Annotated in this window: 46 protein-coding genes, 1 tRNA gene and 1 pseudogene (1 of these 48 running past the window's edge); 30 read left to right on the top strand and 18 right to left on the bottom strand. The window is 71.7% G+C overall.

Features of this window, described 5'->3' with window-relative positions; translation table 11 throughout:
• From IEZ17_RS09510 to IEZ17_RS09470, 9 genes are all read left to right on the top strand, one after another.
• Positions 1-1,346, top strand: partial view of a type IV secretory system conjugative DNA transfer family protein gene (locus tag IEZ17_RS09510; protein ID WP_189298493.1) — the 3' portion only. It extends 451 nt beyond the left edge of the window; the window shows 1,346 of its 1,797 coding nt (coding positions 452-1,797); the start codon falls outside the window, past its left edge; it ends in the stop codon at positions 1,344-1,346.
• 80 nt (positions 1,347-1,426) lie between these two features.
• A complete protein-coding gene (locus tag IEZ17_RS09505; RefSeq protein ID WP_189298490.1) occupies positions 1,427-1,702 on the top strand; it encodes a hypothetical protein in 276 nt (91 codons plus the stop codon).
• Complete coding sequence (locus tag IEZ17_RS09500; RefSeq protein WP_189298488.1) at positions 1,699-2,451, top strand: hypothetical protein; 753 nt, start codon at positions 1,699-1,701, stop codon at positions 2,449-2,451. Before IEZ17_RS09505 ends, IEZ17_RS09500 begins: the two co-directional genes overlap by 4 nt.
• Positions 2,452-2,469: 18 nt before the next feature.
• A complete protein-coding gene (locus IEZ17_RS09495; protein WP_229852104.1) occupies positions 2,470-3,318 on the top strand; it encodes a hypothetical protein in 849 nt (282 codons plus the stop codon).
• A 104-nt stretch (positions 3,319-3,422) separates the two neighbouring features.
• Entirely contained in the window at positions 3,423-4,238 is an 816-nt protein-coding gene (locus IEZ17_RS42180; RefSeq protein WP_229852103.1) for a hypothetical protein, read from the top strand.
• Positions 4,239-4,326: 88 nt separating this feature from the next.
• A complete protein-coding gene (locus IEZ17_RS09485) occupies positions 4,327-5,277 on the top strand; it encodes a hypothetical protein (protein ID WP_189298486.1) in 951 nt (316 codons plus the stop codon).
• A gap of 109 nt (positions 5,278-5,386) precedes the next feature.
• Positions 5,387-6,259 carry an adenine nucleotide alpha hydrolase family protein gene (locus IEZ17_RS09480; RefSeq protein ID WP_189298484.1) on the top strand — a complete coding sequence of 291 codons (873 nt, stop codon included), beginning with the start codon at positions 5,387-5,389 and terminating at the stop codon, positions 6,257-6,259.
• A complete protein-coding gene (locus IEZ17_RS09475) occupies positions 6,256-7,494 on the top strand; it encodes a DNA cytosine methyltransferase (RefSeq protein WP_189298482.1) in 1,239 nt (412 codons plus the stop codon). The genes IEZ17_RS09480 and IEZ17_RS09475 overlap by 4 nt, the downstream gene beginning before the upstream one ends.
• The gene (locus IEZ17_RS09470; RefSeq protein ID WP_189298480.1) at positions 7,494-8,612 is read left to right on the top strand and encodes a DnaB-like helicase N-terminal domain-containing protein; all 1,119 of its coding nucleotides are present in this window, start codon (positions 7,494-7,496) and stop codon (positions 8,610-8,612) included. Before IEZ17_RS09475 ends, IEZ17_RS09470 begins: the two co-directional genes overlap by 1 nt.
• A gap of 307 nt (positions 8,613-8,919) precedes the next feature.
• On the opposite strand, the gene IEZ17_RS09465 is transcribed toward IEZ17_RS09470, so the two are convergent.
• Positions 8,920-10,002: an IS110 family RNA-guided transposase gene (locus tag IEZ17_RS09465; protein ID WP_189298478.1), complete on the bottom strand. Its 1,083-nt coding sequence runs from the start codon at positions 10,000-10,002 to the stop codon at positions 8,920-8,922.
• A 158-nt stretch (positions 10,003-10,160) separates the two neighbouring features.
• Between IEZ17_RS09465 and IEZ17_RS09460 the strand changes: the two genes are divergently transcribed.
• The gene (locus IEZ17_RS09460) at positions 10,161-11,549 is read left to right on the top strand and encodes an SPDY domain-containing protein (RefSeq protein WP_189298476.1); all 1,389 of its coding nucleotides are present in this window, start codon (positions 10,161-10,163) and stop codon (positions 11,547-11,549) included.
• Complete coding sequence (locus IEZ17_RS09455) at positions 11,546-11,983, top strand: DUF3592 domain-containing protein (protein ID WP_189298474.1); 438 nt, start codon at positions 11,546-11,548, stop codon at positions 11,981-11,983. Before IEZ17_RS09460 ends, IEZ17_RS09455 begins: the two co-directional genes overlap by 4 nt.
• 270 nt (positions 11,984-12,253) lie before the next feature.
• On the opposite strand, the gene IEZ17_RS09450 is transcribed toward IEZ17_RS09455, so the two are convergent.
• Positions 12,254-13,144, bottom strand: a complete 891-nt coding sequence (locus tag IEZ17_RS09450) for a DUF5655 domain-containing protein (RefSeq protein ID WP_189298472.1) — start codon at positions 13,142-13,144, stop codon at positions 12,254-12,256.
• A 210-nt stretch (positions 13,145-13,354) separates the two neighbouring features.
• Here IEZ17_RS09450 and IEZ17_RS09445 point away from each other — a divergent pair.
• The 5 genes and pseudogenes from IEZ17_RS09445 to IEZ17_RS09425 all read left to right on the top strand — a co-directional run bounded on the left by IEZ17_RS09445 (position 13,355) and on the right by IEZ17_RS09425 (position 18,558).
• Positions 13,355-13,427 (top strand) — tRNA-Arg (locus IEZ17_RS09445).
• A 615-nt stretch (positions 13,428-14,042) separates the two neighbouring features.
• Positions 14,043-15,692: pseudogene (locus IEZ17_RS09440) on the top strand (TOTE conflict system archaeo-eukaryotic primase domain-containing protein); the annotation flags it as partial.
• A 549-nt stretch (positions 15,693-16,241) separates the two neighbouring features.
• A complete protein-coding gene (locus IEZ17_RS09435; RefSeq protein WP_189298468.1) occupies positions 16,242-16,748 on the top strand; it encodes an Lsr2 family DNA-binding protein in 507 nt (168 codons plus the stop codon).
• A gap of 287 nt (positions 16,749-17,035) precedes the next feature.
• Positions 17,036-18,250 carry a hypothetical protein gene (locus IEZ17_RS09430; RefSeq protein ID WP_189298466.1) on the top strand — a complete coding sequence of 405 codons (1,215 nt, stop codon included), beginning with the start codon at positions 17,036-17,038 and terminating at the stop codon, positions 18,248-18,250.
• Positions 18,247-18,558 (top strand): hypothetical protein, encoded by a 312-nt coding sequence (locus IEZ17_RS09425; RefSeq protein WP_189298464.1) that lies wholly within the window; start codon positions 18,247-18,249, stop codon positions 18,556-18,558. Before IEZ17_RS09430 ends, IEZ17_RS09425 begins: the two co-directional genes overlap by 4 nt.
• Before the next feature lie 167 nt (positions 18,559-18,725).
• Here the strand turns inward: IEZ17_RS09425 and IEZ17_RS09420 are convergent, their stop codons facing one another.
• Positions 18,726-19,376 (bottom strand): serine/threonine-protein kinase, encoded by a 651-nt coding sequence (locus IEZ17_RS09420; protein WP_189298462.1) that lies wholly within the window; start codon positions 19,374-19,376, stop codon positions 18,726-18,728.
• Position 19,377: 1 nt separating this feature from the next.
• Here IEZ17_RS09420 and IEZ17_RS42175 point away from each other — a divergent pair, with 1 nt between their 5' ends.
• A complete protein-coding gene (locus IEZ17_RS42175; protein ID WP_229852102.1) occupies positions 19,378-19,932 on the top strand; it encodes a sensor histidine kinase in 555 nt (184 codons plus the stop codon).
• On the top strand, positions 19,929-20,201 hold the full coding sequence (locus tag IEZ17_RS42170; protein ID WP_229852129.1) for a sensor histidine kinase: 273 nt from the start codon (positions 19,929-19,931) through the stop codon (positions 20,199-20,201). The genes IEZ17_RS42175 and IEZ17_RS42170 overlap by 4 nt, the downstream gene beginning before the upstream one ends.
• A gap of 244 nt (positions 20,202-20,445) precedes the next feature.
• Here IEZ17_RS42170 and IEZ17_RS09410 read toward each other — a convergent pair whose 3' ends face one another.
• Positions 20,446-21,162, bottom strand: a complete 717-nt coding sequence (locus tag IEZ17_RS09410; RefSeq protein ID WP_189298460.1) for a hypothetical protein — start codon at positions 21,160-21,162, stop codon at positions 20,446-20,448.
• Between the two features lie 747 nt (positions 21,163-21,909).
• Between IEZ17_RS09410 and IEZ17_RS09405 the strand changes: the two genes are divergently transcribed.
• The 4 genes from IEZ17_RS09405 (at position 21,910) to IEZ17_RS09390 (ending at position 26,527) form a co-directional block, all read left to right on the top strand.
• A complete protein-coding gene (locus IEZ17_RS09405) occupies positions 21,910-22,749 on the top strand; it encodes a class I SAM-dependent methyltransferase (RefSeq protein WP_189298458.1) in 840 nt (279 codons plus the stop codon).
• 37 nt (positions 22,750-22,786) lie between these two features.
• Positions 22,787-24,475, top strand: a complete 1,689-nt coding sequence (locus IEZ17_RS09400) for a carbamoyltransferase C-terminal domain-containing protein (RefSeq protein WP_189298456.1) — start codon at positions 22,787-22,789, stop codon at positions 24,473-24,475.
• A gap of 136 nt (positions 24,476-24,611) precedes the next feature.
• Positions 24,612-25,610 carry a phosphotransferase gene (locus tag IEZ17_RS09395; RefSeq protein WP_189298455.1) on the top strand — a complete coding sequence of 333 codons (999 nt, stop codon included), beginning with the start codon at positions 24,612-24,614 and terminating at the stop codon, positions 25,608-25,610.
• Positions 25,598-26,527: a glycosyltransferase family 2 protein gene (locus IEZ17_RS09390; RefSeq protein ID WP_229852101.1), complete on the top strand. Its 930-nt coding sequence runs from the start codon at positions 25,598-25,600 to the stop codon at positions 26,525-26,527. Before IEZ17_RS09395 ends, IEZ17_RS09390 begins: the two co-directional genes overlap by 13 nt.
• On the opposite strand, the gene IEZ17_RS09385 is transcribed toward IEZ17_RS09390, so the two are convergent.
• A complete protein-coding gene (locus IEZ17_RS09385; RefSeq protein WP_189298452.1) occupies positions 26,506-27,639 on the bottom strand; it encodes a hypothetical protein in 1,134 nt (377 codons plus the stop codon). The two genes, IEZ17_RS09390 and IEZ17_RS09385, sit on opposite strands and share 22 nt — an antisense overlap.
• A 484-nt stretch (positions 27,640-28,123) precedes the next feature.
• Positions 28,124-29,446, bottom strand: a complete 1,323-nt coding sequence (locus tag IEZ17_RS09380; RefSeq protein ID WP_229852128.1) for a Rossmann-fold NAD(P)-binding domain-containing protein — start codon at positions 29,444-29,446, stop codon at positions 28,124-28,126.
• Between the two features lie 211 nt (positions 29,447-29,657).
• Here IEZ17_RS09380 and IEZ17_RS09375 point away from each other — a divergent pair, with 211 nt between their 5' ends.
• Positions 29,658-30,428 carry a TetR/AcrR family transcriptional regulator gene (locus IEZ17_RS09375; RefSeq protein ID WP_189298448.1) on the top strand — a complete coding sequence of 257 codons (771 nt, stop codon included), beginning with the start codon at positions 29,658-29,660 and terminating at the stop codon, positions 30,426-30,428.
• A 213-nt stretch (positions 30,429-30,641) separates the two neighbouring features.
• Here the strand turns inward: IEZ17_RS09375 and IEZ17_RS09370 are convergent, their stop codons facing one another.
• Both IEZ17_RS09370 and IEZ17_RS09365 read right to left on the bottom strand, forming a co-directional pair.
• Positions 30,642-31,781 carry a rod shape-determining protein gene (locus tag IEZ17_RS09370; RefSeq protein WP_189298446.1) on the bottom strand — a complete coding sequence of 380 codons (1,140 nt, stop codon included), beginning with the start codon at positions 31,779-31,781 and terminating at the stop codon, positions 30,642-30,644.
• 164 nt (positions 31,782-31,945) lie between these two features.
• Entirely contained in the window at positions 31,946-34,060 is a 2,115-nt protein-coding gene (locus IEZ17_RS09365) for an FUSC family protein (protein WP_189298444.1), read from the bottom strand.
• 355 nt (positions 34,061-34,415) lie between these two features.
• Here IEZ17_RS09365 and IEZ17_RS09360 point away from each other — a divergent pair, with 355 nt between their 5' ends.
• Positions 34,416-35,435: an alpha/beta hydrolase gene (locus IEZ17_RS09360; protein WP_189298442.1), complete on the top strand. Its 1,020-nt coding sequence runs from the start codon at positions 34,416-34,418 to the stop codon at positions 35,433-35,435.
• 392 nt (positions 35,436-35,827) lie between these two features.
• On the opposite strand, the gene IEZ17_RS09355 is transcribed toward IEZ17_RS09360, so the two are convergent.
• The 8 genes from IEZ17_RS09355 to iolC all read right to left on the bottom strand — a co-directional run bounded on the left by IEZ17_RS09355 (position 35,828) and on the right by iolC (position 47,758).
• The gene (locus IEZ17_RS09355; protein WP_189298439.1) at positions 35,828-36,688 is read right to left on the bottom strand and encodes an ABC transporter permease; all 861 of its coding nucleotides are present in this window, start codon (positions 36,686-36,688) and stop codon (positions 35,828-35,830) included.
• Entirely contained in the window at positions 36,685-39,405 is a 2,721-nt protein-coding gene (locus tag IEZ17_RS09350) for an alpha/beta fold hydrolase (protein ID WP_189298437.1), read from the bottom strand. Before IEZ17_RS09350 ends, IEZ17_RS09355 begins: the two co-directional genes overlap by 4 nt.
• A gap of 162 nt (positions 39,406-39,567) precedes the next feature.
• Positions 39,568-40,686 (bottom strand): hypothetical protein, encoded by a 1,119-nt coding sequence (locus IEZ17_RS09345; protein WP_189298435.1) that lies wholly within the window; start codon positions 40,684-40,686, stop codon positions 39,568-39,570.
• 243 nt (positions 40,687-40,929) lie between these two features.
• Positions 40,930-42,423 (bottom strand): CoA-acylating methylmalonate-semialdehyde dehydrogenase, encoded by a 1,494-nt coding sequence (locus tag IEZ17_RS09340; protein WP_189298433.1) that lies wholly within the window; start codon positions 42,421-42,423, stop codon positions 40,930-40,932.
• Between the two features lie 38 nt (positions 42,424-42,461).
• Positions 42,462-44,432 (bottom strand): 3D-(3,5/4)-trihydroxycyclohexane-1,2-dione acylhydrolase (decyclizing), encoded by a 1,971-nt coding sequence (gene iolD / locus IEZ17_RS09335; RefSeq protein WP_229852100.1) that lies wholly within the window; start codon positions 44,430-44,432, stop codon positions 42,462-42,464.
• Positions 44,429-45,427 (bottom strand): 5-deoxy-glucuronate isomerase, encoded by a 999-nt coding sequence (iolB, locus tag IEZ17_RS09330; protein WP_229852099.1) that lies wholly within the window; start codon positions 45,425-45,427, stop codon positions 44,429-44,431. The genes iolD and iolB overlap by 4 nt, the downstream gene beginning before the upstream one ends.
• A 207-nt stretch (positions 45,428-45,634) precedes the next feature.
• Positions 45,635-46,522 carry a Cgl0159 family (beta/alpha)8-fold protein gene (locus IEZ17_RS09325; RefSeq protein WP_189298431.1) on the bottom strand — a complete coding sequence of 296 codons (888 nt, stop codon included), beginning with the start codon at positions 46,520-46,522 and terminating at the stop codon, positions 45,635-45,637.
• Positions 46,523-46,765: 243 nt separating this feature from the next.
• Positions 46,766-47,758, bottom strand: a complete 993-nt coding sequence (iolC, locus tag IEZ17_RS09320) for a 5-dehydro-2-deoxygluconokinase (protein ID WP_189298429.1) — start codon at positions 47,756-47,758, stop codon at positions 46,766-46,768.
• A gap of 594 nt (positions 47,759-48,352) precedes the next feature.
• On the opposite strand from iolC, the gene IEZ17_RS09315 reads away from it, so the two are divergent.
• From IEZ17_RS09315 to IEZ17_RS09300, 4 genes are all read left to right on the top strand, one after another.
• The gene (locus tag IEZ17_RS09315) at positions 48,353-49,273 is read left to right on the top strand and encodes a sugar phosphate isomerase/epimerase family protein (RefSeq protein ID WP_189298428.1); all 921 of its coding nucleotides are present in this window, start codon (positions 48,353-48,355) and stop codon (positions 49,271-49,273) included.
• A gap of 661 nt (positions 49,274-49,934) precedes the next feature.
• Positions 49,935-50,954 (top strand): Gfo/Idh/MocA family protein, encoded by a 1,020-nt coding sequence (locus tag IEZ17_RS09310; protein WP_189298426.1) that lies wholly within the window; start codon positions 49,935-49,937, stop codon positions 50,952-50,954.
• A gap of 187 nt (positions 50,955-51,141) precedes the next feature.
• Positions 51,142-52,614 (top strand): sugar porter family MFS transporter, encoded by a 1,473-nt coding sequence (locus IEZ17_RS09305; RefSeq protein ID WP_189298423.1) that lies wholly within the window; start codon positions 51,142-51,144, stop codon positions 52,612-52,614.
• A 442-nt stretch (positions 52,615-53,056) separates the two neighbouring features.
• Entirely contained in the window at positions 53,057-53,251 is a 195-nt protein-coding gene (locus tag IEZ17_RS09300) for a MerR family transcriptional regulator (RefSeq protein ID WP_189298421.1), read from the top strand.
• A gap of 146 nt (positions 53,252-53,397) precedes the next feature.
• Here the strand turns inward: IEZ17_RS09300 and IEZ17_RS09295 are convergent, their stop codons facing one another.
• Positions 53,398-54,573 (bottom strand): LacI family DNA-binding transcriptional regulator, encoded by a 1,176-nt coding sequence (locus IEZ17_RS09295; protein WP_229852098.1) that lies wholly within the window; start codon positions 54,571-54,573, stop codon positions 53,398-53,400.
• Positions 54,574-55,029: 456 nt separating this feature from the next.
• On the opposite strand from IEZ17_RS09295, the gene IEZ17_RS09290 reads away from it, so the two are divergent.
• Together IEZ17_RS09290 and IEZ17_RS09285 are read left to right on the top strand one after the other, a co-directional pair.
• Positions 55,030-56,067, top strand: a complete 1,038-nt coding sequence (locus IEZ17_RS09290; RefSeq protein WP_189298419.1) for a Gfo/Idh/MocA family protein — start codon at positions 55,030-55,032, stop codon at positions 56,065-56,067.
• 14 nt (positions 56,068-56,081) lie between these two features.
• Positions 56,082-56,984 carry a sulfite exporter TauE/SafE family protein gene (locus tag IEZ17_RS09285; RefSeq protein WP_189298821.1) on the top strand — a complete coding sequence of 301 codons (903 nt, stop codon included), beginning with the start codon at positions 56,082-56,084 and terminating at the stop codon, positions 56,982-56,984.
• Here IEZ17_RS09285 and IEZ17_RS09280 read toward each other — a convergent pair.
• Positions 56,950-57,519, bottom strand: coding sequence for a GNAT family N-acetyltransferase (locus IEZ17_RS09280; protein ID WP_189298417.1), 570 nt, complete (start codon positions 57,517-57,519; stop codon positions 56,950-56,952). The genes IEZ17_RS09285 and IEZ17_RS09280 overlap by 35 nt on opposite strands.
• Positions 57,520-57,671: the final 152 nt, after the last annotated feature.

Here is a 57,671-nt window from a genome sequence, read left to right as displayed (position 1 = left end):
GCGTCCTCCTCGGCAATCTCCAGGGCACCAAGTACGAGGTGCGCATGGGGTACGAGGACGTCGCCGTGGCGATCATGGCGCCACGCTCCGGCAAGACCACCTCCCTGGCGATCCCCTCCATCCTCAACGCGCCCGGCCCGGTCCTGCTCACCTCCAACAAAGCGGCCGGCGATGCCTATACCGCCACGATCGACGCGCGTGCAGCGGTCGGCCAGACCTGGTCGATGGACCCCCAGCAGATCGCCCACGCCCAGCGCGAGATGTGGTGGAACCCCCTCGCGACCGCCACGACCCTCGACGGGGCCGGCAGGCTGGCCGGCCACTTCCTCGCCGCGAGCGTGGACGCCTCCCAGCAGGGCGACTTCTGGTCCAAGGCCGGATCCAACATCCTCTCCCAGCTGTTCCTGGCCGCCGCCCTGGACGAGCGGCCGATCACTGACGTGATGCAGTGGCTGGCCTTCCCCGCCGACCGCACCCCGCTCGACATCCTGCGCGACCACCAGTTCACCGCAGTCGCCTCCCAGCTCAAGGGCACCGTGGAGGGTCCGCCCGAAACGAGGGACGGCATCTACGAGACCGCGAGGCAGTACGCCGCCGCGCTGCTGAACTCGGAGATCGCGGCGTGGGTGACGCCGCAGAAGGACGTCGAGGAGTTCCGGCCGGAGTCGTTCGTCACCTCGACCGACACCTTGTACCTGCTCTCCAAGGACGGCGGCGGCGGAGCCAGCGCCCTGATCGCCGCGTGCGCGGACTCCGTCATGCGGGCCGCGACCGCCCAGGCCGAACGCGCCGGCGGGCGCCTGGACCCGCCCATGCTCGCGATCCTGGATGAGGCCGCCAACGTGTGCAAGATCAGTGACCTTCCGGACCTGTACTCCCACCTCGGCAGCCGCGGGATCATCCCGATCACGATCCTGCAGTCCTACCGGCAGGGCCAGAAAGTGTGGTCGGACGCGGGCATGGACGCTATGTGGTCCGCCTCCACGATCAAGGTGATCGGGTCCGGGATCGATGACCCGGATTTCGCCGACAAGCTCTCCCGGCTGATCGGCGACCACGACGTCGAGACCACCTCCACCTCGCACTCAGAGTCCGGCAAGAGCACCTCGGTGTCGATGCGGCAGGAGCGGATCCTGGCCGCCGACGCCATCCGGGCCCTGCCCAAGGGCACCGCGCTCGCGTTCGCCACCGGCATGCGCGCCGCGATGCTCGACCTGCGCCCCTGGTATCTCGAGCCCGGAGCCGACGAGCTGTCCGCCGCCTCCGCCCGCGCCTCGGCGGGCATCACCGAGCGCGCTATCGCCAAGGCCGCCCCCAGGAAGTCCGACTTCGGCACCGCCGCATAGAACTCCCCCTTCGCCCTCGTTCCGCCCGGCTTCCCGCACCTGCTTCTGCGCGCCGAGCACCCGCACACCTGGAACCGCCTATGCCACAGATCCACGACGTCCCCGACGACTGGAACCCCCGCCACCGCTGCTGCCTGGAATGCGGCAACAGCGACCCCGACGTCACGCTGCGGGCCCTCACCCACCCCGCAACCAACCAGCAGGCACTCGCCTGTACCCGCCACATCGCGGACGTTGCCGCCGTCCTCGACTCCTTCGCCCCCACGCCGCAGCCTGCGGCCGAGCAGGCGCCGAAGCTCGCCACCGCGCCAGCACCGTCTTCCGCACCCGGCCCTCGGCACCGCTCCCGGGCATGACCCAACCGCCCGCCGACGCGCTGCTGTTCGAGGTACCCCCACCGCCGACACCCGTCGAGCGTCTGCTCGCCCTCGCCGACCACTACACCCAGCACAACGACCGGCTCGACCTCCTGCTCGCCGACAGCACCAAGCCCGATCCAGCAGCCCACGCCGGTGCCGCGCAGAACCTGACCACCGAGACGCTCGCCGCCATCAAGGCCATTCACGACGAACGGCTCTACGAGAGCGCGGAGTTGTCCGACGCTGTGGTCCGGCTCAAGCAGCTCGTCTACCTGAGCACCGCCTCTGCGGGCCATGGTCCTCGGCTGGCGCGCGAGCTGACCGCTCTGGCCCCCGAGGCCGTCCTGGACAGTGCGACGCGCGTTGCCGGGGAGATACGGCGAAGGCGCTGGAGCAGCACCGCACGGTCCGATGCGTCGTTCTCCGCCGCGCAGCAGACGGCGCTGCACGAGATCGCCCGTGGCCATGTCGTGGTCACCGGCACCGCCGACCGCAGTTACGTCCACCACCGCACGGCACGCGTGCTCGTCGGCACGCTGCGGTCCCTGGAGTCGAAGGACCTCATCGCGCGTACGGCGAAGTCCGCAGCCCCCGCATTCATCGGCGGCCCGCCGCAGGACCGCGTCCACCTCACCCCGGCCGGTGTCACGGTCCTCGCCGCACACCTCACCTTCCCCCCAGCCACCCCAGCGGGCCCCGCATCGCGCCCCGCAACCCCCACGCAGACGGCCGCCCGAGGCCGCTGACCCCCTTCCCGGAGCCCCATGTCCCCGCTCGACCTGAACGAACAAGCCCAGCAACTCCGCTCCCTGGCCCGGGGGTTCGAGGAGCTGCACGACCGCGTGCGCGACCTCTCCTACTCTCCCGGCACGGACGCGCTGCACCAGATCACTCCGCTCCTGCTCAAGGCCCAGGAGCTGACCGCGACCGCGCTCGGGCACCTGGCGGCGCTGGCCAACAGCACGTACACGGGCGTCACCGGCAGCCGCGCCGGGCTGGAGTCCCTGTCCGCCACCGTCGCCGGCGCTTCCCTGGCCTGCACCGACCTCGCCGGGGCCATCTACGCCAACCCGTACGAGGGGACACCCTTCGACGGGTTTCCGGCCGGCGACGCCCAGTCCCGCGCCGCTGACCATGCCGAGGCGATCCCTCGCATGAACAGCCACCTCAAGGACGCCGCCCTCCAGCTCGACGTCGGGGCGACCGCCTGCCACTACCTCGCCACCAGCATCAGCCGCAGCCTCCGGGCCACCGCACCCCCGGCCGTGTCCACCCAGCACCAGGCCGCACCCCGGCTGAACGACACCCAGTGCAAGGCGCTGAAGTCACTGGCCCAGGGAGAGGGGCGCCTCTACGAGCGGGCGCTCCACCGGGGGGTGAGCGTGACCCGGGTCGCGGCCAAGGACGGCACCCGTATCTCCATCGCCACCTTCCGGGCCCTCGCCAAGCGTGGTCTCGTCACCACCGACACGAGCACGCCCTTGCTCATCGGACAGGACATCGCGGTCACCGAGCAGGGGCAGCGCTCGCTGGCCGAGCACCGCCCGGCTCTCTCCACCACCGCGGCGGTGCCGGCGCCCAGGACTCCCGCGGCGCAGGCACCCCGCCGATGACGGACGCCGTGTCCGGCGAGGAGCACTCCGCCCGGCTCCCGTCCACCTGCGGCGAGCACCGCCGCTGATCACACCTCGCACCGATTGGAGCTCTGCGTCTCCCGATGACCGTCCCACTCTCCCCGCCCGAAGCGCTGCTGGCCCTCGGCGCTGACTACAACCGTCACAACGACGCCCTCAACTCCCTGGCCATCATGGAGATCAACCGCCCCAACCCCGCGACCGCGGTAAGCCAACTGATCCCCCGAACCCGGCACCTGACCCACTCCGCGCTCCACATCGTCGACGCGCTGAACCACCAGCGGATGTACCACAGCCCCGGCATCCGCTCGGCCTACGCCCGCATCCGCCAGCTCGCCCACCTCGCCCTGGACGCCGCCGATCACCTCCTGGACGCCGAGGACATCCTCGACGACGCCCGCGTGGGCGCCCCCAGCGAGGACGGCCCGCCCCTCACCCTCCAAGAAGCCCGATCCGAGGTGCGAGACCGGCTCGTCCTCGTACGGGACCTGACCGCCCTCGGCGCCGACGACACTCTGGCCACGGCGGAACTCCTGGCCACCGAGATGCGGCGCCAGCGCCTCCTGCCCGCCGGCCAGCTGCTCGACCTCTCGCCCGCGCAGCACACCGCGCTGCGGGCCGTCGCCCAGGGCCACGTGACGATCGACCGCCACAACGACAAGCCCCGGGTCAGCCGCGACGATCTCCGGATCAGCATCAGCACCATCCGCTCCCTGGAAACACGCGGGCTCGTCGGCCGCGAGGAGACCCCACGGGTCCTGCACGACGAACGCATCCACCTCACCTCCGACGGCTGCCGCACCCTGGCGGCCGGCTTCGGCCAGGTGCGGCCCCCCGCACTGACGACCGCCCGCCCGGTACAGGTCAAGGCCGCCTCCGCGCCCGCGCGCTCCCGCTGAACGCGGCCCCGTCTCCTCGCTCCGTCTGGAGATCCATACGCTCCCCGCTCACCCGACCCCCTACCAACTGGCCCGCGCCCTGGCCGACATGATCACGCCCGACATCGCGGTCCGTGACGTCCTCATCGGCTACCGGACCCGCCCGCGGGTCGCCTCCCGCTTCGGCCACCGCAGTAGCGGCGGGTGGATCCACCACTACCTCGCAACCCTGCACCCCCGGCTCTACAGCCCACCCGCGGATCACGGTCCGCTGCCGACCGACCTGGACGAGCTGCGGCTGTGGGCCCTCGCCTACGCCGGTGAACACCAGCAGGAGGCCGTCCTCGACACCCTCTCCGCCCAGTTGCCGCATACGGTCCAGCTCCTGAAGCACCCGCTGCACGCGCCCTCGTTGCCGGCGCCCTCCCGCGCCTGGCTGCACGAGGCTGAGCGATCGATACGCCAACTCTCCGACCAGATCCACCGCGTGAGCCCCGCCTTCGCCCTTCCCCACGCCCCGCCGGAGCAGACGTCCCCGACCACGGCGGTGCCCGGCTCCGATCCTGCTCCGCAGGACATCACCCGGGCCCTGGCCGACTTCATCTCACCGGACATCGCGCCGGACGACGTCCTGCTCAGCTTTCGCCCGCACCCGCGCACCGGCGGGCGCTTCACCGCGCGAGACGCCCCCGCCACGGTCTTCGGCCCGCTCCTGCACGCCCGGCTCCACGGCCTGGAAGCCGCAGCCACTGCGCGACCAGAGCCGTGGGAGGAGCCGAACCGGTCCGCGCGTGCCACGGCCGGCCAGCAGGCAGCAGCCCTCGCCTGGCTCTCCGGCCAACTGCACAGCGCGGGCGACATCCTCACCTGGGCCCGGCACGAGTCCCACTGGCGTCGCCTGCCCCGCGACATTCACGCCCAACTGGGCAGCACCGCCACCACGGTGCGCGAACTCGCCAACGGCATCAGCACGATCCCCGCACCTCCCGGGACCGCCCTTACGGCAACACCCGTACTCGCGCCGCCCACCGTGCCGTCCCCGGCACCCCCACGGCGCTGACCCTTCCACCCTCTTTCTCTGCCTCATTCCTCAAGGACGCACCATTTCCGACTCCGAATCCCCCGTCTTCAAGTGCATTTCTCTAGGTGCTGGAGTTCAATCCAGTGTCATGCTCGCCCTGTCCGCCAAGGGCGTCCTCCCCAGGGTTGATTACGCGATATTCGCTGATACCGGCTGGGAGCCGCAGGCCGTTTACCGGCATCTCGACCGGCTGGAGCGGTACATAGCCGAACCGGCTGGAATCCCCATCCTGCGCGTCTCCTCCGGGAACATTCGAAAAGACGCGCTCGACCCGCATCACCGATTTGCCTCAATGCCTTTGTACATCCTGAACCAGGACGGCAAGCCCGGGATGACCAGGCGCCAATGTACTGGTGAGTACAAAATTAAGCCACTGAAGAAGCAGGTACGTGAACTCCTCGGATACCCCTATCCGGCACGCATCCCGAGAGACGTCTATGTGGAGCAGTGGGTCGGCATTTCGACCGACGAATTCCACCGAGCCAAGGACTCGGACGTCAAATACATGCGCAACCGCCACCCGCTCATTGATATTGGCTGGTCAAGAGCTGACTGCGTGAAATATTTGACGTCGCTCGGGCTGGCAGACACGCCCAAATCGAGCTGCCTCGGGTGTCCTTTTCATGGAAATGCGCAGTGGAGATCCATCCGGGATTCATCGCCGCAGGAGTGGGCGGACGTGGTGGCCTTCGATGCGGCGATCCGGAAGGGAAATGCGCGCGCCAACGCCACCGGCAACCGGCTGCTGGGCGAGGCATTCCTCCACCGCTCGCGCGTTCCGCTCGACCAGGCGCCGATCGACCATGTCACCGCCGCCGAATGGGCCGCCCTGCAGCAGGAACTCGGCGACAGCGCAGCAGACGCCCAGGAGCTGGAAGATGGTGTTATCGACAGCTGCTCCCCGTGGGCCTGCCGCGGTGAAGTCGAGCCGGTCCAGGACGACTTCGGACTGGCCTCTTGATACTCGATCTGTTCGCTGGAAGCGGGGGTTGGAGCCAGGCCCTGACTGAGCTCGGCGTCCGGGATGTGGGTCTGGAATGGGACGAGTGGGCGTGCAAAACCCGGGCCGCGGCGGGGCAGTTGACGATCCGCACCGATGTAGCCGCCTATCCCCTGTGGCCGTTCCTCGGCAAGACCACCGGGCTTCTGGCCAGCCCCCCGTGCCAGGCGTGGTCGATGGCGGGCAAGCGGCTGGGCCTGCTCGACCAGCCGCTGGTCCACCAGGCCGTCGCCGACCTCGCTCAGGGGCTGGACACCCGCGAGAAGCTCCTGGCCGCCTGCCGTGACGAACGCTCCCTGCTTGCCGCCGAACCCATGCGCTACCTGCACGCCCTGAACCAGCACGGCCAGCCGGAGTGGGTCGCGATGGAAGAGGTCCCCGACGTCCTGCCGCTGTGGCGCCAGTACGCCGCGATCCTGCGGACCTGGGGGTACTCGGTCTGGACCGGGGTGCTGAACGCGGCCGACTACGGGGTGCCGCAGACGAGGAGGCGGGCGATCCTGCTCGCTTCGCGCACGCGGACCGCCGAACCGCCGCCGCCCACCCACGCCAAACTCGCCGAGCCGGACTCGCTGTTCGGTCCGGGCCGCGCCCGCTGGATGTCCATGGCCGAGGCCCTGGGCTGGGGCGCCACCGACCGCCCCGTGCCCACCGTGTGCGCCGGGGGCGGACCCGGCGGCGGGCCCGAACCGTTCCCCTCCGGCGCCCGCAAGACTCTCAGCGACGCCCGCGAGCGCGGCACCTGGACGCCGCACCCGCCCATCAACCCGGCCGTCACCGTGGCGGATGGCCGGGCGGAGAAGGCCGTCCACACGGAGCACCCCACCGCCCAGGCGATACCTACGGCGTGGCGCTGGACCCTGCGCAACAACAACCAGGCCAACGCCACCGTCCGCACCATCGACGAGCCGGCCGGGACCCTGTTCTTCGGCCACCGGGCCAACGAGTGCGTGTGGCAGGCCGAACCGGTCAACCCCACACCACCAGGCACAGGCTCAGCCCCGGATCCGATCCGGATCACCGCCGCCGAGGCCGGCATCCTGCAGACCTTCCCCGCCGACTACCCCTGGCAGGGCAACAAGGGCCAGATCTTCAGCCAGGTCGGCAACGCGGTCCCGCCCCGGCTCGCAGCCCACCTGCTCGCCCCGCACCTCGGCGTCTCCCTCAGCCCCGACGACTTCACCCTGGCCGCCTAATGCCCCATCCCTCCGCCTCCGACGAGAACGACGAACTGGACGGCCTTCCGCCGCCCCCGCCCGTGCACTACGCCGAACAGTCCCTGCTCGGCGCCCTCCTGCTGGAGCCCCACCGCCTCGACGAGATCGGCCCGCTGGATCCGGACCACTTCTCCAACCACGCGCACGGCGAACTGTTCCGCGCCATGCGCACGGTGCCGGCCCCCGATGCCGAGCAGCACCGCACGAGTCCGGCCTGGCTGAACACGGTCCTGGACGCGGCCCGCCCCCACGCCCCCGGGCTGACCGCCTCCTACTTGCACACCCTCGTCCAGGTCTGCCCCTGGCCCCAGCACGCGGCCACGTACGCGCGGATGATCCGCGCCGACCACGCCCGTCGCAGCCTGCGCGTTCACGCCGAGCGCCTGGCCCAGACCGCAGTGGACACCACCCTGCCCCACCGCGCGAAGGCCACCGTCCAGCAGGCCGACACGCTCGCCCGGTTCCTGGACGACCTCTCCGGCCGCTTCGCCTCGCACCCCGGCTCCCTGCCCCGCACCGCGCTGCCGCCGGCACCCGCCCGGGACACGAGCGAGGAAGCCCTCGACGAGGAACGCCTCCTGATCGCCACCGCGACCGCGTACCCCGCCGAGACCCGTCAGATGCGCTGGCTCGTTCCCGAGGACTTCGCGTTCCCCCTGCATGCGGCGCTGTGGCAGTGCCTCACCGCGCTCACCCATCGCGGCGAGCCGGTCGACCCCATCACCGTGCTCTGGGAAGCCCAGCACCGCGGCCTCCTCGCACGCGACATCACCCCCACCGACCTGCTGACCCTGCTCTCCACTCCGGTCGGATCCCCCGAGCACTGGGGCGAGAAGGTCCTTGAGCGTGCCCTGCTCACCCGCGCGCAGACCGTCGCGATCAGCATCGCCTCCTTCACCGACGATCCGGCCAACAGCCCCCACCAGCTGATCACCGGCAGTCGAAGGGCCCTGGCCGACCTCACCGCCCTGCGCGCCCGCTGGCACCACGCCACCAGCCCGGCGCCGCGCACCGCCCGCCCGACCCGCACTCCGACTGCCCCGCGGGCCGGGCCGCCACCGCGGACCGCCCCCACCCCCGTCCGAGCCACCCGCTGATATGGAGGGCATCCGTGTCAAGTGGGCGTCCACGTACGGGCTCGATGCGGGGCATCGGGTCCGGGCGGGATGGTATGGGCCGGTGGGAGAAGGCGCCGGGAGGCATGTCGGTTCGACGCGCGGTCAAGCTGATATGCGCGGGTTGGCTACCGCAGGACTGGTTGTGCGTCGGGAGGGTTCCGCGAGTCTAGAAACGAGCATGGCCGCGCCGGTCACCGACGGGGCTGCTCAAGCGGGTATCGCGGGTCCTCCTCGCGTCGCCTGTCCAATGCCGGTCTCCCACCGGCGGTTTGTGGGGCGGACGGCGTCAGAGGTTCTCGTCCATGGTCGCGAGGCTCCAGCACCATCCGGCCAGTTCGCGGGCGACGGCCACCGCGGCGACGGTGGCCCGCTTGTTGCGGGCGTCGAATCGCTTCCACCGCTGGTACAGCCGTCGGTTGCCACGTGTGGCCCGGTCCCGCACAGCCGGCGGCTGTCCGTCCTGGCGTCGGGCCAGCCCGCGGCTGGGCCGATAGGGCTTGCGGTGGTGCCAGGACGCCTCGACCAGCAGACGGCGGGCGTGGCTGTTGCCCGTCTTGGTGATCGGACCCTGCACGCGGCGGTTGCCGCTGGAGTTCTCGGACGGCACCAGGCCGAGGTAGGAGCCGATGGTGTTGCCAGTGAACCGGTGCCAGTCACCGACCTCGACGGCCAGCCCCACGGCGGTCAGCGTGCTCACTCCACGCAGGCACGCCAGGCGCCCGACCACCGGAGCAAAGGGCGGGGTAGCGGCCATCGCCTCGATGGCCTTGTCGAGCCGTTCCCGACGGGCGTGCGTACTGAGCACCGCATCGAAAGCCTCGTCGAAGGCCAGTTGCACACCGAGACCGTCGAAGGAGAGCGAACGCAGCCAGCTCTCGTGCTCACCCGTCCACGCCCTCTTCTCCCACACCAGGCCCTGTCGCAGCAGGAGCTTGGAGAGCCGGTGCCGGGCACGCATCAGGTCCGCGCGGACGTCGTCACGGGCCCGCACCAGGTCCCGGGCAGCCTCTTCAGCCTCGGTGGGCACCCGCACGGCTGGAAGCTCCCCGATCCGCAGCAGCCTGGCCAGCCGCTCGGCATCCCGCCGGTCGGTCTTGACCCGGTCCCCGGGAGGCCGCTCGATCTTCGAGGCCGCCACCACCACGCACCTGATCCCCGCCGCCGTCAGCCCTCGGGCCAGCCCGAACCCCGTTGGCCCGGCCTCATAGGCCACCGCCACCGGGCCAGGCAGCGAGGCGACCCAGGCGATCACCGCGTCCGTCCTGGGCGACAGCCTCAACGACCGGATCTCCCCCGACCCGGTATCGAGCGCCGTGCCGACAACCGACCGGGCATGAACATCCAGCCCTATGAATGTGCGTTCCGACATCACGGCCGATGCCTTCCATCTGCACGACCCCGCTACGACCCAGCCTGGCAGCAACTCCCGTCAACCGTCAGGGAGACACTGTCTTTCCATACGGTCTAGACCCTCCGGTCCGGGCCGACCTCCGCACCTCGGCCCGGACCGGTGAAACGAGCCCCCTTATGCCCGACACCGCACCCGACGCTCATGTTCATCTCGCCCTGCACCCCCAGCACCCCAGCGCCGTCGTCGCCACCCTCACGGGCAGCACGCTGCACACCGCCCGCGCCACCCTCGCCTCGCAAGGCTTCCGGCCGGTCACCGACCACACGATGCTCCTCGTCCGTATCGACCACGAGGAGCCCTACTACGCCAACATCACCGCCACCCTCCTGCGCGACGCCGGCATCACCGTGGACATCACCGACCAACTGCAGGAGGAGATCGACACCGAGTGGACCTGGGCCAACCACCCCATGACGTGGCTCGACCGCGACGAGATCCGGCTCGTGTCCGCCGACGCCCAGAAGATCCACGACGACATCACCTCCGGCCTTCTCGTCATCCACCTGCACGCTCACGACGGCCACACCACCTGCGCCGTCGGCAGCTACCAGCACGCCGACAGCGTCCACCTCCACGGCGAGAACCACCTGCGGGTCGTCAGCGGCTCCTACGACACCCCAGGCGAAGCCATCGCCGACTTCGAGCGCCTGTACGGCGACGCCGTCCGCCCCGGCCCGCCGCCGCCCACCGACACAGAACAGCAGACCGCCCAAGCCTTCGCCGGCCTATCGACGTCAGAGGCGGCCAGCGCCGCTGACGCGCTGGTGGAATCGCAGGCGGCGAAGTCGGAGTTGGTTCCGGTGTTCGCCGCCGACGCCGGCGACCACGAAGCCCTCTTCAAGGACTTCCTCGACTCCCAACCCGCCTGGGAGATGTACCGCCCGTACGACGAGACCACCATCGCCAGCCACGAATCCCTCACCCTGCGCGTGGAGTTCGAGCACGAGACCGGGCCGCGCGACATCAACTGGACCGTCGCCGTCTACGAGACTCCGGTGAGCGACCGCCTGTGGCACAGCACGGCCACCGCCTCCACTCCGACCGCGATCATCAGTGCACTGCTGGACACGGTCGCCGCCGAGAACGTATGGGGTCCGCGCCTGTCCCCGCGTGTCAACGAGGCCGCTATCGCCGAGGCGACTCGTCCGCTCGCCGATGCGGGCTGGAAGCAGTCCATCGACGGGCGCTACATCTCCTGGGCAGCCCCCGGCCCCGAGAAGGGCGGCGTGCAGTTCGACGCCTTCGCCGCCCAGAAGACCAACGGCTCCCTTCCCGTATGGACCATCTGGGGCGGCCACGCCGTCCACCAGCCCACCTGGGCACTCCAGCTGTCCGCGCACGCACCGACGGCTCTGGTGCAGGACATCGCCTTCGAAATGGCCGAGGGCCAAGGAAGCCGCCTCCTACGTCCAGCAGCCGGCGGCCCGGTGCTCCACACCGCACAAGCCCCCGCTCGGGTGGCAGCAGCGCCGCCGGCCGCGCACCTTCCCGGGCGCAGGCGATGAGCCTCTGCCCGGCGCAGACGACGATGTTCTGGGTGGGCCTCGCCGTCCTGGCCGCCTTCGGGACCCTCTGCTTCTTCCTGTCACGCCAGCTGATCGGCCGCCTGCGCTCGGTCACGAGCGGCATCACCGCAGAAGGCCGCTGCATCCGCCGGTACGCGTCAGAAGGCAGCGAGGGCAACACCTACTGGCATCACGTCCATGCCTTCACCACGCTCGACGGCCAGTACGTCGAGTTCGAGGAGGACGCCGTGCTCCTCGCACAGGGCGACACCGTCACCGTGCGATACCGCCCCAGCAACCCCGCCCGCTCCGCGACCATCATGGGCGCCGGCGGGACCTGGTCGCCCCTCTTCGGAAGCCTCTTCGGCATCCTCATCTCCGGCATCTTCACCGCGTTTGGCGCGCTGTTCGTCGTCCTGAGCTTCACCCCGTAGCCGCCCCGAACCGGGCCGCGTCCTCAGCTCGGACAGCCGCCATCGGTAGACCAGTCCAACGCAGTCGTCCACTGACCATCCGAGCAGGCTCCCCGTTGCGGCGAGGCGCAGGGCGATACATAGCAGAGGATCCCCGGTTAGCGAAACCGGAGATCCTCCGGACCATTAGTGGTCCACCGCCAATCCCTGCCCGTCACGTCGGAAGGCACCACCACGACAACAGCCCACAACTCCGCACGCCGTTCGGACCGATGCCGTTGCGGGAGATCCCTATGCCGCGGCGTAGCTGAGGCGGAGAAGGTCACCAGCGCGCTCCAGGTCCCGCTCCGTACGCAGCTGCAGCTCCAGGTCGCCCGTGCCGTGGTGACCGAGCCCCGTCACATCCCGGGTGAAGCCGGAGACGAGGTCGACCTCCTTCGGATCGGCCTTGAGGTAGACGAGGAGCTTCTTCTGCTGCGGCGGGCACACGCATGCGAAGTTCCGCAGCCGCTGGTAGGCCGCGTACTGCTTGCGCTGCACCCGGGTGACGCCGTCCCCGAGTCCGACCAGGACCTCGTCGACCGCCTCGGCCAGCTCGGCCATCGCACCGCCCTGCATCCGAACCGGCGGCGCACCGGCCGCCCGGCGGCGTACCCGCTTGGCCGAAGCCGAGTGCCCCGTGACGGAGGCCACGGTCTCCAGGCCGAAGTGGTCGCTGCCGAAGTAGCGGTAGCGGACCAGGTCGATCGAGCGCCGGTGCTCGCGTACGGCATGTGCGTCGTAGCGGGTGAAGTCGCCGGCCACGCAGATCAGCCGGGGTGCGCTCCACAGGATCTGGGACGCGGCCGTCCCCCCGAGCCGGTCGCGGACCAGGTTCCGGAAGGCGTCCTTGTGGTTCGTCAGCCAGGCCATGTAGTAGAGGCCCTGGTTGATGACACCTGCGTCGGTGCCGCGCTTGTACTCGACGATCACTGGTGCGCCGTTCTCGTCGAGACCCAGCGAGTCGATCCTCCCGCCGTCGACGCAGTCGATGACGTACTCGCTCGCGAGGAACGTGACGCCCAGCATCGTCTCCATGTGCGCCTCGACGAGGTCCTGCACGTCAGCCTCGACCGCAGCAAGACGCGGCATGACCTCGGTCACGCCGCTATTCGTCGTGTGGAACAGCTTCAGGCCCGACACCTTCCCCTCCTCGGCTCGGAGATCACCAACGCCGAACGGGGGCAGGATTGTTTCCGCGAGGGTCTTCGGACCTGTGAAGATGGTGTGAGAAGCTACGTCCGAGCCACCGGGGCGCACCAGCGTCCCACGGTTCCCAGGGATCAACAGATCCCACATACGTCCCACAGGTTCCTGGGACGAGCGCTCGGAAGACTGCGTTTTCGCAGGTCAGCCCCCGTAGCTCAGTGGATAGAGCAGGTGCCTTCTAAGCACTTGGCCGCAGGTTCGAGTCCTGCCGGGGGCGCCCAACCTGCGGCTTGAGTCTGCGCGGAAAAGCGCAGGTCATAGCCGGTGTGCGCGTCTAGCGCAGCGAGGCGGCGTGTGCGCCCATAGGGCACGCACGCCGCGTACATGCCACTCGCTTGACCTGCCGCCCGTCAAAAACCGGCAGGTCAACGGCACGCGACCGGCTCCGTGAGACGACTACGAGCAGGCCGCAGGTTCATGTCCTACCGGGACGCTCTCTCAAGGGCTGGCTCAGTCGCCCCCGTCTCCCTGTTGGGCACCCTCGGGGTGGTCAATGAGCCGCTGGAGCGCACGGAGGATCGCTCGCGCTTGGCGGCTCTGCAGCGCTTCGCCGTCAGGGCCGTCCATGGTTAGGTAGGGGACTCGCACGGTGAGCTCACGTTTGGGTTTGCGCGCTTCGCCGGCCGGTTCGGACCGGCGCCCTCCGGGCTTCTCATCAGTCATGACCAGCATGGTCTGCTCGGACTGCGGACCGGCGCAGCACTTGAGTCGAACCGCTGCTGGTCCCGGGCAGCAGACGCTACCGGTGTGCAATCAGGTCGCGGAAGCTACAGGACGGCCGGGAGGTGAGACGTGACCGTTTTTGCTGCGTGAGGAACACACGGTCTTGATCATGAGGGGTGTGGAGGATTGGTCCGACTGCTTCGACCGTGACGAGTTGCGCATCCGCCTCGACGTGACGCTGGAGGAGAACGCAGAACTACGCGAAGAGCTCGCCCGGCTCAGAGCCGACAATGCACGGCTTCGCAGCCTTGTGGGCCCAGGTGTTCGCACTGACGCCCCTTCGTTGCCGCCCGTTCCCGCGTCCGTACCGGCGGCGCCCGCCGCCGGGGTCGGCGGGCTTCCGTATGCGGATGCCTCCTCCAGCGCTGAGGCAAGGATCGCCCTGTTCACAGCCCTGTCTGCGGGGCGCGAGGACGTGTACGCGCGGCGCTGGGTGAGCCCCAAGTCCGGTCGGACAGGCTGGAGTCCGGCCGAGGATAGTCCGTTCGACAAGAACAAGGCCGAGGCAGACCGGGCGTTCTGGCCGCTGACCGACGAGACCGTCCACCGCCGTCTCGACCCCACCCGGCAGGGCCGCAGCGAGCTGCACATCGGTCTGTATCCGCTGCTGGCGGACGACACTTGCCGACTGCTCGCGGTCGACTTCGACGGCAAGGACGGCAGCGACTGGCGCGGCGACGTCGTCGCGTACATCACGGCCTGCCGCGAGGCAGGGGTCCCCGCGCTGGTCGAGGTCTCCCGCTCCGAGAAGGGGGCACATGTCTGGACGTTCTTCACCGCCCCCGTCGCTGCGGCCACCGCCCGCGCGCTGGGGATGGCACTGCTGCGCCGGGCGATCGACTCCCGCGGGCAGATGGCGCTGTCCAGCTACGACCGGCTCTTCCCCGCCCAGGACTTCCTGCCGATCAGCGCCAAGGGCAGCTTCCGGTTCGGCAGCCTGATCGCACTGCCGCTGCACGGCGTCTCCCGTGCCAAGGGCACTACCGTCTTCGTGGACCCCGGCACATGGCAGCCTTACCCCGACCAGTTCGCCCGGCTCTCGCACACCGAAAGGCTGTCTCCGGTCGACGTCGAGGCGCTGGTGGACAAGTTCGGCCCCGTCAAAGCGGGCCCGTCCCCCACCGCCCCGGAACTGGGGCCCAGGCCCCGCCGCAAGTCTCCCGGCAAGGCGCCCGCACACGTTGCAGCTCGGCTCGCGGCGATGCTGGCGATCTCCACAACCGGGCTCCCGCCCCAGCTGCTGGCCGCGCTCAAGCACGCGGCGTCGTTCCACAACCCGGAGTTCTACCGCAAGCAGAACCAGCGCTTCTCCACCTTCAACACTCCGCGCCTCGTCTGCTGCTTCGACGCGTCAGATCCCGACCGGCTCAGGGTGCCCCGCGGCCTGGCGGACGAAGCCACCCAGCTCGTCTCCGCCGCGGGCGGTACCCTCGACATCACCAAGGATCTCCCCGAACCCGCACCGATCACAGCCCGGTTCGCCGGTGAGCTGACCGCCACTCAGCAGACCGCCGTGGAAGCGATGACCAAGAATTCCACGGGCACCCTGGTCGCACCACCCGGTTCCGGCAAGACCGTTATGGCCTGCGCCCTGATCGCCCGACACCGCACCCCGACTGCGGTGATCGTGAACCGGGCGGAGCTGTCGACCCAGTGGAAGGAACGACTGGCGGCCTTCCTCGATCTCGGCACCGGGCACGTTGGTTCGCTGGGCGGCGGCAAGGATCGCCGTGGCCATGTCGTCGATCTGATCATGCTGCAGACGCTGTCCCACCGCGACGCCCCGATGGCTTGCTCGACGGGTACGGGCTGGTCATCGTGGACGAGTGCCACACCGTCGGCGCACCCGGTGCCGAGGCCGCGATCCGCAGAGCGGAGGCGCCACGCTGGATCGGGCTGTCCGCCACCCCCTACCGCGCGGACCAGATGGACCCGGTGATCACGATGCAGTGCGGCCCGATTCGCCACGAGATCGACGACGCCAGCACCTTCGCCAAGCACCTTGTCGTGCACCCAACGCCCTTCACCACCGACGAGCCCGGCACCGATGGTGCCTCCATCCAGGCCGTCTACAACGAACTCGCCCACCATGGTGACCGCAACCAGCTGATCGCGGCGGACATCGCCGATGCCTTCCGGCGCGGCCGGTGCAGCCTGGCACTGACCAACCGCGTCGAACACCTCCACCAGCCCACCGAAGCCCTCGTACCGCACAGCATCGCCCCGCTCGTCCTCCACGGCGGCATGCCGCCGGCCGAGCGCGCCCGGGTTCGCGCAGTCCTGGCCGAGGAGAGCGACAACACCGTTGGTGCTGCTGGCCATCGACAAACTCGCTGGCGAAGGCTTCGACGCACCGCGGCTCGACACCCTCTTCCTGACCGACCCCATCTCTTTCAAAGGGCGCGTCATCCAGCAAGTCGGCCGGATCATGCGCAACACCGAGGCGAGGAAGTCCCACGTCGAGGCCCACGATTACCTTGACGCCGACGTCCCCCTGTTGGAGCGCATGCACCACAAACGCCGCCGTATCCTCGAACGCCGCGGCTTCACCACGACCAGTCCTGAGAACCCGCCGCCCACGCTGCCTCCCCCACCTGTCCCTGCCACCCGGAAGTCGCAGACCGCGATGCCCGCGCCGAGCGTGGCCGTGGTCCGGGCCTGGGCCCGAAGCCAGGGCATGGACGTACCGCTCCGAGGCAGGCTTCGCGCGGAGATCTGGAATGCCTGGCAGGCCGCCGTCCCTCAGGGAAGTAGCGTGAACGCGGGCTGTGGCACGGTCGGGACCGCTCCAGAAGGCTCTGGGGACGTACGGTGATCCCGCCTTGAGAGAAAAGCCCCCATAATCTCGGTGGCCGGTCACCGGTGATGTGGCCGAGCACTATCCGCATGACGCCGGCAGGTACATTCCTCGGCCATCCGCCTCGCGCCCCTGCCCTCCTCTGCCAGACTCGTAGGCATGCCGAAGAGTCGCCCTCGCGAGTCCGGCGTCGGCAGAAGCCTCGTTCGGCCCTGGCCACGCATGGCGTCGGCCTGGCCGATCGTCAGGTCGCTGATGTCAACGGCTCGCGACAGCGAGCACAACACAGAGAACAGGCAGAAGAAGTGGGACGGAGCGATTCCTCGACGGTGATCCCCCAGGTCGAGCGACTGGTGACACGGAGCGGGGATCTCAAGAGCGAGCTGGTGGCCTTCGCGCAGAGCCCGCGGTTCGCCAGGCGACTGGATGCCCGGCTCGCTGACGCCGCCGACCGGCTCGGCTTCCTCGACGAGACGACCGCCGTCCAGACGATCGACCACTTCGCGCTGCAACACCGGCTGGCAGACGGCTCCACCGTCGTCGAACGGTTCGTGGCCCAGCGGCTGCCGCCGCTGCCGGAGGACGAACGCACGATGCTGCTCGGCTGGCGCGACGTGGTCGAGGGCGTCTTCGAGGTGCAGCGGCTGGACCACGGCGCCGCCGTCCTGCACAACCTGCTCGACGATCTCGCCTATCGGACCCACTCCAACATGGGGCGCCGTGCTCTTCGGAAACTCCGCAAGGGAATGTTCGCCGTCGCCCGCATCGTGCCCATCCATCCGGACACCGACGACTGGCTGGTCAGCGGTGGCCTCACCACCTACCCGTCCGGTGACGGAACAGAGCTGGCGCAGATCGCCGCCGAAACCCTCGCGGCCAATCCGCAGCTGCTGCGCCGCAATCCCGAAATGCTGCAAAGGGCCTGGGACATGCAAGCCGAGGCCCGCGCCGACTTCATCGAGCACTTCGGCACCGACCTGCTCGTACTCGAACCAGGCCAGGCACAGGAACGACTGCGGGAGTACCACCAGTACCGGCAGGAGAAGACACTCGCCGGACTCGGCGACGAAGCCGCCGATCAGGCCAGGAACAGCGGGCCCCAACCTGACGAACTCAGCAGCCTGCCGGAGGAACTCATCGACGCGGAAACCGTCGCCGTGATCTACGACAAGGTCGAAGGGCTCTGCTATTACGCCGACTTCGGTCGCCTCGATGCACTGTTCGGCGATCCAGCCCTGGCCCGTGACCGCGCGTACTTGGCACGCCTGCGGGAGTACCTGAACGACGACTCGGTCTCCCCCATGGTCATCCGCCGCCTTGTCCAACGGAACCCCGGCGGAGCCGATGCCGTCTTCCGCACGCTCCTGCGCAAGCCTGCCTTCACCTGGGAACGGGACGGCGAAGCGCTGCTGCGCCAGCGCAAGAAGCGCCACTGCGAGCACGAGCCCCTGCCCAGCATCAGCCCGGTCGGTACCCGCCTCGCCGAACTCCTCCGCGCAGGAAGGCCGAGTACGTCATGAAAAACCTCACCACGGCCGAACTCGACGCCATGGTCGCCGAGGCGACCGTCGACGCCTACGACGAGTACGAACAGCTCGACGCACTCCACGCGGCCATCGACGAGCACCTGGCCCTCCCGTTCGACACCACCGTCCTGGGCGTCACGGTCACCGTCACCGCCGTCCAACTGCGGCCCGGCAGCGGCATCGTCGCTCTCTGCAAACGCGGCCGGCACCGCCAGGTGATCGGTGTCCTCGACCTGCCACGGCCCGAACCCACGCCTCAAGGATGGACGTGGGTGGAGGCATACCGGCACTGGGTACCCTGAGCCCCTGGGACGGACCAAACCCGTCTCCCTGTTACTGCCAGGCACGGGCCAGGTCTTCGGGCCCCCAGGCCACGACGCCGGACAGTCGGGGCGAGAACGGTGGTGCGACCAAGCCCAACGGCCCTGCCACGACGGCAACATCGCCGAAATGGTCCGTATCGACCAGATCACCATGGGCGCACAGCAACGGCAGAAGGCTTCCGGCCAGTCCCAACGCAGATGCGGTGGAAGGACGGAGCGCCGTGCGGAGCCGGCGGAGGACGGCAGCACGGCGAGAGCGCGCCGCGGCCGGGGGGAGCGGCGCGTCCGCCTGCATCGTCGGAGCCGATGCGGCGCCGAGCGCGTCGGTCAGCGCGGTACGCATCGCCGCCGCGTCCTCGAAGCGCTCCGCCGGGTCCTAGCGCAGAGCCCGCGCGACCACCGCCGCCACCGCGGGGGGGTATCTGCGGGCGGAGCCGGGTGAGGGGCACCGGCTCGGTGGACAGATGGTGGTGCATCACGGCGAACGGTGAATCGGCCTGGAACGGCGGGGCCCCGGTGAGCAGTTCGTACAGCAGGCACCCCATGGCGTACAGGTCCGCCCGGTGGTCGATCTCCACCCCGCTGATCTGCTCCGGGGACAGGTAGGCGGGAGTGCCGGGGGCCACCCCGCTGCCCGTGAGACGGGTGGCGGCTTCGGCGAGGGCCTTGGCGATGCCGAAATCCAGCACCTTCACCGTGGTGGGGCCGGTGAGCATGATGTTCGACGGTTTGATGTCCCGGTGCACGATGCCGTGTTGGTGGCTGTGGTCCAGGGCGTCGAGCACTTCGCACGCCACGGTGACCGCCTGGGTGACCGACAGCGGGGCGGTACGCGGCGCATCGGCGACCGACACCGCCGACGACCAGAAGTCCCACCGCGAGCTGACGCTCCTGCTCGCCACCGGCTGCGCGGTGCTGCTCTCCCTGTCCGCCGTCGCCGGCCACCTGATCTCCGGCCGAGCCATCCGCCCCGCCCTGAACGCGATGCAGCAGCAGGAAGCCTTCCTCGCCGACGCCGCCCACGACCTGCGCACCCCCGTCGCGTCGCTGCGCCTCCTCGCCGAAACCGCCATGAGCGACGACACCTCACGCACCACCGCACTGGAACGCACCGTGCGCCTGGCCACCCGCATGGGCGACCTCATCGACGGCCTGCTCACCCGCGCCCGCCTCACCGCCGGCGTCGCCACCCTTGCCCGCGAACCACTGCGCCTCGACCAGTTCGTCGAGGCCGTCGTCGACGAGACCCCCACCGACGGACACCGGATCACCGTCGATGCCGAGCCGGTCGTGGTCGACGCCGACCCGGACCTGCTGCGCCGTGCCGTCACCAACCTGTTCACCAACGCCTGACGCACGGGCACGCGGCGGGCCGGCCCGCCGAGATCGCACTGAACGTCACCCCCGACGGCGTACTCACCATCGATGACGCGGGCCCCGGAATACCGCCCGACCTGGCCGACTCGCTCTTCGACCGCTTCCACAGCGGCTCCGGCTCCACCGGCCTCGGCCTGTCCCTCGCCTCCTGGGTCGCCCAGGCCCACGGCGGCACGCTCATCGCGACCGGCAGCCCCCTCGGCGGCGCCCGCTTCACCCTCCGGCTGCCCACGCACAACAGGTAGGGCCTCACCCGCGATTGCCATCGCCCGCCATCGGCACGACCTCGGAGGCACTCGCGCGAGCCGGACGGGTCACGGGGCACGTCGGCCGTGCCCAGGCCCGCCTTCTCGCCTTCCCGCCTTGGTCGAACAGGACCTTGTACGGCCGAGGATCCCGGCGGAGAGGTGACCGCCGGGATCCTGTGGTCGCGTGACCATGCCGCGTCGACTGCGGGGGACGTGGGCAGGAGGCCCGCAGGTGCGAGGTTCAGCTGATGGCGCTCAGGGGCGGGCAGGTGCGGTGTCGTACCCAGGCGGCACCGGCCGCGACGGCGCCGATCATTGCGACCAGCGCGATCGGGAAGGTGAAGAGGAGCTGGTAATACCCCACCTCGGATGCCCCGAGGATGCCGATCGCCCAGCCCAGCAGGGCCGCTGCGACGAGGATGACGGGGAGGGCCTTGGTCGTGGCCCGCACGGTCGCGTCGCGGGCGGGGTCGAGCGGGCGCCGCAGGCTCTCGGCCACGGCACGCCGGACGAAGAAGAACGCGGTGACCAGGCATGCGACCCAGCCCACCCACATCAACGGAACGCCGGGATCGGGGAACCTGCGCACGTCCCGCAGCACATGCCCGCCGAGCGTGGTGGTCACCGATGCGCTGCTGGGGTCGAGGAAGTGGGACCAGGACACCCACCAGAAGAGGAGCGCGGCAAGGGCGGGAATCGCGGCGCCCGTGGCCGCCGCGAAGGCGGTCTCCTTCAGGCGTCGGTGCGAGGACAGCAGACCGCGTTCGCCCGCCCAGGAGGTGGCCAGCGCCTCGATGTCACCGCCGATGCAGTCGGCGACCGACCGGCCGTCGCCGGCGGCGGCGGTCAGATCCGCTGCCGGCTCTTCAGCCATTTCCTCGGCCGCGTCCTGTTCGACTCCGAGGCGGCGCCACGTCTCCATGGCCTGGTGAATCCCGTTCTCGACCGTCAGTGTCATGATTCTTCCCGCGCAGCCTGGGTGATGAGAGAGCCGATGCTCGTGGCGAATTCGCTCCAGTCACGGCTCCACGACCGGAGCATCTGCATGCCTGCTTCGCTGGGCCTGTAATAGGTCCGGGCGGGGCCCCCGCCTCCACTGCGGCGTTCGACCTCCACCAGCCGGTCGGCGGGCGGTGTCGGTGGGCCGGCGGTGTCGGTGCATTCGGCGGCGGTCCGCACGTCTCGCTCGCAGCGGCCGGGCATGCGGTATCGGCTTCGGTGGCGACGGGCGGGGGCGTGCCGGGGAGAACTCCCTTTGTCCCACCCCTGACCGGCACACCCGCCGAAGCCTCGTGGGACCCGAGCCTGTCCCCGCGCTCACCGAACTCGGCGTGCCCATCGAGAAGGAGACCGTCCTCGACTCCTTGCCGGCCGACCTCGCACCCACACGCCGCGGACAAGACGAACGCGCTCGTTGTACTGAGCCATGCGGGCTTCGACGGCGTCGAAGACGTGGGGAGTGCCCGGAGGAGCCATGGCTCACCTCGGCGTCGGATCCGTGAAGACGTCCGTCGTGGGCAGGGCAGGAACAGAGCGGGCATCCGGCGAGTTCGCATCCGGCCGGTCCGGGATGGGTGCGCGGAATTGGGGATCCGGCCATCGCGGAACAGGATTCGGCCAGTGTCATGCGCCGTGGACTACGACCCCAGGCCAAGGGTAGCTTGGCGGGGCGTCGTTCGACTGGATCACCGGCATAAGGAGACCATTGGAACGGAAAGCGCGATTCCGTGAACTGGTCCTGGGAATTGAGGGCCTGGCCCTCCTTCGCCAGGCGACCGACGGTGATGAAGCATTCCTGCGGGCCCGTGTGGACGAGATCCGGGAATTCGTCAACAAGCCTTCATCCGGGGGCGGGAAGCCACTGGACGAACTCGATCCGGCCGCCGGATACGCGACGTGGGCCTCGATCTACGATTCGCTGCCCAATGCGTTCATCGCGGTCGAGCAGCCGGTCGTCCACCGGCTCGTCGAGCGGAGTCCGGCAGGTGTCGCGCTGGACGCCGCGTGCGGGACGGGTCGGCACACCGGCGCCCTCGTCGCCCGCGGGCACCGGGCCATCGGCGTGGACCAGTCGCCCGAGATGCTGTCGGTCGCGCGCGACAAGGTGCCCGCAGCCGAGTTCCGCGCCGGCGACCTGGAGAAGCTGCCGGTCGATGACGGCTCCGTCGACCTCGCGCTCTGCGCGCTCGCCCTCACGCATCTGGCCGATCTCCGCCCCGGCGTCCGGGAATTGGCGCGGACGCTGCGCCCCGGCGGCCGGCTGATCATTTCCGATCTGCACCCCATGATGGTTCTTCTCCAGGGGCAGGCGCCTTTTGTGTCCGGTCCCGGCCGGCTGGCCTTCGTGCGGAATCACGTCCACCTCACCGGGCAATATCTCACCGCATTCGCGGACGCCGGGCTCGTCGTCACATCCTGCACCGAGCCGCTGTTCAACGGGCAGCTCCCGCCGTCAGGTTTCGAGGAGCAGGTGGCCGAGGCGGCACGGGCCGCCTGGGACGGAATTCCGTCAGTCGTCGTCTGGGAACTCGAAAAACCGTTGTGAGCACGCTCTGTCTTCCTCATTGCGACCGGAGGCGTACGTGATAGTTCTCGGTTTGGTGGGCCGCCCCGACGTACCGCAGTGCCACGATGCCGCGGCATGTCTGGTCATCGACGGCAAAGTGGTCGGGGCACTGGAGCAGGAGCGGATCAGCCGCCGGCGGCATGCGGAGGGCGAGGGTCCGGAGGGTGCGGTCAGGGCCCTGCTGGATGCCCACGGCATCCACCCCTCGGAGGTCCAGGCCATCGGCTACGCATGGGCCGACGCGCCGGAGGGCGCGCTGACGCCGGAGACCGACATCCCCTGCGGGGTGCACGTCAGCGACCGGCTGACGGAGACCATCCTGCCCGGGCTCGCCGGTGAACTCGGCACGCGGGACATCGTCTTCTTCGACCACCACCTGTGCCACGCGGCGCAGGCGTACTACCTCAACCCGTACCGGTCGGCCGACATCCTGGTGGCCGACGGGTGGGGCGGGGACGGGTCGACCTCGCTGTTCCACGTGCAGGACGGCCGGTTCCGCCTGCTGGAGCGGTACGACCGGTGCTGGTCGCTCGGCGTGTTCTACGGGGCCGCATCCGCCTACGCCAACCTCGGCTGGTGGGGCGCGGGCAAGCTGATGGGGCTCAGCTCCTACGGGCGCACCAGCGATCTGCGCTTCATGACGTTCGACCCCGCGGACGCCTCGTTCCGCCTGGACCGCCGGCTCAAGGGCTCGCTGGCGACGGCGCGTGACTGGGGCCGTCTGGGAGACCAGTGGCTGGAGACCTTCGCGGCGAGCTGCTTCCCGCACACGGACTCCTCGGGTAACGCCTTCGACTACGCGCCGTTCGCCGCCGATGTGCAGCTCACGGTCGAGGAACTCGGCCTGGACCTGGCCGGAAGGCTGCGCCGGCTGTCCGGTGAGGAAACGCTCCTGCTGTCCGGTGGCGTCGCGCTCAACGCGCACATGAACCGCCGGCTGGCCCGCGAGAGCGGGTACGGGCGCGTCTCGGGCACCGTCGCGCCCAACGACGGCGGGACGGTCTTCGGCGCGGCGATGCTGGCCGAGGCCCTGCTGGGGAAGGCTCCCGAGCCGCTGTCCGCCGACGAGGAGCCGCCGATCTTCTTCGGGCCGGACGTGTCCACGAAGGCGATCGAGGAGGCGCTGGTCCGGAGCGGCATGACGGCACAGGCGCGGGAACCGGGGGCCTTGCGGGCGGAGGTCGCCGGGGCCGTCGACCGCGGGCAGGTGGTGGCCTGGTTCGACGGCCGCAACGAGTTCGGCCCGCGGGCGCTGGGGGCCCGCAGCCTGCTCGCGTCGCCTCGCGACCGGGCCACGCTCGACCGGCTGAACCGTGTGAAGAGCCGTCAGCCCTGGCGCCCGGCCGCGCTGTCGCTCACCGGGCAGGGCTTCGAGCAGCTGGGCATGGAGCCACCGGTGAGCGGCCTGAGCGACTACATGCTCTGCACCCACCGCGTCGGCGAAGCGGGCGTCGCCCGAGCGGTGGCCGGCGTCCACGTCGACCACACGACCCGGGCGCAGTACGTCCCTGACGCCGACGACGGCTTCGGCGCCCTGCTCGCCGCGGTCGGCGAGGAGACGGGGCTCCCCGCGGTCATCAACACCTCGCTCAACACCAAGGGGGAACCCATGGCCCTCGGCCCGGACCAGGCCCTCGACCTGATGGCCGGATGCGCGGACATCGACCTGCTGGCGATCCCGCCGTACGTGGTCCGGCGCGCCTGAGGCACCTCGGCGGCGGCCACCCGGGTCTCGCCGGTGGCCGCCGCCGTGCGCTGCTGATACGCACGGCATGTGCGGCACCGTGCGGTGCTGTGCGCGGGGGCGTGTGCGCGGGGACAACGAGCGAGGGAGGCGGGCGATGCTGGTGCCGAGTGCCGCCGAGGCGCGGCGCTGGGAGGTGACGGCGGCCGAGGTCCTCCACCGGGAGTGGGGGCTGCGGGCCGTGCCGGTCGCCTCGACCACGGGCTGGAACCACACGTGGCGGGTCGGCGGCTGCTGGCTCACCTGCCGCCCGGTGGCGGAAGGCGCCGCGTTCCGGCGGGAGACCGAGTTGTTCGGGCGGCTCAATCACTGCGCCGGGACGTCCGGGGTGCGGGCGCCGGTCGCCGTTCCCACGTCGGCGGGAGGACTGTGCGCCGAGGCGCGGGGCCACGTATGGCGGCTGACGGAGGAGCTCGCCGGTGAGACCCCTGCCGGATTCCACGAGGCCGACTACCCGCGGGCCGGCGAGGGCCTTGCCGCGCTGCACGTCCTCCTGGCCGGGATGGGTCCGCACGCCGCCGTGCGGACCCCGGGCCCGGTCGACCTCGCCGCCGCGCTGGTGGCCCGCGGCCTCCCCGGGCCCGCGGAGCTGCCGGGCCTGGCGCCGGAGGACCGGGACCGCCTCACCCTCGGCCTGCGGGCGGTCGAAGAGGGCCTGGCGTGCCTGAGGTCGGCGCCGCGGCAGCTGCTGCACGGTGATCCGGGGCTGCCGAACCTCCGTGTCGATCCGGCCAGTCGGAAGCTGATCGCCGTCCTGGACCTGGAGGCGGCATCCGTGGGGCCCGTGGAACACGACCTGGGATGCCTCGGCCTGTCCGCGTTCGCGCAACACGAGGACGACGGTATCGACGGCGTCGCGGCGCTCGCGTCCGCGGTGGCCGGCTACCGCCGCCGCGCCGGGCGCACCGTGAACGAGCGGGCCGTCTACCTCTTCATGCTGGCGACCGAGATCCGGCTGCTCCGCGAACTGCTGCTCGGAGCGCGGCCGGGGGAGAACCTGCACAGCGTCGTCCAATGGCAGTCGGACCACTACCGGAAGATCCTCGATGCCTGGTCACGACTCCGATTCCAGGGAGATCGCGCATGCCTGACGTGACGGTGGTCATTCCGCTGTACGGGACACACGAAGGCCGCGACAGCCTCCTCGCGGTCACCGCGGCATGGCTGGCCCAGGACGTGCCGTGCGAGGTCGTCGTGGCCACCGCGGGCGACATCCCGGTCACGGTCGCCGAGGATCGCGACGCGCACCGCAGAGTACGCGTGGTGCGCGCCGACGCACGCCTCGCAGCGCCGGGGCTGCTGCGCAACGCCGGTGCCGCACAGGCGCGTTCGCCCATGCTCTACCTCTCCGACGCCGATATCGCTCCGCTGGGCCGCGACTATCTGCGCCGGGCCCTGCGGCTGGCCACGGCAGGCCGGGCCTTCGCCCAGCCGTGGATGCACCGGCTGCTGGGCGGTCTGCGGGAAGGGGGCCCGCACGGACCGGTGGACTGCCGGCCGACGGGAACCGACCCGTTCTGCTTCGTACGGGCCGGCTCCGACGGCTCGTTGCGGCAGTGCGACGACGAACGGCTCCTCTGGGAGGAGCGGTCCTACGGCACACAGCGGTACCCGACCCCGCTGGTCTTCCCGCCGGCCGCCGGGCTGGCTCCGGGCACGCACGACGACTACCAGTGGCGGGCGCCGTACCACTGGGGCGCGCTGCTGCTGGCCCGCCGGACCTTCCTGGAGGTGGGGGGCTACTGCCCGCGGTATTTCGGCTGGGGAAGAGAGGACGACGATCTGCTCGTGAAGGCCGCTGCACGCGATCGGGTCGTACGGGGGTGGCGGGCCGAACCCTCCCTCGCCTGCCTGCACTTCGAGCACCCCTTGCCGTTCAGTGAGCCGTCCGGAGAATCGCCGGAGTGGAAGGCGAACGACGCTCTCTACGCCCGGCGGACCGCGGCGGGGGCGGACGCCATGATCGAGGAGGATCTGGCGGCCCGCCGGGATCACGGCCGAGAGGTGGAGTGACCGGCCTCCGCAGGCGCCGCCAGGGTGCGGCCGGCCCGCACCCCCGTCCAGGCGTACTCCGCCATCAGCCGAAACCGGTCCGCCGAGACGCGGTGCCGGACGGCCGGCGGCAGGCCGCCCACGCCGATGGTGGACACCGCGGTCGCCCTGATGCGTTCGCCGAGCCCGCCGAACGGGTCCTGCCCGGCGGGCGGGGCGAACTGCGGTGCGAGGGACGCGGCACGCCACCCCAGAAGGAGGCAGTGGATCCACAGTTCGTCCGCGTACGGGGAGCCGAAGTGCCGCGCCACGGCCGCTGCGGCATCCGCCGGGCGGTGGCCGCGGACCAGCTCCAGCACCTCGTCCGGGTCGAGACCGGCGGTGGGGAGGGCGTCGCGCCACAGGGCGTGCCCGCGGGTGCCGAGGGCTCCGTCCGGCCCCTCCACCCTCAGGTGTGCCGCGCCGCGCCGCATGTAGGGCAGGCAGTCCACGGATTCGAGGACGCGCCCTGAGCCGAGCAGGTCACCGACCCCGGCGGCGTTCACGAGGCATGCCGAGCGCCGCAGACCGTGCCAGGCATGGCCGGAGATGCTGTCGGTGTCGAGGTGCTCCACGACGTTGGGCACCGCCAGCAGCCCCATCCGCCCCGTCCTGCGCAGGAGTTCGGAGAGGATCTCGTCGTCGTGGACTTCCCCGCTCCCGCCGGCGTACCGGTGGAATGCCCCGGCCTGCGCGGCGGGCAGGCAGACCGCCTGTGTAGGGGTGAACTCCTCCGGGACCCCGCGGACCCAGGCGGCCCCTGCCAGGGCGGCCAACCGGACCGCCGCTCCGTTGCGCGAGTTCCAGTGCGTGTAGAAGGCGAGGGCCTCGGAGGGATGCCTCGCCACCGCGCGGGCCACCTGGGACAGGAATCCCGCCGCCGCGCTCACGTCGTCCTGGACCACCAGGTGGTGCGTGGCTCCCGGGGCGACCGCCTGCCACGCACACACGGCCGTACGCAGCGCCGAGGGCGCCTCATGCGGCGAGGGGTCCACCACCACGGTGTCGAGGCCGAGCCGGCGCGCCAGCCCCTCGGCACGCTCCCTGCGCCGCGGATGCGTCATCACCGCTGAACTGACATGCATGGTCGCCATATGTCCGGACGTCCTTTTGTTCGCCGACGGGTGCACCAGCAGAAGCACGGGAAGCAACGAGAGGAAGCGAGAGGAAACGAGAGGAACAGACGGTGCCGAAAGGCGAGTCGGGCTGCCTTACTGCGCCTTCCGGGACGGCAGATGTGCGCCCGGTACACGGGGGCCAGGCCGTTCGGTTCTCCTTCCGCCTCGGATTCCTGCGGGATTTCCCGCAGGCCAGGAAACGTAACGTCCGCCGGCACGGCCCGACCAGAGGTAATCGGGTCACAACGGCGCCCGGAAAGTACTCGGTTGGATTTCACGGCCCCGGCGCGGGGCGCGCACCGGGCAGCAGCGCCGCACCCGTCGCTCCGCATACGGGACAGCGTTCCGCCACGACGGGCCGAATGCCCCGGCCGGGCCGTCCGACCGGGCAGTTCGGGACGGGCAGTTCGATCCGGGCAGTGCGGGGCGGGGCACTCCGGCCGGGCCGTTCCGGCTGGTGCTACGGACGGGCCTGGCTCCGACCCGTTCGCGCCCCGGCCGGAGCAGTTGGGTGCGTGGACGTGGAGGACGGGTGGGCGTAGTCGTCGAGTGTGATGTTCGCGGATATCTCGTGGGCCTGTCCCAGCATGGCGGTGAGGGCGGCCGGGTCGTTGAGCACGGCGTTGCGGGCGTCCATCGCCTCCTGGGTGGCCGGAGCCAGGAATTCGCCGGTTCCCCGGCCGCCTTCCTGGCACTGCGTCACATAGGGCCGCAGCTTCTGCTCGTAGCGGGTGAAGGCCTGCCGGTGGTCGCCGTTGGCCGCGGCCAGTTCGCCGGCGAGGACATAGGCACCGACGATGGCCGATCCGGTGCCCATGCCGCCGACCGTGGCGCCGTAGGCCGCATCGCCGAGGAGGGCTATCCGGCCGGTCGACCAACTCGGCACATCGACACGGCTGATGGCGTCGAAGTAGAGCTCGTCGGCATCCCGGACGGTCTCGATCAGTTCCGGGGTCCGCCAGCCCGCTCCCTTGTACGCCTGGAGTATCGCCTCCTTCTGGGACCGCGGGTCGCGTCGGTCGTAGCTCAGCCCCTCGGAAGCGAAGACGCAGAAGGTCTCGCCCCGGTACCCCGGTTCGCCGGCGCGGCGGGGCACTCGGCCCACGGTTGCCAGCCGGCCCGGTTCGCCGTAGCCCACCGGGCGGGCGGCGAGGTCCGGGGCGGCGCCGGGGGGCAGGTCCCAGCCGGCGACGTAGTAGCCGAGGTGGCTGACGAATTCCTCCTCGGGGCCGAAGGCGAGCCGGCGCACGGTGGAGTGCAGGCCGTCGGCACCGATGACGAGGTCGAAGGTGCGGGGCGCGCCGCGCTCGAAGGTGACGTGGACGCCGTCGGCGGTTTCGGTGAGGGAGCGGATGGAGTCGCCGAAGAGGTATGCGGTGGTGCCGGATGTGGCGGATGTGTCCGGCTTGCTGGTTGCTTCGGGGGCTCCGGGATCCCCGGTGGCGCCTTCGGGGGTGGGGCGGGAGTGGGCGTAGAGGATGCGGGAGAGTTCGGAGCGGAGGATTTCCACCTCGCCGGCGGCGAACTCCGCAGGCATGGCCGCCAGTTGGCGCCCCTGGTCATCGATGAAGGTCATCGGGCTGCCGCCGGTGCGGCGCTGCTTGATCTTGTCGAGGACACCCATCCGCTCCAGCACCGTCAGATGGGCGGAGCCGCGGAAGTCCACCGCGAAGCCGCCGCCGCGGAGGGCGGGGGCCAGCTCGATCACGGTGGGGCGGTAGCCGTACCGGGCGAGCCAGTAGGCGAGGGCCGGGCCGGCGACGCTGGCGCCGGAGATCAGCACCGTGGGTGCGGTCCCGCCGCCGGTCGCGGCGCCGGTCGCGGCGCCGGTCGCGGCGCTCGTGGTCGCGCTCGTGGTCGCGCTCGTGGTCGTGGTCGTTGCTTCGTACGTCATTGCATGCTCCCCCGTCGGGTCGGTCCGTCATGGCGACATAGAAACTGTATCCGCTGGACACAGAAAAGTATACAGGTGGACACAGTTTTAGGATTCGAGGGTGGCTGGAGACGAGAAGAGCAGTGCGTTCGGGGAGCAGGCAGGCAGCGTCGAGCTGCTGTGGGGCGGGCGGGAGCGGCCGAGCCGCGGCCCCAAACCGGCGCTGAGCCTGGAGCGGATCACGCGGGCGGCCATCGCGCTCGCCGATGCCGGGGGGCTCGGTGCGCTGTCCATGCAACGGGTCGCGGCGGAGCTGGACTTCACCAAGATGTCCTTGTACCGGTACGTCCCGGGCAAGACGGAGCTGGTCGCGCTCATGATCGACATGGCGATGGGGGAACCGCCGCGGCCGGCGGCTGCCGCGGCCGGCGACTGGCGGGGGGCGCTGCGGGAGTGGGCCGAGGCGCTTGCCAGGGTCTTCCACCGGCACCCGTGGCTGCTGAACGCCGCTGTCGGGCCGCGCGTCATGGGGCCCAACGAGCTGGGCTGGACGGAGCGCGCGCTGGCCGCGCTTGCGGAGACCGGGCTGACCGGGGGTGAGCAGCTGGATGCCGTGGTACTGGTCAGCGGGCACATCCGGAACATCGCCCAGGTGTCGGCCTCGATGGGCCTGGGCAGCGCCCGGGCGAAGGAGCCGGAGGCCGTGATGAGCGCGGCGCTGAACGAGTTGCTCGTCGGGCGGTCCGAGCAGTTCCCGGCGGTGGCGGCGGCGATGGCGTCCACGGAGACCGGTGCGTCCCGCGATCAGGCGTGGGAGTTCGGGCTGGAGCGGATCCTGGACGGGCTGGCGGCGTACATGCCGCGGCGCGGCGGGGCGGCGGGGGCCGAGTAGGGCGCGCCCGCCGCCGCGCCCGCACGATCCCGGCCCCCACCGCACGGAAACGGGTGGGAAGGCGCCGCCGGCCCTACCGGCTGGCTCGCGGCGGCCGTCCCGCTACGGCCGTCCCACTACGGCCGCCTTCCGGCTTCCGGCTTCCGGCTTCCGGCTTCCGGCTTCCGGCTTCCGGCGACCGGCTCCCCTGTAGCAGCCCCGTCAACCGCCGTACTACAGCCGCACGGTCTTCCGGGGCTGGTCCATGGCGCCCGTCAGGAGGCCGTGCAGGGTGGCGAATTCGTCGACGCACTTGGCGGTGCCGTTGACCACGCAGTCCAGGGGCGCGTCGGCGACCACCACCGGGACACCCGTCTCCAGGCGGAGCCGGCGGTCGAGGCCGCGGAGGAGCGCACCGCCGCCGGTGAGGGCGATGCCGCGTTCGATGATGTCGCCGGAGAGTTCCGGCGGGCATTCGTCGAGGGTGCGGTGGACGGCACGGACGATGGCGTCGACCGGGTCGGCCAGCGCGTCGCGGATCTCCTCGGCGGTGATCTCCTGGATGCGGGGCAGGCCGCTGAGGTGGTCGCGACCGCGGACCGTGTAGGAGGTGGGGCGAGCCGGTGCGGCCTCCGGATTGCCGTCCGGCCCGTCGGCGTCCGCGGCGTCTTCCGGATACGCGGCGGCAGCCTCGGCGTGGCCGTCCGTCGGCGCCCAGGCCGCCGAACCGATGGCGATCTTGATGTCCTCGGCGGTGCGCTCGCCGATGGCGAGGGAGTGCTGCTTCTTGATGTGACCGGAGATCGCGGCGTCCATCGCGTCCCCGGCGACCCGTACGGACTGGGCGGTGACCAGGCCGCCCATGGAGATGACCGCGACCTCCGTGGTGCCGCCGCCGATGTCGACCACCATGCAGCCGACGGGTTCGTCCACGGGGAGGCCCGCGCCGATCGCGGCGGCCATCGGCTCCTCTATGAGGTGGACTTCGCGGGCGCCAGCGCCGCGCGCCGAGTCGATGACCGCGCGCCGTTCGACGCCCGTGATGCCGGAGGGGACGCAGATGACGACTCGGGGCCGGGAGAAGCGGCGGCTGGGCAGGGCCTTCTTCATCAGGGCACGCAGCATCTGCTCGGCGGCGTCGAAGTCCGCTATGACGCCTTCCCTCAGGGGGCGCATCGCGGTGATCCCGGAGGGCGTGCGGCCGATGGTGCGTTTGGCCTCGGAGCCGACGGCGATGATCTCGCCGGTGGCGTTGACGGCCACCACGGACGGTTCGTTCAGCACCACGCCCTTGCCGCGGGCGTAGACGAGGGTGTTGGCGGTGCCGAGGTCGATGCCTATGTCGTACGTACCGGACGAAGTGCTGGACGCCATGGGGAGTTCGCTTGCTCTCTCTCGGGAGGACGTTGCGCCGCAGACAGCGTCATCGGCCTGACAAGGACGCCGACCTAACAAAGACGCTCATTACGGGCAATTATCTAGACTACTGGGGACGGTGAATGGTTCCTGCGGGGGCGTGGTGAAGCTGTCGCGGCGGGTCAGCTCAGGTCGCCGTCGGGGGCGGCGCGGGCCGCACCGTGCGCGCCGCCGGGACCGCCGGAGAGCGCCTCGGCCAGGTCGTCGAGGGCGTCCAGGAGCAGTTCGGCGGCGCGTACGGCGACGCCTTCGTGGCCGCCCTCGGCGTTCCACCGCTCCCAGACGGCGTGCGGTCCGCTCCAGTCGAGCGGGGCGCCGTCGCGTACCGCCCGGGCGGCGCTCTCCAGGGCGGGGGGCAGCGCGGCGGCGAACGCGGCGGCGCCGGGCGAGGGTTCGGCGTCCTTGCCGGGGAGGTGGGCCTCTCCGATCATCGTGACCCGGCCCATCGTGGCGAGCGCGGCGCTGGCGGCGTTCGCCGCGCGGAGCGAGAGGCCGCGGTGGCGTACCGGCTCCTTCTCGGCGCGGGCCGCGCTCTCCTCCCAGGCGGCGCGGGCGGCGCGGGCGTCCAGGAGAGCCTCGCGGACCTGCCGGGGGCGGCGCTCGGCGGGCCGGGCGTGGCCGTCGAAGACGGCGCGGGCGTAACGGCCGTTGGTGACCAGCCAGTCGGCGAGGCGGTCGCGGAGCCTGGGGGTCTCCCAGGCCGGGAAGAGGGCGTACGAGAGCATCGCGAGCAGTCCGCCGATGAGGGTGAGCACGATGCGTCCCTCGACGGTCTGCTGCCAGCCCTCGCCGATGATGCCGAGCAGGAAGACGACATACGCGGCGACGCAGGCCGAGGTCACCGAGAAGCCGGTGCGCATCAGCAGGTACATCAGGAACACGCAGAACACGGCGAGGGCGGCGCTGACGTAGGCGTCGGGGTGGGTGAGCGCCATCAGGGCGCCGCCGACGGAGACGCCGACGAGGGTGCCGCCGAAGCGGGCGAAGCCGCGGGAGTAGGTCTGGGCGAAGTCGGGGCGCATCACCATGACGGAGGTGAGCGGGGCCCAGTAGCCGTGGCCGAACGGGAGGGCGGTGCCCAGCAGATAGCCGGCGGCGGCGACCGCGGCGACCCGCAGTGCGTGCCGGAAGATGCGCGAGGACCAGCGCGCCTCGCGGTGCAGGGCCCGCAGGGCGACGGGGACGAGCCTGGGGACGCTGGGGCGCAGCAGGTGGCCGCGTTCGGCTTCGGTGGTGGGGCGGGTGGCCTGGACGGGCTCGTCGGTGAGTTCGACGGCGTCGGCCAGGAGGGAGATCAGGCGGTAGGCGGCGCGGCGGGCGGGGCCGTTGAGCATCGGGCCGGTGGCCGGCACTTCGAGGGCGGCCATCGCCTCGGGCGGCAGCCGGACCGGCCGGGCGTGCCGGACCGCGTGCGCGACGGCGTCCAGGACGGTCGCGGCGGCGCCCAACAGGTCGCGGGCGCGGTCGCGTTCGGGTCCTTCCAGGGGGGCGCCGACGACCGGGTCGGCGAGCGAGGCGAGGACCGGGCGGACGCGTTCGGCAAGGCCGCGGGGGCCGTGCAGCTGTACGGGGCGGCGCCTGGCCTGACGGGGCGTCACGGTGGAGGCGAGCCGGGCGTCCATGAGGGGCGCGGGGTCGAAGGGGGCCACCGGGTCGTGCCGCAGCCGGCGGGCGTAGTCGGCCTCGGCGGCGAGCGCGTCGGCGAGCGCGTCGCGCTGGGTGCCCCAGGGGCGTACCGGGAAGGCGACGATGAGGGCGGCCTGGACGAGGCCGCCGAAGAAGATCAGGGCGGCGTGCTGGAGGGCGCCCGGGACGGAGGTCGGGAGGGTGACGGTGACCAGCATGATCGCCACGGTCTGGGTGCCGGCCAGTCCGGAGACCGGGCCGATCGCCCACGCCATGCCGGCCAACAGCGTCCAGCCGGTGAGCAGCAGGACGAAGGCGACGACGTGGGAGGCGGCAAGATACCCGAAGAAGGTGGAGACCGCCAGCGCTCCGGCGACGGCGAGCGCAAGGACCGGTCGGGGCCTCATACTGCGTTGGAAGGTGACGATGCCGGAGGAGAACGCACCGAAGGCGGAGGAGACCGCCAGTTCCGGGCTGCCGCGCCACAGGCACAGGCCGATGACGACGGCGACGCCGGCCGTGCCGCGGACGGCGAGCAGCGGGGTGAGCTTGGCCCGCTCGACGGTCAGCCCGGAGCGGGCGGCCTCCTTCAGCGCACGCGACCAGGTCATGGCGTTGAGGATACGGTCCGGGACCTGGGGTGACGGGGTGTTCCGGCGTCGGGGTTTTTCCACCCGGCCGGGGGTGCGTACGGAGGTGAGCCGGCGGTGCATGAGGGTCCCCCGGGTGGGCCCGAGGGGCGCGCGGGGACGCATTCTGCGGTCCGAGTTGCGCCCCTGCCAGGAAAATCACGGTAAACCCGATCTCCGCTGAGCGTAAACACCACAGGTCAGAGGCGGGTACCGGGATTCCGGTGGGGACGGTGCGAGCAAGCTGACACGCCGGAGGGGAAACCAGTTCCCTTCCCGTTCCCTCTTGATGGCCGGTCGGGACATCTCCCGGCCCGTCCGCCAAGGAGAAGGCCCCGTGCGCAAATCCCTTTTCAAGCCGGTGATCGCGTTGATCGCCCTGACCGTACTCGGAACGACGGCAGGCTGCGGCTCGAGCGACGACTCCCAGAACACGCCCGTCCGGTTTGGCGGGCCGAAGCCGGGCGCTGCCATGCAGACCGAGCCGTCGAGCAAGGGGATCGTGCAGCAGCCGACCCACCCCATCAACTTCCAGGAGACGAGCAAGGTCGGCGGGGCCGGCGACAACACTCCAATAGCCGTGACCACCTATCACGGCAAGAAGTCCGGTTTCACCGGAAAGGTATGGGTCTGGGCGCCGCCGGAGTACTACGACAAGAAGAACGCCAACAAGGGTTTCCCGGTCATGGAGGCCCTGCCCGGCGCCTACGGCTACCCGGTGAACTACTGGATCGGTTCCGACCTCAAGCTTGAGGAGAGCCTCGCCTCCTGGTCCAAGGCCGGCAAGAGCCTGCCGTTCATCGTCGTGATGCCGGTGCTCAACCCGAACGACAAGCAGTACTACGACGGCAGTGACATCCCCGGCCAGCCGAAGATCGGCACCTGGCTCAGCAAGGACGTGCCCGAGCTCGTCCGGGAGAACTTCCGCACCCTCAAGACGCGCAACGCCTGGTGCATCATGGGCTCCTCGTCGGGTGGCTTCTCGGCGCTGAAGAACGTGCTCCAGAACCCCAACGACTTCAAGGTCGCGATCCCCAACGGCCCGGACATCGTCCCGGACTCCCCGCTGTGGAACGGCCACGCCGCCGCGGAGCGGGAGAACAACCCCGAGGTGCTGGCCCACCGGCTGATCGCCCGCGGCGGGCCCGACGTCTACCTCGCCTTCCAGGACGGCTCCAAGGAGAACACCATCCTGCCGAAGGTCCGCAAATTCATCGCGCAGTACGGCCACGGCCCGGTGAAGACGCGCTTCCAGATCGTGCCGAACGGCACGCACAGCGGTGCGACCTACGTCCAGGGCCTGGGCATGGGCACGATGCAGTGGGTGAGCGCGCACATGCAGGGGCCGACCTCCTAGCACAGCGGCCTGCCGAGGGGCGGCTACGGCGACCGGACCGGTCGTGGTAGCCGCCCCTTTCGCATGCGGCGGGCGCACACCCGCCCGGTGCGCCGCGGGCTCACGGCCCGCAGTCGACGTCCTGGAGCGTGATCGGGCGGGAGTCAGGCCCACGTAGGCGGTGAAGGTGCCGCGGCGCCCGCCGCCCCAGTGGGTGGTGACGGTTGCCCGGCCCACGCCCGCGGACTGCGCCGTGGCCATTTCCCCCACGGAGTTTCCCCACGGAGATCGCCCGCGGGGTGTTCTGGGCGCAGAGCAGCAGGGCGTAGCCCTCGGTGCGGGCGACGCGGTCCTTGAGGCGGTCGGAGACCCGGTGCTCCGTTCGCCGCCCCGGCCGCGATCCGGGGCCCCGGCTACGACACCACGTCCTTGCGCGCGAACCCCCGGAACGCCAGCGCCACCAGCACCAGCGCGTACGCCACCGACACCGAAGCGCCCCGGATCATCCCGGACCACTCCAGCTGCGGCTGGAGGGCGTCCACCCAGGAGTACTGCCAGTGGGCGGGCAGCACATCGCGCCAGTTCCCCAGCGCGGTGACCTGGTCGAGGACATTGCCGACGATGGTCAGCCCGACGGCGCCGCCGACCGCGCCCAGCGGCGCATCGGTCACCGTCGACAGCCAGAACGCCAGCGCAGCGGTGACCAGTTGGCCGACGAAGATGTAGCCGACCACCACCGCCAGCCGCGCCACCGCGTCCCCCGCGGACAGCGCGCCGCCGGTGGGCAGTTGCAGCGGCCCCCAGCCGTACGCCGCGGTGCCCACCCCGAGCGCCACCAGCGGCAGCAGCACCATCGCGGCGGCGCTGAAGACCAGCCCCACCGTCAGCTTGCTCAGCAGCAGCCGGGCCCGCGGGACCGGTGCGGCGAGCAGATAGCGCAGCGAGGACCAGCTCGCCTCCGAGGCGACGGTGTCCCCGCAGAACAGCGCGACCGGCACGACCAGCAGGAAGCCCGCGGAGACGAACAGCGCGGTGGCCGTGAAGTTGCCGCCGGAGGCGGTGGCGGTGGCCATCAGGCTGATCCGCCCGTTGTTGCGGCTGTCCGGTTCGCCGCCGATCGCGAACGCGGTGACCAGGACGAACGGCAGCAGCGCCAGGATCGCGGCGATCACCAGGGTGCGGCGCCGCCGGAGCTGGCGCCGCGCCTCCACGCGCAGCGGGAGGGTGTGCCGCGCGCGGTAGCCGGGCGCCGCCGCCACAGGGGTCGCGGTCATCGTCCGTCACCTCCGATCAGGGTGAGGAAGGCGTCCTCCAGGCGGCGGTGCGGGCCGACGCGGTGCACCGGGATGTCCAGCCGGAGGAGTTCGCCGAGCAGGTCGGGGGTGCCGGCCGGGTCGGCGAGGCGGACCAGCAGGCCCTCCTCGGCGCGGGCCGCCGAGGCCACGCCGGGCAGCGCGCCCACCTTCTCCACCAGCGCGTCGGAGAGCGGCACACCGTCCGCGACACCGACCAGCAGGGTGTCCCCGGAGCCGACGATGTCGGCGACCGGGCCCGCCTGGACCAGCTGCCCGCGGTCCATGACGACCAGATGCGTGCAGCTCTGCTCGACCTCGGCCAGCAGATGGCTGGAGACGATGACGGTGCGTCCGGCGGCGGCGTAGCGGATCATCACCTCGCGCATCTCGCGGATCTGCGGCGGGTCCAGGCCGTTGGTCGGCTCGTCGAGGATCAGCAGGTCCGGCAGGCCCAGCATGGCCTGCGCGAGGGCCAGGCGCTGCCGCATGCCCTGGGAGTAGGTGCGCACCGCGCGGTCCAGGGCGCCGCCCAGCCCGGCGATCTCCAGCGCCTCGTCGAGGTGCGCGTCGGCGGCCGGGCGGCCGGTCGCCTGCCAGTACAGGTCGAGGTTGGCGCGCCCGGTCAGATGCGGCAGGAAGCCGGCGCCCTCGACGAACGCGCCGACCCGCGACAGCACCGGCGCGCCCGGCCGGACCGCCTGGCCGAAGACCCGGACCTCGCCGGCGTCCGGCCGGATCAGGCCCATCAGCATCCGCAGCGTGGTGGTCTTGCCCGCGCCGTTGGGGCCGAGCAGCCCCAGCACCTGTCCGCGCTCCACACGGAAGGTCAGGTCCCGTACGGCATACCGGTCGGCGGACTTGGCGTAGCGCTTGCCCAGACCGGTGATCTGGAGCGGGACGCCGGCGAGCGCCGGATCGGGGGCGGGCGCCGCGGTGCGGCGGCGCGCGGTGAGCAGCAGCAGCGCGGCGATCACCGCGGCGGTCGCCGGCAGGCCCCAGATCCAGGCGGGGAGCGGGGCGGTGGCGCTGCGCACCTCGGGCGCGGTGGGGACGCCGAGCGCCCCGTCGGCCAGGGAGACGGTGTACGTGGCGGGCTCGGCCGGTGTGGCATAGCCCAGGTCGGTGGCCGAGAGCACCAGGCGCAGCCGGTGGCCGGCCGGGAAGTCATGGTCCACTGCGGGCAGTTGGAGCCGCACGGTGCGGCCCTCTTGGGCGCCCTCGATGCGGTACGGGGTGACCAGCTGGGACGGCAGGGTCAGCCGGCGGCCGTCCGGGGCGACGTCGTAGAGCTTGGCGAAGAACACCGCGTCCGGGGAATGGGACCGCACCCGCACGGTGGCGGTGGCGCTGCCGGTGAGGTGGACGGGGGTGCGCAGCGGCGCCGAGTCGAAGTGGGCGTACTGGCCGGGGAAGTCCAGGGAGAGGCCGCCGGCCCCGAGGGCGGACAGGCCGCCGAGGGCGCCGACGCCGGGGACCGCGGAGATGGCGGGCGGTCCGCCGCCGGCCGGGTTGGCGAACCGCTGCTCGCGGCCGGCCAGCGGGATGCGCCGCGGGGCGTTGCCGAGGCCCGGGTAGCGGTCGGCCTCGGCGCCGCGCAGCCGGACGGTGCCGTCGGTGGAGTCCACTCCCCCACTGCGGCTGACCCGGAAGGCGGGCCCGGTGGCGGCGTCCTCGTCGCCCTTCAGATACCGGTCGAACCACGCCTGCGTACGGGCCGTGAGCCGGGCGGTCTCCCGGTCCCCGCCGTCGTGCCCGCCCGCGGTCCAGTCGACGTCGACGGGCGCACCGTTCCGGCGGATCGCCTGCTCCATGGCGTCGGCCTGGCCGAGCGGGAACAGCGAGTCGGTCTGGCCCTGCATGATCAGGGTCGGCACCTTGATGCGGTCGCCGACCGCGGAGGGGCTGCGGGCCTCAAGGAGCCGGCGGGCCGCCGCGTCCGGGGTGCCGCTGACCGCGACCCGCTCGTACATGGCGCAGAGGTCGGCCGCGAACCTGCCGCAGTCCCCGGAGGGCGCGGCGGGGGCGGGCGGTCCGGTGGGCGCGCCCGCGGATCCGGCGGGTGAGCCCGCCGTCCCCGTGGTGAAGAAGATCCCGGACCACAGCTTCTTGAACACCCCGTTGGGGAACAGCGCGTCGGCGAGGTTCCAGTACGTGATCTGCGGGGCGATGGCGTCGACCCGCCGGTCGTATCCGGCGGCCAGCAGCGCGACCGCGCCGCCGTACGAGGCTCCGGCGACGCCCACTCGGGGGTCGCCCGGCTTGTCGAGCTGCACCTCGGGGCGCCGGGCCAGCCAGTCGATCAGCCGGCTGACGTCGGCGACCTCGGCCTTCGGGTCGTTGAGGCCGATCGTGCCGGTGGACCTGCCGAAGCCGCGGGCGGACCAGGTCAGCACCGCGTAGCCGTCCCGGGCCAGTTGCTCGGCCTCCGTGCGGACCTCGGCCTTGCTGCCGCCGAAGCCGTGGCCGAGGAGCACCGCGGGCCGGCGTCCGCTGGTGTTTCCCGCGGTGAAGAAGGAGGTGTCGATCCGCACCTCCTTCTTGCTGCCGGGCGTCTCGGGCATCGTCAGGAAGCGGTCCTCGCGGTGCACGGCGGGCGCGGCGTCCGAGGCGGCGGCCATCCAGGTGCCGCCCCCTATGAGTACGGCCAGCGCGCCCACGGCGGCGTACAGCCGGCGCCCGCGCAGTCGGAGGTCCATGCCTGAATCCTAGGGAGGGACAGCGGCGCGGGCCCCGTCCCCCGGTCGGAACCCGCTGCCCTACCGGGGGAGTAGCCCCGGTCGGACCCGTACCGCATCCGTCGTACGGGCCCCGCGGCGGCGCCGGTCCCCGCCGGCACGCGCGGGGCGCGCCGCCGCCGGTCAGTAGGCCGGCGGGCCGTAACCGCCCTGCGGGGGCGGCGGGTTGCCGGGCGGCATGGGCGGGCCGCCGACCGGGGGCATCGGCGGCGGGCCGGGCTGCTGCCAGCCGGCCTGGGGCATCGCGGCGGGGCCCTGCGGTACGTAACCGGGGGCGGCGAACCCCATCGGGGCCGGCGGCTGCCAGCCGGGGGCGACCGGCACTCCGCGCGCCATCAGGGCGCACAGGGCCAGCGAGCCGAGCAGGTCCAGCAGCAGCTGGGCGTCGCGAATGACGCTCAGGCCGGGCAGGGTGTCGTCCAGCTTGAAGAGGATGCCCTGATGGGCGAACGCGATGACCGTCAGCACGGCGTTGGGCAGCAGCGCGATCGCCAGCCCGAAGGACAGGCCGCGGGCCGCGGTGCCCCGGGTCAGGCTGTTGAGGCCGGCGATCGCGGTCAGGAAGAAGAAGACGACCGCGTACCAGCCCGGGGCCAGGGACAGCAGCGAGGTGAGAATGCCCCTGCCCAGGTAGAGCACGGCGAACGGGGTGCTGCCGCCCTGCACCAGCATGTAGACCTGCCACACCGCATAGCCCAGCGCCATCGCGCCGAGCACCAGGCCGCCGATCACCCCCGCCGCCGCGGCCGGCCGCACCGGCGGTTGGCTCGGCGTCGTACGCGGCCAGGAGCGCATCCCGGCCAGCAGCACGATGCCGGCGACCACGGACAGCGGGAACAGCGCCAGGCTGCTGAGGAAGACGCCCTTGAAGGTCGAGGTGCCGGTGTCGGCGTGCAGGAACCAGCGGTCGTCGGCGGTGTGGTTGCCGACGCTCACCAGGGCCTGGAGGGCGGTGGCGAAGGTGAGGGTGGTGGCGACGGCCAGCAGCCCGCCGGCCGCCCGGCGGCCCGCGAAGGCCGCGATGAAGGCCGTCAACTGAAGCAGCAGGACGCCCAGTTGGACGGGGTTGCCGACCTCGTTGGTGCCGGGGGCGCGGGCGCCGGTCCAGCTGTCCCAGACGCCGGCGATGCCGAACTGGCCGATGTCGACCGCGAGCCAGTACGCGCTGAACAGGAAGAACAGCAGGCAGAAGAGCCCGCCGGTGATCCGCGCGCCCTTGGCGAGCGCCGTACTGCGTGGCATGTCATCCCCCGGTTGTGTTGGTGCCGTGACGCGGAGAGCACGGTAGCAACGCACCGGTCCGGGGGTTCCCCCTGGATCCGCTGTGCGGCCCGGCCGCCCCGGGGGACGGCGGATGGGGTGGACGGGGCAGGCGGACAGGGCAGGTGGACGGGCGGACTCCCCGCCGGGCGGGCCGGGCGGGGAGTCCGGACGGAAGCGCCCGTGAGGGGGGCGCCGCCGGTGCGGGAGCGGTCGGGCGGACCGTCAGTGGTTGCGCGGGAAGCCCAGGTTGATACCGCCGTCGGACGGGTCGGGCCAGCGGGTGGTGACGACCTTGCCGCGGGTGTAGAAGTGCACCCCGTCGTTGCCGTAGATGTGGTGGTCGCCGAAGAGCGAGTCCTTCCAGCCGCCGAAGGAGTGGTAGCCCACCGGGACCGGGATCGGCACGTTCACCCCGACCATGCCGGCCTCGACCTCCAGCTGGAAGCGGCGGGCCGCACCGCCGTCCCGGGTGAAGATCGCGGTGCCGTTGCCCCACGGCGAGGAGTTCATCAGCTCGATGGCCTCCTCGTACGTCTCCACGCGGACGACCGAGAGCACCGGGCCGAAGATCTCGTCGCGGTAGGCGTCCATCTCCGGGGTGACGTTGTCGAGCAGCGAGACGCCGATCCAGTGGCCGTCCTCGTAGCCCTCGACGGTGTAGCCGGTGCCGTCGATGACGACATCGGCGCCCTGGGCCGCGGCACCCGTGACGTACGAGGCGACCTTGTCGCGGTGGGCCTTGGTGATCAGCGGGCCCATCTCCGAGGCCGGGTCGTCGCCGGGGCCGATGCGCAGCTCGGCGGCGCGTTCCTTGATCTTGCCGATCAGCGGGTCGGCGGTGTCGCCGACGGCGACCACGACGGAGATCGCCATGCAGCGCTCGCCGGCCGAGCCGTACGCGGCGTTGATCGCGGAGTCGGCGGCCAGGTCGAGGTCGGCGTCCGGGAGGACCAGCATGTGGTTCTTGGCGCCGCCCAGCGCCTGGACGCGCTTGCCGTTGGCGGTGCCGGTGGTGTGGATGTAGCGGGCGATCGGGGTGGAGCCGACGAAGGAGACGGCGGCGATACCGGGGTGCTCCAGGATCGCGTCGACGGCCACCTTGTCGCCGTTGACGATGTTCAGCACACCGTCGGGCAGGCCCGCCTCGGCGGCCAGCTCGGCGAGCTTGAAGGCGGCGCTGGGCACCTTCTCGCTCGGCTTGAGGACGAAGGTGTTGCCGCAGGCGATGGCGATCGGGAACATCCACATCGGCACCATGGCCGGGAAGTTGAACGGCGTGATGCCGGCCACGACGCCGAGGGACTGGCGGATCGCGGCCACATCCACCCGGGTGGAGACCTGGGTGGACAGCTCGCCCTTGAGCTTCTCGGGGATACCGCAGGCCAGCTCGATGATCTCCAGGCCGCGGGCGACCTCGCCGAGCGCGTCCGCGTGCACCTTGCCGTGCTCGGCGGTGATCAGCCGGGCAATCTCGTCGCGGTGCGCGTCGATCAGCTCGCGGTACTTGAACAGCACGGCGGTGCGCCTGGCCAGGGAGCTGGTGCCCCAGGTCAGATACGCCTCCCGGGCGGCGCGGACCGCGGCGTCGACCTCGTCGGCGGACGCGAAGGCGACCTGCTTCTCCTGGGCGCCGGTCGCCGGGTTGTAGACCGGGCCGTAGTTGCCGGAGACGCCCTCGACGGGCTTCCCGCCGATCCAGTGGTTGATGGTCTTCATGCGAGGGGCCTTTCGTGCGGTGCGGCAGCGAGCGGATGTCAGAGGTGGCGACGGCGGGCGGCGGCCTGCCGGTCGTACGCCTGGCGGGCGGCGACCGCCGCCGGACGCGTCGCGGTCTCGGCAACGGGTACATCCCACCAGGCCTGTGCGGGCGGCGCGCCCGGCACAGTGTCAGTCGTTCCGGTCTCGACGTAGACACATGTGGGTGCTTTCGCGCCACGGGCCTCGGCGAGCGCGGCGCGCAGCTCGCCGACCGTCGAGGCGCGCAGCACCCGCATGCCCAGCGAGGCGGCGTTGGCGGCGAGGTCGACGGGCAGCGGCTCGCCCGTATACGTGCCGTCCGCGGCGCGGAAGCGGTAGTCGGTGCCGAAGCGTTCGCCGCCGGTCTCCTGGGAGAGGCCGCCGATGGAGGCGTAGCCGTGATTCTGGACGAGGACGACGGTGATGGCGATTCCCTCCTGGACCGCGGTGACGATTTCGGTGGGGTTCATCAGGTATGTACCGTCGCCGACGAGCGCCCACACCGGGCGGTCGGGAGCGGCCATCCGCACCCCGATCGCGGCCGGGATCTCATAGCCCATGCAGGAGTAGCCGTATTCGAGGTGGTACTGCCTGCGGGACCGGGCGCGCCAGAGTTTGTGCAGGTCACCGGGGAGCGAACCGGCCGCGTTGATCACGATGTCGGAGTCGTCGACGACCGCGTCCAGCGCCCCCAGGACCTGCGTCTGGGACGGCCGCGCGGACGGGTCCCCGGCTCCGAACGCGGCGTCCACCCGGCGCTCCCAGTCCGCCTTCGCCGCCCCGTACTCCGCCACGTACGCCGCGTCGACCCGGTGGCCGGACAGCGCCCCGGTGAGCGCTTCGAGTCCGGCACGGGCGTCGGCGACCAGGGCGAGCGCGCCGAGCTTGTGGGAGTCGAAGGCGGCGATGTTGAGGTTGACGAAGCGGACGCCGGGCTCCGCGAAGAGCGTGACGGAGGCGGTGGTGAAGTCCGTGTACCGCGTGCCGACCCCGATGACCAGGTCGGCCCGGCGGGCCAGCGCGTCGGCGGTCGCGGTGCCCGTGTGCCCGATCCCGCCGACGTCGGCCGGATGGTCGTGGCGCAGCGAGCCCTTGCCGGCCTGGGTGGACGCCACCGGGATGCCGGTCGCGTCGGCGAACGCCCGGAGCGCCTCCTCCGCCTCGCTGTGGTGCACCCCGCCGCCCGCGACGACCAGCGGCCGGCGCGCCTCCCGGACGGCGCGCACCGCGTCGGCGAGCGCGGCGGCGTCCGGCGCGGGCCGCGGGACCCGCCACACCCGGTCGGCGAAGAACTCCTCCGGCCAGTCGTACGCCTCGGCCTGCACGTCCTGCGGCAGCGCCAGGGTGACCGCGCCGGTCTCCACGGGGTCGGCGAGCACCCGCATCGCCTGGAGGGCGGCTGGGATCAGCGCCTCGGGCCGGGTGACCCGGTCGAAATAGCGGGAGACGGGGCGCAGCGCGTCGTTGACCGACACATCGCCCGCGGACGGCACTTCGAGCTGCTGGAGGACCGGATCGGCGGGCCGGGTGGCGAACACGTCGCCGGGCAGCAGGAGCACGGGGAGGCGGTTCACGGTCGCGAGGGCGGCGCCCGTGACGAGGTTGGTGGCCCCGGGCCCGATGGAGGTGGTCACGGCCTGCGCGGAGAGCCGGTCGCACTGCCGGGCGTAGCCGACGGCCGCGTGCACCATGGCCTGTTCGTTGCGCCCCTGGAAATACGGCAGCTTCGGGGACCCGCCGCCCGCCCCCTGGGGTGCCGCGCTGCCGGACTCCAGCAGCGCCTGCCCGATGCCGGCGACGTTGCCGTGCCCGAAGATGCCCCAGCAGGCGCTGATCAGGCGGTGCCGGCGTCCGTCCCGCTCGGTGTACTGGTGGGCCAGGAACTCGACCAGGGCCTGGGCGACCGTCAGATGACGGGTGCCCGCCGCGGCGGTGTCCGGGGTGGTGTCCGGGGTGGTGTCCGGGCCGGTCGTCGTCCGGTCGCTCATCGGGGGTCTCCTGCGGGTGCTTGGTAGAGGGGGAGGCGGGGGTCGACGGGCTGGTCGGGCCACGTGCCGCGGATCCAGCCGTGATCCGGGTGATCGCAGATCAGCCACTCGCGGGTCTCCCCGGGCCCCGCCATGACGTTGAGGTAATACATGTCGTGCCCGGGGGCGGCGATGGACGGGCCGTGCCACCCGTCGGGAATCAGCACCGCGTCCCCGCCGCGGACCTCGGCGAGGACGTCCGTGCCGCGACCGTGCCCGGAGGGCGTCACGCGCTGGTAGCCGAGCCCCGGCGTCCCGTGGGCGGCGGCGATCTCGAAGTAGTAGATCTCCTCCAGCTCGGCCTCCTCCCCTGGGCGGCACTCGTCGTGCTTGTGCGGCGGATACGACGACCAGTTGCCCCCGGGGGTGAGCACTTCCACGACGATCAGCCGGTCGCACGCGAACGCGTCGGCCGCGCCGAAGTTGTTGACCTGCCGCGAGCAGCTGCCGGTGCCCCGCAGCTCCACCGGGACGTCGGACGCGGCACCGTAGCGGGCCGGCAGCCGGCGCTCGCAGCGCGCCCCCGTGAGCGCGAACCGCCCCCCGGCGCCGCTGGCGATCTGCACCTGCGCATCTCTCGGCACGTAGGCGAAATCCGTCACCCCGCTGAACACGCTCTCCCGGCCGGCCAGTTCGAAACTCCCGGCGTCGGGGCCATCCGTCCGGACCGTGCAGCCACCGGAGAGCGGCAGCACGATCCACTCGCTGTCCCCGGTGGCGAAGGAGTGGTGCCCGCCGGGCGGCAGATCGAGGATCCGCAGCGAGGAATACCCCCAACCGGCCTTCCCGGGGCTGATGTCGAGGGCGTACGGACCGTCGGCGCCGCGGCCCGCCGGGATGTGGAACCCGGAGGCGGCGCGGGCGGGGCCGGACGCCGGGAGCCCGGCGGGCGCACCGGGCCGGCGCGGCTCGCCGGACCCGCCGGCGGTACGGGAATCTGTGATCTCAGCACTCATGACAACAAGTCTCCTACTCACCACTGACAGTGACGGCTTCGGCGGCGCGGGGCGGGCGGCGGCGCGTCGAGCCACGCGGAGGGGGCGGCGCGGGGAGGCCGTGTGGCGGGGCGGGCGGGGCGCGACGCCGCGGCACCGAACAGGGGCCCTGGAGCCAGCCGCCGGAGCCCGGCCCGCGCCGGCTCGGCCCGGCCCCGGCCGGACCCTCTAGAGCAGCCCCACCGCCGTATCGACCGCCGCCGCCACATCGCCGTCCGCCGGATAGAGGAGCGAACGGCCGACGACCAGCCCGTGCACGGTCGGCAGCCGCAGCGCCTTGCGCCACTTCTCGTACGCGGCTTCCTGGTCCTGCACGGTCCTGCCGATGTCCCCGCCGAGGAGGACGGTGGGCAGGGTGGAGGTCTCGCAGACCCGGGCCATCGCGTCGGGGTCGTCGGTGACCGGGAGCTTCAGCCAGGTGTAGGCGGAGGTGCCGCCGAGGCCGGAGGCGATGGCCACGGAGCGGGTGACGGCTTCGGGGCTCAGGTCGTTGCGCACCCGGCCGTCTATCCGCCGGGACAGGAACGGCTCCACGAATACCGGCAGTTCGCGCTCGGCCATCGCGTCGATGGCGCGAGCGGTGCTCTCCAGAGTGGTCAGCGATCCGGGATCGTCGTAATCGATACGCAGCAGCAGCTTGCCGGCGTCGAAGCGCAGCCGGGCGATGTCCTGGGGACGGTGCCCGGTGAACCGGTCGTCCATCTCGAAGGCGGCGCCCGCGATACCGCCGCGGTTCATGGAGCCCATCACGACCTTGCCTTCGAGGGCGCCGAGCAGCAGCAGGTCCTCCAGGATGTCGGCGGTGGCCAGCACCCCGTCCACCCCGGGCCGGGACAGCGCCAGGACCAGCCGTTCGAGCAGGTCGAGGCGGTTGGCCATGGCCAGTTGGCGGTCGCCGACGGCGAGCGCGCCCCGGGCCGGATGGTCGGCGGCGACGATCATCAGCCGGCCGCGCTCGCCCAGCAACGGGCGGCGCGTGCGGCGGGCGGCGGCCTCCGCAACGGCTTCGGGATGCCGGGCCCGCAGCGTCGCGAGGTCACTGATCCGAGGGGTCAAGGCTCAACTCACCTTCTTGAGGGTGGGGGTGGTGCGGCGGGACGGACCGGGCCGGGGCGGAGCGGGGTGGAGCGAAGGGCGCACGGCGGCGGGGAAGGGGGCGGCCGGGCGGGGCGACGCGAACCCGGGGCCTCGGACGGGCGGGGCGAGGCGGTGGGAAGAACGGGGCCTCGTACCCGGCCGGGGCGGCGGAAGGAGCGGAGCCTCGCACCGAGCCGGACCGGGGGCCTCCGCACCGCCCCCTCACCGATCCGCGAGAAACGCCTCCACCTCGTCGGCCGTCGGCATCGCGGAAGAACAGGCCAGCCGCGAGGCGACAAGGGCCCCGGCGGCATTGGCGTAGCGCATCATCGGCTCCAACTCCCAGCCGGAGAGCAGCCCGTGGCACAACGACCCGCCGAACGAGTCCCCGGCGCCGAGCCCGTTGACGACCTCGACGGGGGTCGGCGGAACCTCGGCGGTACGCCCGTCCCGATGGACGGCCAGCACCCCCTTCGGCCCCTGCTTGATGACGGCCAGCTCCACGCCCATGTCGAGCAACGCCTGGGCACACGCTTTCGGGTCACGCAGTCCGGTGGCGACCTCGGCCTCGTCGACATTGCCGACCGCGACCGTCACGTGCTTCAGCGCGGCCTCGTAGTACGGCCGGGCGGAGGCCATCGCCGCGGCGCCGGACGCCCCGCCGTCCCCGGAGGCACCGCCCTCCCCGCCCCAGAACATCGGGCGCCAGTCGAGGTCGAAGACGGTGATGCCCCGCCGGTCCCGCGCCTCCAGCGCGGCCAACGTGGCGCCGCGGCTCGGCTCCTCGCAGAGCCCGGTACCCGTGATCCAGAAGATCCGGGCTGCCGCGATGGCCTCCATGTCCAGCTCGCCCGGATGAATCACCAGGTCAGGGGCCTTGGGCCGGCGGTAGAAGTAGAGCGGGAAGTCATCCGGCGGGAAGATCTCGCAGAAGGTCACCGGGGTCGGGTACGCATCCACCGCGCTCACCCAGCGGTCGTCCACACCGAAGTCACGCAGCGCCTGATGGATGTAGTCCCCGAACGGATCCCGCCCGGTACGGCTGATGACGGCGCTCCGCCGCCCGAGCCGGGCAGCGGCCACCGCGACGTTGGTGGCTGACCCGCCGAGGAACTTCCCGAACGTCTCCACCTGGGCGAGCGGCACACCGGTCTGCAACGGGTAGATGTCCACCCCGATGCGCCCCATGGTGATCAGGTCGTACGGCTCGGTCATATACGCCCCTTCGGGTCGCCCGGCGCGGCGGGTCGATCGGCACCGGCCCTCTCAGCCGGCTTCAGCTCCGCCCAAAGGTCTAACCGTCATCCTCAACCCCTGTCAACACTTTGTCCTTACATTCTGACGTCCACCCCCATTACCCTCGCCCCTCTCCCGCGCCAAATACCCCAAACCGTCACTCAAGCCACCAATCCCACATGCATTCCAACCAGCCACGAGCCTGCACAAACCGAACCGACCTCCGAGCCCCCACACACGGAACGACCCCCGAGCCCCCGCCCTGCACCACACCCAAACCCGACCCAACGCGCCGCACCCCGGTACCCCGACAGTCGCACCCCAACACCCCACGCAAGCCCGGCACCACGCCGCCCCACGCAAGCCCGGCACCACACACCCCCTACCGCGCCCCCGAGACACTCCTGCACCCCGCATCCCACCCACACCCCGACAACCGCCACTGCACAAAGTCCTTAAGTCCTTATGTCAGGACGAAGTCTTGACACTCCCCAAGGCGGCAGAGAGGCTGTGCCCCACAACTTGCCCCAGCGCCTCCCGGTCACCGCCGACCGGCGAGAGGAGAGCCGCAGCATGTCCGCACCCCGTGCCGCCGCGCCCGTTCTGGACCGCATCCGCGTCGGTTCCGCCCCCGATTCATGGGGCGTCTGGTTCCCCGACGACGACCAGCAGGTCCCCTGGCAGCGCTTCCTGGACGAGGTCGCCGAGGCCGGCTACGAGTGGATCGAACTCGGCCCCTACGGCTACCTACCCACCGACCCGGCCGTACTCCACGAGGAGATCGCCCGCCGCAGCCTCAAGGTCTCGGCCGGCACCATCTTCACCTCGCTCCACCACGGCCCGCCCGTCTGGGACAAGACCTGGGCCCATGTCTCCGAAGTCGCCACCCTCACCCAGGCGATGGGTGCCAAGCACCTGGTCGTCATCCCCTCCTTCTGGCGGGACGACAAGACCGCCGAGATCATCGAGCCGCCCGAGCTGACCGTCGAGCAGTGGAAGCACCTCACCACCGGCATGGAACGCCTCGGCAAGCGAGTGCGCGACGAGTTCGGACTGGACATCGTCGTGCACCCGCACGCCGACACCCACATCGACACCGAGGAGCACGTCGAGCGCTTCCTCGACGTCACCGACTCCGACCTCGTCAACCTCTGCCTGGACACCGGCCACTACGCATACTGCGGCGGCGACAGCGTCAAACTGATCCGCACCTACGGCGAGCGGATCGGCTACCTCCACCTCAAGCAGGTAGACCCGGACATCCTCAGCGACGTCGTCGCGAAGGGCACGCCCTTCGGCCCGGCCGTCCAGCAGGGCGTGATGTGCGAGCCGCCGCTGGGCGTACCGGCACTACCGCCCGTCCTGGAAGCCGCCCAGGAGTTGAACGTCGACCTCTTCGCCATCGTCGAGCAGGACATGTACCCCTGCCCGCCCGACCAGCCCTTCCCGATCGCCGAGCGGACGCGGCGCTTCCTGCGCTCCTGCGGCGCGTGAGCGCAGGAGCGCAGGCCGCGGGCAGCACCTGAGCGCGGCGCACGAGCGCGTCAGCGGCACGGGCACGCTGCGCAACGCATGCACGGCGCGAGCACGTGCACGGCATGGGTGCGGCATCGGTGCGGCATCGGCGCTCAAACAGCACGAGCGCGAAAGCAACGCGAGTGCGTAAGCGCAATGCAGATGCTCCCGCCGCACGCTGCACGTTCTCCAGATGGGCACCCCTCCCTCGCGTGCGTCATGCGGCCCGCGTCGCCCTCCCACCTCGTGCGCAAGCCTCGCGTGAGTGCCTTGCGCCGCCTCCTCATACCCCGGCAACGACTACAGAGAGTAATCAGTTCCTGGAGTATGTCACAGTCCGTGAGAAGCGAAAGGGTGGAGAGGCGGAGGCAAGGCGAGACGGCACCAGAGCGCCCAGACATACGGGATGGCCGAGACAGCCGCGACAGCCGAGATAGACCAGACAGGTCAGACGGGCCGGGCAGACCAGACGCGGGCGTGCGCAGACGCAGACACATCACGCGCAGGCGCGGACACAGGGCGCGCAGGCGCGGACACAGGACGCGCAGGCGCGGACACACACGTAGACAGTTACACAGGCGCGTTCAGAGACACCTGTGCGCAGGCGCTGAACGAGATGAGACGAAGGGTTCGGGACGAGATGAGTTCGTACGGGATGTTGGGTGTGGCGGTTGTGGGGACCGGGCGGATGGGGGCCGACCATGTGCGCCGGATCGACGAGGTGATCAGTGGCGCCCGGGTGGCGGCGGTGGCGGATATCGACGCCGACCGGGCCAAGCACCTCGCCGACGGGATCGACGGGGCCACCGCGTACACCGACCCGGCCGCCGCCATGGACGACCCCGCGGTGGACGCCGTGCTGATCGCCTCACCCGGGCCGGCGCACGAGGCGGCGCTGCTCGATGCGTTCGCGCGGGATCTGCCGGTCCTGTGCGAGAAGCCGCTCACCCCCGACGCGGCTTCCGCGCTGCGGGTCCTGGAGGCGGAGCAGAAGCTGGGCCACCGGCGCGTCCAGGTGGGCTTCATGCGGCGTTACGACGCCGGTTACCGCACGCTCAAGGCCCTTCTGGACCAGGGGACTTACGGCCGTCCGCTGATGCTCCACAACAAGCACCGGAACGCCGACACCCCGCCCGGCTTCACCAACGCGATGATGATCAACGACTCGGTGGTGCACGAGATCGATGTGACGCGCTGGCTGCTGGACGACGAGATCACCGCCGTACGCGTCCTGCGTCCGGCCCCCAGCGGCAACGCTCCCGACGGGCTCGGCGACCCGCAGCTGATCCTCTTCGAGACGGCCGGCGGGCAGGTCGTGGACACCGAGCTCTTCGTCAACTGCGGCTTCGGCTACCAGGTCAGCTGCGAGGCGGTCTGCGAGAGCGGCTCCGCCCGGATCGGCGACGACCACGGCGTCTTCGTCAACTCCGCGGGCCGGTGGGGCGGCTCCATCACCCCCGGCTTCGTGGAGCGCTTCGAGGACGCGTACGACCGGCAGGTGCAGCGCTGGGTGGATGCCACCCGCCGCGGCGAGGTCGAGGGCCCCAGTTGCTGGGACGGTTATGCGGCGGCTGCGGTGTGCGAGGCGGGGGTGCTCGCGCAGGCCACCGGCGAGCGGGTCGCCGTCGAGCTGATCGAGCGTCCGGCGCTCTACTGCTGAGGCCACTCCCCCTCTACCCGCCCCTTTCCCCCGCCTCGCCATCCCCCCGTCCCCGTCCCCGTCCCCGTCCCCATCCGCCCGCCCTTCCCCACCCGCCCGGCGAAAGGCCGCACCATGTGTACCGCCCCATCCCTGCATGCGTCCCGTATAGCGCCACCACCAGCCCTCGCGTCCCACTGGAGCTGACATGGCGGCTCCGACCAGCAAGACCGCACCCACCAGGACCGACGCCGGCCCCCGCAGCGGTCCGGACGGCGACTCCCGCGACGCCTCCGGGGCCGGCAGTGCCAAGCGCTTCATCGTCGGCATCGCTGCCATCGCCGCCCTCGGCGGCGCCCTGTTCGGCTACGACACCGGAGTGGTCTCCGGCGCCCTCCCTTTCATGGAGCGCCACTTCGGCCTCAGCTCGCTGGGCGAGGGCGTCATCACCAGCGCGCTGCTGATCGGCGCGGCCTTCGGCTCGCTGGCCGGCGGCCGAATGTCCGACGCGCTGGGACGGCGCAACTCCCTGCTGTGGGCGGGCGCGGTGTTCATCGGCGGGGCGGTGGCCGTCGCGCTGGCGCCGACCGTGCCGTTCATGGCCGTGGCCCGGTTCGTGCTGGGTCTCGCCGTGGGCAGCGCCTCGGTCATCACGCCGCTCTACCTCTCCGAGATCGCGCCCCCGCACATCCGCGGCCGACTGGTCTCCTTCAACTCCCTGATGATCGTCAGCGGCCAGCTGCTCGCGTACCTCATCAACGCCGTACTGGCCCACTGGGAAGCGTGGCGCTGGATGCTGGGACTGGCCGCGCTGCCGGCCGTGGCGCTCTTCCTCGGCGTCCTCTTCCTGCCCGACACGCCCCGCTGGTACATCAGCCAGGGACGGCAGGACGAGGCTGCCACGGTGCTGCGCCGTACGCTGCCCGCCGAGGACGTTCCCGGCGAGCTGGGCCGTATCGACCGGGCCCGGAGCCTGGAGGCCGATGCGCAGCGCGGCGCCTGGCAGGAGCTGCGTACGCCGTGGGTGCGGCGGCTGCTGCTGGTCGGCGTCGGGCTGGCGATCGTCCAGCAGATCACCGGCGTCAATGCGGTGATCTACTTCGCCCCCAAGATCCTCGCGACGACCGGTCTGGGCACCAATGCCGCGATCACCGCCACCATCGCGGTCGGCGCCATCTCGGTCGTCGCCACCGCGATCGGCATGTCGCTGATCGACCGGGTCGGGCGGCGCCCCATGCTGCTGACCGGCCTGTCCGGTATGGCGGTCTCCCTGGGGCTGCTCGGCGCGGCCTTCCACCTTCCGCACTCCACCGCCGTCAGCTGTCTCGTCCTCGGGCTGATGGTCCTCTACATGGGGTTCATGCAGGCCACGTTGAACACCGGTGTCTGGCTGCTGCTGGCCGAGATGTTCCCGCTGAAGGTCCGCGGACTGGCCATGGGAGCCGCGGTGTTCGTGATGTGGATGGTCAACTTCGTTGTGGCGCTGGCCTTCCCGGTACTGCTCGACGCGGTCGGCGCGGGCGTCACCTTCTGGCTCTTCGGCGTGATGTGCATCCTCTCGCTGATCTTCTGCAAGCGGTACGCACCGGAGACGAAGGGCCTGGCCCTGGAGGACCTGGAGCAGGAACTGCGGAAGGCGGCCGAGGGGGCCGGCGAGCCCGAGCGGGCCGGGCGGGGCTGAGACCCGGCGGCGCCCCGACGGCACCGGGCACCCCTGGCGGCCGAGGAACCGACGCCCCCATGCCGCCTCCGCCCCGCCGCCGTCACACCCGTCCCGCCCCTGTTGCGCCGGCACTCCCCGCCCGCTGCCCCGTTACGCCCGTTACACCCGCTACGCCTCCGTCATCGCCCCGTCCCACCTCCACGGTGGCTTCTGTCCCACCTCCACGATGGCTTCTGTCCCACCTCCGTGCGGTCTGTCCCGTCCCCGTCACAGCCGTCCTTCGTTCGTCACGGCCGTCACTGTTGTGCGGTCCCTGCGTCACAGCCGCTCCACAGCCCCTCGCCGGCGCTCACGCACAGTCGTTGTCCGGGCACAGGGTGAGTGATCGCCCCGCCGTGCGCAGCCCCCCGCCGGCTCCCCCGGGCCGACCCTGCGTGCGGCGCCTAGGAGGTGCGCAGAGATGACCGAACGAAGGCTCTGGTCGTACAAGGAGATCGCCGCCCATATCCAGGTGCAGCCGGACACCGTGCGCTCGTACCGCAAGCACGGTTTGCTCCCCGACCCGGACCTGGTGGAGGGCGGGAGACCCTACTGGTACGCGGACACCATCAGAGCGTGGGTGGCTCAGCGGCCCGGACAGCGCGGACGGCGCTGAGCGGGCGGGTGAGCCACCGACCGAAGGCCCGGGCCCGGTGTCCTACGGGCGCCGGGCCGCGGCCAACGTGCCACGCCCGGCCGTGGGTTGCGCCCTCCCTCGCTCCGGTGGTCGCCCCCGGCCGGCGGTTGGCCACCGCCGGACTCCTAGGCCGCGCCCCCGGGCCGGCCCCCGGACGCGTCTCCCGGCGCCTCCGCCGGTGGCGCCGTCGAGCCCCTGATCTCCAGTTCCGGGGCGACGAGTTGCCGGTCGGCGGGGGCGTCGGGGTGTGCCATCCGGTCCAGGAGGCAGCGGGCGGCCAGGCGGCCGACCTCGTGGCTGGCGTTGTTGACCGAGTTCAGCCAGAGGTGCCGGATGCGGGCGAGGTAGGTGTTGTCGTAGCCGACGAGGGAGAGGTCGGCGGGGACGGCCAGGCCCAGTTCCCCGGCGGCGGACAGTGCGCCGATGCCGGAGAGGTCGTTGTAGGCGAAGACGGCGGTGGGGCGGTGCCGGCCGCGGGCCGGGCCGAGGAGCCGTACGGCGGCGCGGTAGCCGCCCTCCTCGGTGCCGTCGCCGCTCTCCACAACAGCGCTGCCGGCGAGCCCGTGAGCGGCCGTCGCGGCCTCGAATCCGCGCCGGCGCAGTTCGCCCACCAGGCCCTGTCCGGCGATGTGGGCGATGCGGCGGTGGCCGAGGCGGATGAGGTGTTCGGTCGCGAGGCGGGCGCCGCGCTCGTCGTCGTTGGCGACGATGTCGACCCGCGGCAGCCGGGGTTCGTGGTTTCCCGCGATGACGGTCGGCAGCCGCTCGGCGATCTCGGCGAGGCCGGTGGTGTCCGGGAGGGTGCCGACGACGACGAGGCCGTCGACCCGTAGTTCCTGGAAGGTGCGGGCGAACTCCTGGCCGGTCCGCCGGTCCAGTCGGCCGTCGGCCATCAGCATCCGCAGACCGTGCGCGTGCAGAAGGGAGTTGAGGCCGTCGAGGACGTCGGCGAACCAGGGGTTGCGCATGTCGTTCAGCAGCACGCCGACGGTGTGCGTACGGCGCGCGACCAGGCTGCGGGCGGCGGCGTTGGGCCGGTAGCCCAGCTCCTCGATGGCGTCCAGTACGGCCTGTCGCTTGGCGTCGCTGACGCGCGGCGAGTCCTGGAGGACGAGCGAGACCAGGGATTTGGACACGCCGGCGCGTTCGGCGACGCCGCGGATGGTCGGGGGCCGGTCCGGGCCGGTCCTCTCCCGGGGGCCGGGCCCGTGCGGGGTCGCCCCCTCGACCGCTCTCTCAGCCGTCCTCGCATCCGTTCTCTCGGTCGTGCGCTCGGCCGAGCGTCTGTTGGACCGTTCCATGGAGGGATCCTTCCATCGGGCCAGGTCGGCGTCAACGCGCCCCTGCGCCTCCACGTCCGGCCGTTCGCCGCCCGGGACCCCGGGCATCCCGCTACCGCGCCACACCACGGCGCACCCGCACAGCGCCGCACCGGACCGTACTCCTCCGCCCAACACCCGTGCACAAGCCTTGACATGCTGACATACGGACATGCAGGGTTCCCGGGACGGATTCTTTGGACCGTTCCAATCTCGAACCCACGGCTGGCGAACCCACGGCTGGCGGGTCCACGGCTGGCAGGTCCACGGCCGTTGACGGCTATTGACGGCTGTTGCGTCCACGGCCGGCGAGTCCGCGCGCTGTTGACGGCTACTGGAGCCACGGCCCGGCCGTACCGGTCGCGGACCGGCCGCCCCGGCGGCCCGCTCGGCACCCCACCGCACACCACCCGCCTCTCCCCCGGAAGGGAACACCGCATGAAGATCGGCCTCATCGGCACCGGGCGCATCGGCGCGTTCCACGCCGCGACCCTTCAGAACGTCCCGGGCGTCACCGGCCTCGTGGTCGCCGACGCGGACGCCGCACGCGCCGCCGCGCTGGCGGACAGCCTCGGCGTACGAGCCGCCGGCAGCATCGAGGAGATGTACGCGGCGGGCCTGGACGCGGTGGTGATCACCGCGGCGACCAGTGCGCATGCCGCGCTGATCCATCAGGCGCTGGACGCGGGCGTGCCGGTGTTCTGCGAGAAGCCGGTGGCGCTGGACGTACCGGGCACCGTCGAGGTCGTCGAGCGGGCCGAGGCCGGCAGCGTCCCCGTGCAGATCGGTTTCCAGCGGCGGTTCGACGCCGGGTACCGCGCCGCGCGGGAGGCGCTGCGCTCCGGTGAGCTGGGCTGGGTGCACACCCTGCGCGCCTGCACCAGCGACCGGACGCCTCCGCCGGCGGCGTTCATCCCCACTTCCGGCGGGCTGTTCCGGGATTGCAGCATCCATGACTTCGACATCCTGCGCTGGCTCACCGGCCGCGAGGTGGTCTCGGTCTACGCCCAGGGCGCCAACCGCGGTGCGGACTTCTTCACCGAGGGGGGTGACGTCGACACCTGCGCGGCGCTGCTGCGCTTCGACGACGACTCGCTGGCCACGGTCACCGCGACCCGCTACAACGGCGCGGGCCACGACGTGCGGCTGGAGGTGTGCGGCTCCGAGGGCGCCCGCTTCGTCGGGCTGGACGACCGCGCGCCGCTGCCGTCCGCCGAGCCGAAGCTGTCCTGGCGGCGGGCGGATGCCCCGTACGCCACGTTCATGGAGCGGTTCCACGACGCGTACGTCACCGAGCTCAGGGGCTTCGTCGAGGTGGCCGCGGGCCGTACGCCCAGCCCCTGTTCGCCGGCCGAGGCGCTGGAGGCGCTGTACGTCGCGGAGGCGTGCGAGCGCTCCCGCCTGACCGGGGAGCCGGTCGCGGTCGCGGACGTCCGTGCCGGCGCGGACAACGGCGGTACGGTGCCCGGCGCGTGACCGTTCCCGGCGCCATGGCGCAGCTCGGCGTGCTGCCGCTGGCCGCGCTGGTGTCGGCCGCACTGCTGGTGGGGGTCTCCAAGACCGCCGTCAGCGGCGTCGGCGCGCTGAGCGTCGCGCTGTTCGCGGCCGTGGTCCCCGCGAGGGAGTCCACCGGCGCCCTCCTTCCTCTGCTGCTCGTGGGAGATGTGCTGGCCGTCCGTGCCTATCGCCGGCACACCGACTGGCCCGCGCTGCTGCGGCTGTTGCCGTCCGTCGCGGTCGGGATCCTGCTCGGTGTCGTCTTCGTCGCCCGGACCGATGACGCCGTCATGCGGCGCACGATCGGCGTGCTGCTGCTGACGATCGTGCTGCACCGTCTGTGGCGGCGGGCGCGTCGGCGCGGCGCCGAGCCGGCGGCGGCCGGCGGGCGGGGTCCGCAGGCGCGGGCCGGCGGCGGGGAACCGCGCGCACGGGCCGGCCGGGATCCGGCCCCGACGGCCGGCGCGGAGCCGGCGTCGGCGGTCCGGACAGCCAGGGCGGCTCGGACCGCTCGGACGGTCCGGACGGTCCTGGCAGACCCTCAACGCCAGTTGCGGGCGCTGCTCTTCGGGCTGATCGCCGGTTTCGCCACGATGGTCGCCAATGCCGGTGGTCCGGCGATGTCGCTGTACCTCCTCTCGGCCGGTTTCGGGGTGCTCGGTTTCCTGGGCACCGGTGCGTGGTTCTTCCTGATCGTCAATCTCTTCAAATTGCCGTTCAGCATCGGGCTGGGGCTGGTCACGCCCGGTGCGCTCGCCCTGGACGGGCTGCTGGCGCCGGTCGTGGTCGCCGGTGCGCTCCTGGGGCGGGCTCTTGTGCACCGGGTCGATCAGGCGCTCTTCGAGCGCCTGGTGCTGGTCTTCACGGCGCTCTCCAGCCTCGATCTGCTGCGCTGAGCGGGCCGGCGGCGGGCGGGGCCGGCGGCGGCGCCACCCGCCACTCGTGGGCCCGTATGAGATGCCCTTTCGGATACTCGACCTCGCACTCCCCGACCAGGGCGAACCCGGCGCTGCGGCACACGGAGTTGGAGGCGGCGTTGGCCACCGAGGGGAAGGCGTGGAGCGCGAGGTGGCAGCCTTCGGCGCGGGCCGCCGCGACGACTGCGCGCGCCGCGGCCGTCGCGACACCGCGGCCCTGGTATGCGGGGAGCACGCTCCAGCCCGCCTCGAAGACCGGCTCGCCGCGCCAGGTGGTCTCCCAGAAGCCGGTCGTGCCGACCGCCGCTCCTTCGGGCAGCAGCACCACCCGGAACATCTGCCCCGCACCCTCGCCTTCGAGGTATCTGCGGTGGCGTCTCGCTATCTGCTCGTCGGCTTCCGGGCCGCCCAAGTGCTGCGTCATCGCGGGGGTGTTGGCCTCGTGGAGGAGGGTGAGGTCGGCCGCCGTCCACGGCTCGATCCGTACGTCGGGTCCCGCAGTCTCATACGCCATGACCCCACGGTAGGAGCCACCACTGACAATGACGCCGGGGCGGTGGAAGACGCCTGGTCACTGCCCTCTTCGCCGTCGCCGTGCCGGGTTTCGCCGTCGCCGCCCGCGCCGGGCTCGGCGCGCAGTGCGCGGCGGCGCAAGGTCCATTGGAC

This window comes from Streptomyces albospinus (assembly GCF_014648695.1).
Taxonomy (GTDB): domain Bacteria; phylum Actinomycetota; class Actinomycetes; order Streptomycetales; family Streptomycetaceae; genus Streptomyces; species Streptomyces albospinus.
This window is presented reverse-complemented; position numbering and strand designations above follow the sequence as displayed.

Coding starts and splice junctions, on each gene's coding strand:
- IEZ17_RS09495 (WP_229852104.1), top strand. CDS start 2,470: ATGTCCCCGCTCGACCTGAACGAACAAGCCCAGCAACTCCGCTCCCTG.
- IEZ17_RS09345 (WP_189298435.1), bottom strand. CDS start 40,686: ATGCCACGCAGTACGGCGCTCGCCAAGGGCGCGCGGATCACCGGCGGG.
- IEZ17_RS09340 (WP_189298433.1), bottom strand. CDS start 42,423: ATGAAGACCATCAACCACTGGATCGGCGGGAAGCCCGTCGAGGGCGTC.
- IEZ17_RS09460 (WP_189298476.1), top strand. CDS start 10,161: ATGCCCGACACCGCACCCGACGCTCATGTTCATCTCGCCCTGCACCCC.
- IEZ17_RS09425 (WP_189298464.1), top strand. CDS start 18,247: ATGAAAAACCTCACCACGGCCGAACTCGACGCCATGGTCGCCGAGGCG.
- iolC (WP_189298429.1), bottom strand. CDS start 47,758: ATGACCGAGCCGTACGACCTGATCACCATGGGGCGCATCGGGGTGGAC.
- IEZ17_RS09410 (WP_189298460.1), bottom strand. CDS start 21,162: ATGACACTGACGGTCGAGAACGGGATTCACCAGGCCATGGAGACGTGG.
- IEZ17_RS09480 (WP_189298484.1), top strand. CDS start 5,387: ATGCTCGCCCTGTCCGCCAAGGGCGTCCTCCCCAGGGTTGATTACGCG.
- IEZ17_RS09305 (WP_189298423.1), top strand. CDS start 51,142: ATGGCGGCTCCGACCAGCAAGACCGCACCCACCAGGACCGACGCCGGC.
- IEZ17_RS09355 (WP_189298439.1), bottom strand. CDS start 36,688: ATGACCGCGACCCCTGTGGCGGCGGCGCCCGGCTACCGCGCGCGGCAC.
- IEZ17_RS09285 (WP_189298821.1), top strand. CDS start 56,082: ATGGCGCAGCTCGGCGTGCTGCCGCTGGCCGCGCTGGTGTCGGCCGCA.
- IEZ17_RS42180 (WP_229852103.1), top strand. CDS start 3,423: ATGACCGTCCCACTCTCCCCGCCCGAAGCGCTGCTGGCCCTCGGCGCT.
- IEZ17_RS09500 (WP_189298488.1), top strand. CDS start 1,699: ATGACCCAACCGCCCGCCGACGCGCTGCTGTTCGAGGTACCCCCACCG.
- IEZ17_RS09455 (WP_189298474.1), top strand. CDS start 11,546: ATGAGCCTCTGCCCGGCGCAGACGACGATGTTCTGGGTGGGCCTCGCC.
- IEZ17_RS09300 (WP_189298421.1), top strand. CDS start 53,057: ATGACCGAACGAAGGCTCTGGTCGTACAAGGAGATCGCCGCCCATATC.
- IEZ17_RS09315 (WP_189298428.1), top strand. CDS start 48,353: ATGTCCGCACCCCGTGCCGCCGCGCCCGTTCTGGACCGCATCCGCGTC.
- IEZ17_RS09295 (WP_229852098.1), bottom strand. CDS start 54,573: ATGGAACGGTCCAACAGACGCTCGGCCGAGCGCACGACCGAGAGAACG.
- IEZ17_RS09385 (WP_189298452.1), bottom strand. CDS start 27,639: ATGGCGACCATGCATGTCAGTTCAGCGGTGATGACGCATCCGCGGCGC.
- IEZ17_RS09310 (WP_189298426.1), top strand. CDS start 49,935: ATGAGTTCGTACGGGATGTTGGGTGTGGCGGTTGTGGGGACCGGGCGG.
- IEZ17_RS09470 (WP_189298480.1), top strand. CDS start 7,494: ATGCCCCATCCCTCCGCCTCCGACGAGAACGACGAACTGGACGGCCTT.
- IEZ17_RS09485 (WP_189298486.1), top strand. CDS start 4,327: ATGATCACGCCCGACATCGCGGTCCGTGACGTCCTCATCGGCTACCGG.
- IEZ17_RS09370 (WP_189298446.1), bottom strand. CDS start 31,781: ATGGCGTCCAGCACTTCGTCCGGTACGTACGACATAGGCATCGACCTC.
- IEZ17_RS09465 (WP_189298478.1), bottom strand. CDS start 10,002: ATGTCGGAACGCACATTCATAGGGCTGGATGTTCATGCCCGGTCGGTT.
- IEZ17_RS09365 (WP_189298444.1), bottom strand. CDS start 34,060: ATGACCTGGTCGCGTGCGCTGAAGGAGGCCGCCCGCTCCGGGCTGACC.
- IEZ17_RS09280 (WP_189298417.1), bottom strand. CDS start 57,519: ATGGCGTATGAGACTGCGGGACCCGACGTACGGATCGAGCCGTGGACG.
- IEZ17_RS09395 (WP_189298455.1), top strand. CDS start 24,612: ATGCTGGTGCCGAGTGCCGCCGAGGCGCGGCGCTGGGAGGTGACGGCG.
- IEZ17_RS09390 (WP_229852101.1), top strand. CDS start 25,598: ATGCCTGACGTGACGGTGGTCATTCCGCTGTACGGGACACACGAAGGC.
- IEZ17_RS09505 (WP_189298490.1), top strand. CDS start 1,427: ATGCCACAGATCCACGACGTCCCCGACGACTGGAACCCCCGCCACCGC.
- iolD (WP_229852100.1), bottom strand. CDS start 44,432: ATGAGCGACCGGACGACGACCGGCCCGGACACCACCCCGGACACCACC.
- iolB (WP_229852099.1), bottom strand. CDS start 45,427: ATGAGTGCTGAGATCACAGATTCCCGTACCGCCGGCGGGTCCGGCGAG.
- IEZ17_RS09290 (WP_189298419.1), top strand. CDS start 55,030: ATGAAGATCGGCCTCATCGGCACCGGGCGCATCGGCGCGTTCCACGCC.
- IEZ17_RS09350 (WP_189298437.1), bottom strand. CDS start 39,405: ATGGACCTCCGACTGCGCGGGCGCCGGCTGTACGCCGCCGTGGGCGCG.